The sequence below is a fragment of the Streptomyces sp. NPDC057617 genome, from assembly GCF_042800555.1.
GTDB lineage: Bacteria > Actinomycetota > Actinomycetes > Streptomycetales > Streptomycetaceae > Streptomyces.
This window is the reverse complement of record NZ_JBHVGV010000009.1, coordinates 283509-338717: the sequence shown is the minus strand read 5'-3', so window position 1 is coordinate 338717 and position 55209 is coordinate 283509. Positions and strand designations below refer to the sequence as shown.

Annotated in this window: 57 protein-coding genes and 1 riboswitch (2 of these 58 running past the window's edge); of the genes, 25 read left to right on the top strand and 32 right to left on the bottom strand. The window is 71.4% G+C overall.

Annotated features, from left to right (window positions below):
- The 5 genes from ACFU9P_RS23700 to ACFU9P_RS23680 form a co-directional block, all read right to left on the bottom strand.
- A protein-coding gene (locus tag ACFU9P_RS23700) for a DUF885 domain-containing protein (protein ID WP_384084073.1) crosses the window boundary here: on the bottom strand, positions 1–404 show its start. Its footprint begins 1279 nt before the window's first position; the window shows 404 of its 1683 coding nt (coding positions 1–404); the start codon lies at positions 402–404; the stop codon falls past the left edge of the window.
- A gap of 456 nt (positions 405–860) precedes the next feature.
- The gene (locus ACFU9P_RS23695; RefSeq protein WP_384084070.1) at positions 861–2327 is read right to left on the bottom strand and encodes a GNAT family N-acetyltransferase; all 1467 of its coding nucleotides are present in this window, start codon (positions 2325–2327) and stop codon (positions 861–863) included.
- Between the two features lie 94 nt (positions 2328–2421).
- Positions 2422–5094, bottom strand: coding sequence for a DUF6493 family protein (locus ACFU9P_RS23690; RefSeq protein ID WP_384084068.1), 2673 nt, complete (start codon positions 5092–5094; stop codon positions 2422–2424).
- Positions 5091–6461 (bottom strand): SWIM zinc finger family protein, encoded by a 1371-nt coding sequence (locus tag ACFU9P_RS23685; protein WP_376380262.1) that lies wholly within the window; start codon positions 6459–6461, stop codon positions 5091–5093. Before ACFU9P_RS23685 ends, ACFU9P_RS23690 begins: the two co-directional genes overlap by 4 nt.
- A 102-nt stretch (positions 6462–6563) precedes the next feature.
- Positions 6564–8207: an alkaline phosphatase D family protein gene (locus tag ACFU9P_RS23680; protein WP_384084065.1), complete on the bottom strand. Its 1644-nt coding sequence runs from the start codon at positions 8205–8207 to the stop codon at positions 6564–6566.
- A gap of 161 nt (positions 8208–8368) precedes the next feature.
- Between ACFU9P_RS23680 and sigJ the strand changes: the two genes are divergently transcribed.
- Together sigJ and ACFU9P_RS23670 are read left to right on the top strand one after the other, a co-directional pair.
- Positions 8369–9253, top strand: a complete 885-nt coding sequence (sigJ, locus tag ACFU9P_RS23675; RefSeq protein WP_384084062.1) for an RNA polymerase sigma factor SigJ — start codon at positions 8369–8371, stop codon at positions 9251–9253.
- 255 nt (positions 9254–9508) lie between these two features.
- Entirely contained in the window at positions 9509–10273 is a 765-nt protein-coding gene (locus tag ACFU9P_RS23670; protein ID WP_384084059.1) for a GntR family transcriptional regulator, read from the top strand.
- Between the two features lie 66 nt (positions 10274–10339).
- Here ACFU9P_RS23670 and ACFU9P_RS23665 read toward each other — a convergent pair whose 3' ends face one another.
- Positions 10340–11503, bottom strand: a complete 1164-nt coding sequence (locus ACFU9P_RS23665) for an ROK family transcriptional regulator (protein WP_384084056.1) — start codon at positions 11501–11503, stop codon at positions 10340–10342.
- Between the two features lie 128 nt (positions 11504–11631).
- Here ACFU9P_RS23665 and ACFU9P_RS23660 point away from each other — a divergent pair, with 128 nt between their 5' ends.
- Both ACFU9P_RS23660 and ACFU9P_RS23655 read left to right on the top strand, forming a co-directional pair.
- The gene (locus ACFU9P_RS23660; RefSeq protein WP_384084053.1) at positions 11632–12072 is read left to right on the top strand and encodes a nitroreductase family deazaflavin-dependent oxidoreductase; all 441 of its coding nucleotides are present in this window, start codon (positions 11632–11634) and stop codon (positions 12070–12072) included.
- An 81-nt stretch (positions 12073–12153) separates the two neighbouring features.
- A complete protein-coding gene (locus ACFU9P_RS23655) occupies positions 12154–12594 on the top strand; it encodes a hypothetical protein (RefSeq protein ID WP_384084050.1) in 441 nt (146 codons plus the stop codon).
- Positions 12595–12700: 106 nt separating this feature from the next.
- Here the strand turns inward: ACFU9P_RS23655 and purB are convergent, their stop codons facing one another.
- The 7 genes from purB to ACFU9P_RS23620 all read right to left on the bottom strand — a co-directional run bounded on the left by purB (position 12701) and on the right by ACFU9P_RS23620 (position 19946).
- Positions 12701–14143 carry an adenylosuccinate lyase gene (gene purB, locus ACFU9P_RS23650; RefSeq protein WP_384084047.1) on the bottom strand — a complete coding sequence of 481 codons (1443 nt, stop codon included), beginning with the start codon at positions 14141–14143 and terminating at the stop codon, positions 12701–12703.
- A gap of 230 nt (positions 14144–14373) precedes the next feature.
- Positions 14374–14946, bottom strand: coding sequence for a peptidase inhibitor family I36 protein (locus tag ACFU9P_RS23645; protein WP_376380284.1), 573 nt, complete (start codon positions 14944–14946; stop codon positions 14374–14376).
- Between the two features lie 247 nt (positions 14947–15193).
- Positions 15194–15988 carry an SGNH/GDSL hydrolase family protein gene (locus ACFU9P_RS23640; protein ID WP_384084043.1) on the bottom strand — a complete coding sequence of 265 codons (795 nt, stop codon included), beginning with the start codon at positions 15986–15988 and terminating at the stop codon, positions 15194–15196.
- Between the two features lie 117 nt (positions 15989–16105).
- Entirely contained in the window at positions 16106–17119 is a 1014-nt protein-coding gene (locus ACFU9P_RS23635; RefSeq protein WP_376380510.1) for a hemolysin family protein, read from the bottom strand.
- Positions 17119–18492 (bottom strand): hemolysin family protein, encoded by a 1374-nt coding sequence (locus tag ACFU9P_RS23630; RefSeq protein WP_384084040.1) that lies wholly within the window; start codon positions 18490–18492, stop codon positions 17119–17121. The genes ACFU9P_RS23635 and ACFU9P_RS23630 overlap by 1 nt, the downstream gene beginning before the upstream one ends.
- 78 nt (positions 18493–18570) lie before the next feature.
- Complete coding sequence (locus tag ACFU9P_RS23625; protein WP_384084037.1) at positions 18571–18996, bottom strand: GNAT family N-acetyltransferase; 426 nt, start codon at positions 18994–18996, stop codon at positions 18571–18573.
- 71 nt (positions 18997–19067) lie between these two features.
- Entirely contained in the window at positions 19068–19946 is an 879-nt protein-coding gene (locus ACFU9P_RS23620) for a TIGR03621 family F420-dependent LLM class oxidoreductase (RefSeq protein ID WP_384084034.1), read from the bottom strand.
- A gap of 91 nt (positions 19947–20037) precedes the next feature.
- On the opposite strand from ACFU9P_RS23620, the gene ACFU9P_RS23615 reads away from it, so the two are divergent.
- Together ACFU9P_RS23615 and ACFU9P_RS23610 are read left to right on the top strand one after the other, a co-directional pair.
- Positions 20038–20265 carry an antitoxin gene (locus ACFU9P_RS23615; RefSeq protein ID WP_376380298.1) on the top strand — a complete coding sequence of 76 codons (228 nt, stop codon included), beginning with the start codon at positions 20038–20040 and terminating at the stop codon, positions 20263–20265.
- Positions 20262–20633 (top strand): fic family toxin-antitoxin system, toxin component, encoded by a 372-nt coding sequence (locus ACFU9P_RS23610; protein WP_376380301.1) that lies wholly within the window; start codon positions 20262–20264, stop codon positions 20631–20633. Before ACFU9P_RS23615 ends, ACFU9P_RS23610 begins: the two co-directional genes overlap by 4 nt.
- Positions 20634–20682: 49 nt before the next feature.
- Here the strand turns inward: ACFU9P_RS23610 and bioD are convergent, their stop codons facing one another.
- From bioD to bioB, 3 genes are read right to left on the bottom strand one after another with little or no spacing between them, the layout of a single operon-like run.
- Positions 20683–21432, bottom strand: coding sequence for a dethiobiotin synthase (gene bioD, locus ACFU9P_RS23605; protein ID WP_384084029.1), 750 nt, complete (start codon positions 21430–21432; stop codon positions 20683–20685).
- Between the two features lie 3 nt (positions 21433–21435).
- Complete coding sequence (locus tag ACFU9P_RS23600; RefSeq protein ID WP_384084026.1) at positions 21436–22725, bottom strand: adenosylmethionine--8-amino-7-oxononanoate transaminase; 1290 nt, start codon at positions 22723–22725, stop codon at positions 21436–21438.
- A complete protein-coding gene (gene bioB, locus ACFU9P_RS23595) occupies positions 22718–23908 on the bottom strand; it encodes a biotin synthase BioB (protein WP_384084024.1) in 1191 nt (396 codons plus the stop codon). The genes ACFU9P_RS23600 and bioB overlap by 8 nt, the downstream gene beginning before the upstream one ends.
- Before the next feature lie 144 nt (positions 23909–24052).
- Between bioB and ACFU9P_RS23590 the strand changes: the two genes are divergently transcribed.
- Positions 24053–25225 (top strand): 8-amino-7-oxononanoate synthase, encoded by a 1173-nt coding sequence (locus tag ACFU9P_RS23590; protein WP_384084021.1) that lies wholly within the window; start codon positions 24053–24055, stop codon positions 25223–25225.
- On the opposite strand, the gene ACFU9P_RS23585 is transcribed toward ACFU9P_RS23590, so the two are convergent.
- Together ACFU9P_RS23585 and ACFU9P_RS23580 are read right to left on the bottom strand one after the other, a co-directional pair.
- Positions 25215–25520, bottom strand: coding sequence for a DUF397 domain-containing protein (locus ACFU9P_RS23585; protein ID WP_376380314.1), 306 nt, complete (start codon positions 25518–25520; stop codon positions 25215–25217). The two genes, ACFU9P_RS23590 and ACFU9P_RS23585, sit on opposite strands and share 11 nt — an antisense overlap.
- Positions 25521–25528: 8 nt before the next feature.
- Positions 25529–26383, bottom strand: a complete 855-nt coding sequence (locus tag ACFU9P_RS23580; protein WP_376380317.1) for a helix-turn-helix domain-containing protein — start codon at positions 26381–26383, stop codon at positions 25529–25531.
- A 262-nt stretch (positions 26384–26645) separates the two neighbouring features.
- Between ACFU9P_RS23580 and ACFU9P_RS23575 the strand changes: the two genes are divergently transcribed.
- Positions 26646–27077, top strand: a complete 432-nt coding sequence (locus ACFU9P_RS23575; RefSeq protein WP_046494630.1) for an ATP-binding protein — start codon at positions 26646–26648, stop codon at positions 27075–27077.
- Between the two features lie 182 nt (positions 27078–27259).
- On the opposite strand, the gene ACFU9P_RS23570 is transcribed toward ACFU9P_RS23575, so the two are convergent.
- The 3 genes from ACFU9P_RS23570 to ACFU9P_RS23560 all read right to left on the bottom strand — a co-directional run bounded on the left by ACFU9P_RS23570 (position 27260) and on the right by ACFU9P_RS23560 (position 29232).
- Entirely contained in the window at positions 27260–27733 is a 474-nt protein-coding gene (locus tag ACFU9P_RS23570; RefSeq protein WP_376380321.1) for a C40 family peptidase, read from the bottom strand.
- A gap of 3 nt (positions 27734–27736) precedes the next feature.
- A riboswitch (cyclic di-AMP (ydaO/yuaA leader) is annotated at positions 27737–27929 on the bottom strand.
- A gap of 333 nt (positions 27930–28262) precedes the next feature.
- Positions 28263–28571, bottom strand: a complete 309-nt coding sequence (locus ACFU9P_RS23565) for a hypothetical protein (RefSeq protein ID WP_384084016.1) — start codon at positions 28569–28571, stop codon at positions 28263–28265.
- Positions 28572–28578: 7 nt separating this feature from the next.
- Entirely contained in the window at positions 28579–29232 is a 654-nt protein-coding gene (locus tag ACFU9P_RS23560; RefSeq protein ID WP_384084014.1) for an ATP-dependent Clp protease proteolytic subunit, read from the bottom strand.
- Between the two features lie 71 nt (positions 29233–29303).
- On the opposite strand from ACFU9P_RS23560, the gene ACFU9P_RS23555 reads away from it, so the two are divergent.
- Positions 29304–29621, top strand: coding sequence for a type II toxin-antitoxin system Phd/YefM family antitoxin (locus ACFU9P_RS23555; protein ID WP_376380330.1), 318 nt, complete (start codon positions 29304–29306; stop codon positions 29619–29621).
- A gap of 115 nt (positions 29622–29736) precedes the next feature.
- Here the strand turns inward: ACFU9P_RS23555 and ACFU9P_RS23550 are convergent, their stop codons facing one another.
- Positions 29737–30744 carry an ABC transporter permease gene (locus ACFU9P_RS23550; protein ID WP_384084010.1) on the bottom strand — a complete coding sequence of 336 codons (1008 nt, stop codon included), beginning with the start codon at positions 30742–30744 and terminating at the stop codon, positions 29737–29739.
- 109 nt (positions 30745–30853) lie between these two features.
- Here ACFU9P_RS23550 and ACFU9P_RS23545 point away from each other — a divergent pair, with 109 nt between their 5' ends.
- The 8 genes from ACFU9P_RS23545 (at position 30854) to ACFU9P_RS23510 (ending at position 38165) form a co-directional block, all read left to right on the top strand.
- Positions 30854–31492, top strand: a complete 639-nt coding sequence (locus ACFU9P_RS23545) for a TetR/AcrR family transcriptional regulator (RefSeq protein WP_384084007.1) — start codon at positions 30854–30856, stop codon at positions 31490–31492.
- 136 nt (positions 31493–31628) lie between these two features.
- Complete coding sequence (locus ACFU9P_RS23540) at positions 31629–31931, top strand: urease subunit gamma (protein WP_376380338.1); 303 nt, start codon at positions 31629–31631, stop codon at positions 31929–31931.
- 13 nt (positions 31932–31944) lie between these two features.
- Positions 31945–32256 carry an urease subunit beta gene (locus tag ACFU9P_RS23535; RefSeq protein WP_376380341.1) on the top strand — a complete coding sequence of 104 codons (312 nt, stop codon included), beginning with the start codon at positions 31945–31947 and terminating at the stop codon, positions 32254–32256.
- Positions 32249–33970: an urease subunit alpha gene (locus tag ACFU9P_RS23530; protein ID WP_376380344.1), complete on the top strand. Its 1722-nt coding sequence runs from the start codon at positions 32249–32251 to the stop codon at positions 33968–33970. The genes ACFU9P_RS23535 and ACFU9P_RS23530 overlap by 8 nt, the downstream gene beginning before the upstream one ends.
- On the top strand, positions 33970–34683 hold the full coding sequence (locus tag ACFU9P_RS23525; RefSeq protein ID WP_384084003.1) for an urease accessory protein UreF: 714 nt from the start codon (positions 33970–33972) through the stop codon (positions 34681–34683). Before ACFU9P_RS23530 ends, ACFU9P_RS23525 begins: the two co-directional genes overlap by 1 nt.
- Positions 34684–35013: 330 nt before the next feature.
- Positions 35014–35691, top strand: a complete 678-nt coding sequence (gene ureG, locus ACFU9P_RS23520) for an urease accessory protein UreG (RefSeq protein ID WP_376380350.1) — start codon at positions 35014–35016, stop codon at positions 35689–35691.
- Between the two features lie 11 nt (positions 35692–35702).
- Positions 35703–36443, top strand: coding sequence for an urease accessory protein UreD (locus ACFU9P_RS23515; protein ID WP_384084247.1), 741 nt, complete (start codon positions 35703–35705; stop codon positions 36441–36443).
- Between the two features lie 210 nt (positions 36444–36653).
- On the top strand, positions 36654–38165 hold the full coding sequence (locus tag ACFU9P_RS23510; RefSeq protein WP_384084244.1) for an alpha/beta hydrolase: 1512 nt from the start codon (positions 36654–36656) through the stop codon (positions 38163–38165).
- A gap of 81 nt (positions 38166–38246) precedes the next feature.
- Here the strand turns inward: ACFU9P_RS23510 and ACFU9P_RS23505 are convergent, their stop codons facing one another.
- Positions 38247–38993 carry a lysophospholipid acyltransferase family protein gene (locus ACFU9P_RS23505; RefSeq protein WP_384084000.1) on the bottom strand — a complete coding sequence of 249 codons (747 nt, stop codon included), beginning with the start codon at positions 38991–38993 and terminating at the stop codon, positions 38247–38249.
- Positions 38994–39216: 223 nt separating this feature from the next.
- On the opposite strand from ACFU9P_RS23505, the gene alsS reads away from it, so the two are divergent.
- The 5 genes from alsS to ACFU9P_RS23480 all read left to right on the top strand — a co-directional run bounded on the left by alsS (position 39217) and on the right by ACFU9P_RS23480 (position 44495).
- The gene (gene alsS, locus ACFU9P_RS23500) at positions 39217–40911 is read left to right on the top strand and encodes an acetolactate synthase AlsS (protein WP_384083997.1); all 1695 of its coding nucleotides are present in this window, start codon (positions 39217–39219) and stop codon (positions 40909–40911) included.
- A gap of 34 nt (positions 40912–40945) precedes the next feature.
- A complete protein-coding gene (gene budA, locus ACFU9P_RS23495; RefSeq protein ID WP_384083994.1) occupies positions 40946–41761 on the top strand; it encodes an acetolactate decarboxylase in 816 nt (271 codons plus the stop codon).
- Positions 41762–42013: 252 nt separating this feature from the next.
- A complete protein-coding gene (locus ACFU9P_RS23490; RefSeq protein ID WP_376380361.1) occupies positions 42014–42829 on the top strand; it encodes an SAM-dependent methyltransferase in 816 nt (271 codons plus the stop codon).
- A gap of 206 nt (positions 42830–43035) precedes the next feature.
- Complete coding sequence (locus ACFU9P_RS23485) at positions 43036–43257, top strand: hypothetical protein (protein WP_046494665.1); 222 nt, start codon at positions 43036–43038, stop codon at positions 43255–43257.
- A 35-nt stretch (positions 43258–43292) separates the two neighbouring features.
- Positions 43293–44495 (top strand): SPFH domain-containing protein, encoded by a 1203-nt coding sequence (locus ACFU9P_RS23480; protein ID WP_376380364.1) that lies wholly within the window; start codon positions 43293–43295, stop codon positions 44493–44495.
- A 72-nt stretch (positions 44496–44567) separates the two neighbouring features.
- Here ACFU9P_RS23480 and ACFU9P_RS23475 read toward each other — a convergent pair whose 3' ends face one another.
- A complete protein-coding gene (locus ACFU9P_RS23475) occupies positions 44568–45401 on the bottom strand; it encodes a helix-turn-helix transcriptional regulator (RefSeq protein ID WP_384083990.1) in 834 nt (277 codons plus the stop codon).
- 151 nt (positions 45402–45552) lie between these two features.
- On the opposite strand from ACFU9P_RS23475, the gene ACFU9P_RS23470 reads away from it, so the two are divergent.
- Positions 45553–46446 carry an NAD-dependent epimerase/dehydratase family protein gene (locus ACFU9P_RS23470; protein WP_384083987.1) on the top strand — a complete coding sequence of 298 codons (894 nt, stop codon included), beginning with the start codon at positions 45553–45555 and terminating at the stop codon, positions 46444–46446.
- A gap of 47 nt (positions 46447–46493) precedes the next feature.
- On the opposite strand, the gene ACFU9P_RS23465 is transcribed toward ACFU9P_RS23470, so the two are convergent.
- The 5 genes from ACFU9P_RS23465 to ACFU9P_RS23445 form a co-directional block, all read right to left on the bottom strand.
- The gene (locus ACFU9P_RS23465; RefSeq protein ID WP_376380374.1) at positions 46494–46652 is read right to left on the bottom strand and encodes a hypothetical protein; all 159 of its coding nucleotides are present in this window, start codon (positions 46650–46652) and stop codon (positions 46494–46496) included.
- A 96-nt stretch (positions 46653–46748) separates the two neighbouring features.
- Complete coding sequence (locus ACFU9P_RS23460) at positions 46749–47699, bottom strand: cytochrome c oxidase assembly protein (protein ID WP_384083984.1); 951 nt, start codon at positions 47697–47699, stop codon at positions 46749–46751.
- A 156-nt stretch (positions 47700–47855) separates the two neighbouring features.
- Positions 47856–48881 carry a 6-phosphofructokinase gene (locus tag ACFU9P_RS23455; protein ID WP_376380379.1) on the bottom strand — a complete coding sequence of 342 codons (1026 nt, stop codon included), beginning with the start codon at positions 48879–48881 and terminating at the stop codon, positions 47856–47858.
- A gap of 226 nt (positions 48882–49107) precedes the next feature.
- Entirely contained in the window at positions 49108–49836 is a 729-nt protein-coding gene (locus ACFU9P_RS23450) for a type 1 glutamine amidotransferase (RefSeq protein WP_376380382.1), read from the bottom strand.
- Positions 49837–49885: 49 nt separating this feature from the next.
- Positions 49886–51124, bottom strand: coding sequence for a MurT ligase domain-containing protein (locus ACFU9P_RS23445; RefSeq protein ID WP_376380386.1), 1239 nt, complete (start codon positions 51122–51124; stop codon positions 49886–49888).
- 115 nt (positions 51125–51239) lie between these two features.
- Between ACFU9P_RS23445 and def the strand changes: the two genes are divergently transcribed.
- Entirely contained in the window at positions 51240–51785 is a 546-nt protein-coding gene (def, locus tag ACFU9P_RS23440) for a peptide deformylase (protein WP_376380389.1), read from the top strand.
- A 62-nt stretch (positions 51786–51847) separates the two neighbouring features.
- On the opposite strand, the gene ACFU9P_RS23435 is transcribed toward def, so the two are convergent.
- Positions 51848–52492, bottom strand: coding sequence for a TetR family transcriptional regulator (locus ACFU9P_RS23435; protein WP_384083979.1), 645 nt, complete (start codon positions 52490–52492; stop codon positions 51848–51850).
- Between the two features lie 187 nt (positions 52493–52679).
- Between ACFU9P_RS23435 and ACFU9P_RS23430 the strand changes: the two genes are divergently transcribed.
- Positions 52680–53909, top strand: a complete 1230-nt coding sequence (locus tag ACFU9P_RS23430) for an acyl-CoA dehydrogenase family protein (protein ID WP_384083976.1) — start codon at positions 52680–52682, stop codon at positions 53907–53909.
- A gap of 55 nt (positions 53910–53964) precedes the next feature.
- Here the strand turns inward: ACFU9P_RS23430 and ACFU9P_RS23425 are convergent, their stop codons facing one another.
- Both ACFU9P_RS23425 and ACFU9P_RS23420 read right to left on the bottom strand, forming a co-directional pair.
- Complete coding sequence (locus tag ACFU9P_RS23425) at positions 53965–54453, bottom strand: glutathione peroxidase (RefSeq protein WP_384083972.1); 489 nt, start codon at positions 54451–54453, stop codon at positions 53965–53967.
- 31 nt (positions 54454–54484) lie between these two features.
- Positions 54485–55209, bottom strand: the 3' portion of a protein-coding gene (locus ACFU9P_RS23420) for an acyl-CoA thioesterase (protein ID WP_384083969.1). The gene runs 160 nt beyond the window's last position; 725 of the gene's 885 nt are visible here — the last part of the coding sequence; its start codon lies beyond the right edge, outside the window — the gene reads right to left on this strand; its stop codon occupies positions 54485–54487.

Here is a 55209-nt window from a genome sequence, read left to right as displayed (position 1 = left end):
CGCTCGGCGATCGCCGCCCAGTCCTCGTCCGTCTCGGCCGGGGTCACGGTGAACACCTCGCGGATGTGGTGCGCCGGCGAGTGGATGTTGCTGACCTTGCGCAGCCCCTCATCGGTGTCGTGGACGGCGAGTTCCGCCGTCAGCCGCTCCCGCAGCAGCCGGCCGCAGCGCCGCTCGGCATCGGTGTCCGCGCCCGGCAGGGTCTCGGCCGCGTCGAGCCGGCGGAGGGTCTCCCGGGCGAGATCGGCGAGCGCCTGCTGGCCGGCCGGGGAGAAGTCGGGAAGGCGGCGGGAACTCTCCGCGACGCCCAGGAACGTGCCGGTGATGGGATCGAGTTCGATGAGTGCGTCGACGTAGGCGTCGGCGACCTGGCGGGGCAGCGCGCTGCCGGCTGTGTCTGACATGCGGGCCATCTTCTCCGAGAGAGAGCCCGCCGTCACATCATGGATTCCGCTCCGGGGACGGTTTGGCCGACGAGGACGCGACGGGCGGGCGCCGATCCACCGTTGCGGCGGCCAACCGGGCGCCGAAGCGGGCGACTTCGGGCCATCAGCCGGATTCGTACCGAGTGGCCGGAGGTCAGGTCTGGACCGGGAGCGGGCGCGCGGAGCCCGCGCGGCCGCACCCGAGTTTGGCCGGAATCAGTCGCCCGAGGGCCGGACGGGATGCCCGTACGGACGAATTGGTGGGATGGCTGCACAGATGGGCCCCACGGACTGGTCGGTGGTACGGGTACGGAAGGGCCGGCGGTACGGCCGGAGCGCCCGGCGGTCGTACGGTCAGGGCCGGGCGGCCGGACGGCCGGATGGGCTCCGCGGGCGGGCGCGCCGGGCGGGAGCCGCGGGCCGGGGCGGCGCGGGTCAGCGGTCGGCCTGCTCGTGGTCATGGCCGAACAGCCCCGGGGCCTCGCCTTGGTTGCCGTACTCGCCGTACGGCGGGAGCACCGGCACGGCCGTCGCCTCCAGCCGGGCCGTGATCACCAGCGTGCCCTCGTCGATCTGGTAGTCGAGGGGCAGCCCTAGCTCCCGCATGGTCGCGACCATGCCGGTGTTCGACGCCTGGGTGACCGCGTACACACTGGTGCAGTGCGCCTCGGCCGCGAGCGCGACCAGCCTGCCGAGCAGCTCGGAGCCGATTCCGCGCCGCTGCCAGGCGTCCTCGACGATCAGGGCGACTTCGGTCTCGTCGCCGTCCCAGAGGAGATGCCCGAGGGCGACCAGCTTGCCGGAGGCCGACTCGACCGCGAGGGTACGCCCGAACCGCGGGCTGAGCAGATGCTTCAGATAGCGGTCCGCGTCGCCCACCGGGCCGTGGTAGCGCAGCCCGAGCGTACGTTCCGAGCAGCGGCCGTGCATGGCGAGGGCGGCGTCGAGATCCTGGTGGTCGGCCCGCCGTACGGTGATCTCCTGGCCTTCGTGCAGGGTGAGGACCGCCTCGCCGCGGGGGATGCGCGGCCCGAGCCGGGCGTCCAGCTCCACCAGCGCGCGGGCCCGGGCGAACTCGGTTGGGGTGAACGGCAGATACGGACGCTCTACGGAGATGCTCCCGCCGTGCGGGTCGTGCAGCCGCATCTCCGTCCCGTCCAGCACGCCTTCGACCGGGGCGTCCTCATCGACGGGCCGTCCGGTGACCGAGAGGGCCGGCCGCGAGTGGATGGTGCAGCGGCCGAGCAACTGGCGCAGCGCGAGCGGCAGTTCGGCGCCGTCCAGCGCGGTGCGGGTGGCCAGGCCCAGCACCCGGGTCGGGGTGTCCACCAGATCGTGCGCGTCGGCGCGCTCGATCCAGGTGCCGCTGCCGCCCGCTTCCGAGACCTCGCGGGTGAGGTCCTTGGCCTGGAGCGCGGCCGGGGCGCGCAGCAGGAACTCGTCCACCGTGCCCTCGGTCAGCGGGTGCGTCTGGAGGGTGAGGATGTCCACCCGGAGCGCGGCGAACGCCGTGCACAGCGCGGCCAGGCTCCCCGGCTCGTCGCGCACGGTGGTGCGCATCCGCCAGAGCGTCGTCCCGCCCTGTCCGACGGCGTCGGCCTCGTCCAGCGGATCGGCTCCGGGGAGGGCCTCGGCGGTCGCGTCGCCGGTCGTGGCGCCGCCCGGTGCGGACGCCGGTGGGGCATGACCGTGCTTTCGTGCCCACCATGTGTGGAAGGCCGCCGTGGCGACGAGCGCTATGGCCGAGGCGAACAGCAGGAACGCACCGTCGGGTCCATGGGCGATCATGTTCGCCACGGAGTCGGCGACTCCCACGGCGGTGAACAGGGCGGCCAGCTCGACCATGTCCCGGCGCCAGTGGTGGGCGCGGCGGACACTCTTCGCAGACGTCACATTGGTCATGACCTCACTCTGACGGAACGGTGTTGCGTGATCACGAACGGTTTGTGACTGATGGGTTAAGGATGGATCTGTTCCCTTTTGGGCGATCTTTGGCCTAAAGTGCCACGGTTTGATCGCCCCCTTGGCGCAATGCGGCCAGAAGCCGGGCCGCCTGGGCGGCGAGGCGTGAGGTCTTCCCCCGATCGGCCCACTCGGCGAGCCCCGGTATCCCGCCCCGGGCCCCGCAGCGCTCCGCGCAGTCCGCGGCCACGGACAGCAGCTCCCCCAGCCCGGGCCGCGCCGCACCGGTCTCCGCCAGCAGACCGGCCAGTGCCGCGGCCAGTACGGACCAGACCGTGGCACAGGCACCGGTGGCCGCGGCCGTACGGGCGGCGTCGGCCAGCCGCGTGGGCTTGACCGCTCCGGACGCCACCAGCCCGGCCAGCTCCCGGCCCAGCAGCGGTCCGTCCAGGTCACCACGGGCGGCCAGTACCAGCAGCGCGTCCACCGCCGACAACCGGTCGTCCGGATGCCGGGCGCCTAGTCCGTACGCCACGCCCCGGTGCAGTCCGGCACCGGCGGGACCACCGCTCTCGGCGAGGGCCGGCAGCCACCGCGAGCCGCCCCGCTGGTCCTCCTCCGCGCAGGCCGCCACCTTGGGCAGCAGCCATCCGGCGAGCGTGTCCCGGTCCTCCGGCAGCACGGCCGGCCAGTGGACGCTCTCGCTCCCTGTCCAGTGACGGCACCCCGATCCGACGGGGCGCACCGGACTGCCCAGCCAGCGGAACGCCGGCGGGAACTCCCGGTGGATCGCCAGCCGCTCCCTGACCGCGCCCACCCGGCCCGTCACCGACTCCAGCCAGTGGCGCCCCTCCCCGGTGGACCCGTCCGCGTCCGGCCTCCGCTGCTCCTCACCGGAGTCCAGCGCGGGCAGCGCCGTACCGTCCCCGCTGAGCCACGCGGCCAGCCGGCCGGCCTCGGGGGTGCCGAGCGCCGCCGCCGCTCGGGCCGCCTCCGGGTGGGCGTCGCGCCGTACCCGCAGCAGCGCCTGGGCGAAGTCCACCGGAGCCGGGGCGGCACAGAGCCGCTCGTACTCACTGAGCCGCTCGACCAGGACATCGGGGTCCAGCGCCCCCGTCTCCCAGGTCGGGGTGGCCAGCAGGAAGGGCAGCGGCCTGGTGCGCAGCAGATAGGCGGCCTCCCACAGCCGCGCCTCGGTCACTCCGTTCAGCACGGTGTGCGCGCACGACTGCCGTACCGCCGCCCGCGCCCTGGTGTCCCACAGCGCCCTGACGGAGACCCGCTCGCAGATGGAGGCGGCCACCACCTCCAGTCCATGGGGGATCCTGGAGAACCGCCGGTCGCGGCCCTTCTCCGACTCGCCGTCGAGCCACCAGCGGTCGGCCAGCGCGTCCTTGAGCGCGTCGGCGAGCGCGGCCCGGTCCCGGTAGGCATGACGCACCAGCCCGTCCAGGGTCCGTTCGAACGACGTCACCTCCTCGCGCGAGACGACCAGCGCCACCACCTCCTCGACCAGCTCGGCGAGGCCCGCCGGGGCGGGAGCGAGATGCGCCGGGACGGGCACGGGCGGCAGGATCTCCTCGTACGGGACCGGCTCCGGCTCCGCGGGCAGCTCACCGAACACCTCGGCGGCCCGTGCCCGGTGGACCGGGCTCAACGCGCCCGCCGCCAGGGCCAGTTCGGCCCGCACGCCGGAACCGACAGCGGTCAGCCGGCTCCCCACCAGCTTCAGCGCCCGCTCCTGGACGGCCGTGTCCTCGTGCCCGAACGCCTCGGCGACGACGGGCAGCAGCTCACCGGCCGTGCCGCTGTCCGCGCGCAGGACCTTGCCCAGCAGCACCAGTTGGGCGCGGACGAGCTTCTTCTCCGGCCGGAACAGCACCGACCGCGACATGTCCGCGAGGCTCCGCACCGGCAGATCACCGGCGAGCGCCAGCCTGCCGAGCACGCCCTGCGCGTGGCCCGCCACTGTTGAGGACCCGTCCGCCGCCATGCCGATCCAGTCGGCCAGATGCACCCGCTCCTCGTCCGCCGTCAGCCCGAGCCGGCGCAGCAGATTCAGGAAGAAGCCCGCTTCCCCCGGTCGGCCGCCGCGCAGCAGCCGGGCGATGACGCGGTCCACCAGCAGACTCCGCTCCACCACCCCCTCCTCGGCGAGGACGGTGAGCGCCGTCGGCCAGTGGTGCGGTTCCTCGGCATCGCCGTACCAGGTGAGCGGAGCGGGCAGTTCGGCCGTCTCGAACAGCCGCGGCACCATCGTCCGCACCAGAGGGTCCGCCCGCAGCGCGGGCAGCAGCCTGCCGTGCGAGGGCGTGGCCTCAGCCCAGCCGTGCACAAAGGCGTCGGTGGCCGGCACCTCACACCCCGAGAGCCGCACCAGGCCCTCTATCAGCGGATAGTCCATCTGAGCGGTCGACGCCCGGCCCGCGAGCCGGTGTGCCACATTCCCGAGCCACCAGGGATCCCGCTCCGCCAGCAGGTCGAGCAGCTCGGCGTGCGGCAGCCGGAACCCCTCACGCATGTCACGCGCACCGATCCAGGCCGCCGTCGCCGCGGCCCCCGTATGGCACCCGGCGCCCGCGACCACGAGGGCCTGTCCGGCTCTCCTGCGCTCGCGCCAGCGGTTCCAGGACCAGGTGCCCAGCTCCTTGCGCAGTTCCTTGAGCGCAGCCAGCTCCGTCTTCCTGTCCGCCGCGCCGAGCGGCTTGACCAGCCCGGGAATGTCCTGGACGCGGCCCTCCCTTACGGCATCGGTCAGCTCGCTCATCGCGCGCCCCCGCTCACCGCGACGGCCTCGCGACGCGCCATCCGGACGGCCAGCGCGTGTTTGCACGGGCCGCGCTTCCCCCGGTAGTCCGCCCACCAGCGGCAGGTGCAGCTCAGCACACCGGCCGCCTCCCGCACCTGATAGCGCCGCTCGCCCGAGGCCACGGAGGCCGGCTCGCCGTCCAGCGCCACCGCCCCCGAGGAGAGCAGGGCCCGGGCCGCGACCAGCCGGGGATTGTGCCGCTCGGCGCGGTCCGCGTGGTACGGCAGCTCACGGTGGAAGTACGCCGCGTCCGCGATGTCATAGCCGACCCGGCCCGCCGTACCGAGCCGGACGAGGGCCGCCCGTACCCGCTCGGCCGGCAGCCCCGCACGCCCGGCCAGCTCCGCCGGGTCGATCCGAGGCTCCCACGCCAGCAGCACCGAGATCAGCTCGGCGTCCTCCGCGGCCTCCTCGGTGGCCAGCGCCTCCAGCACCCCGCCCTCGCCCGAGAATCCCCGCGCCGCGTCCGGGGACAGCGTGAGCGTGAGCCGCATCCCCGGCAGCACCGCCTCCCAGGCGCTCGCGGTCGCCGCGCCGTCCGTGACCGGCCCGTACACCCGCAGCGCCGTCGCGTCCCGGAGCACCCGCTGCAGGGCCGCGAGCCGCTCGGGCCCCGGCAGACAGACGGCCCCCGGCACCGGCCGGGTGGTCGGACGCAGCGTCCCTCCGGCCGGTACGACCCACCGCGCCCCGCGCGAAGCCGTCCCGCGCGGGAGCGAACGCAGGAAACGGACGGCCTCGGGGGCGGTCAGCTCGGCACGGAGATCGAAGCCGACCGAGACGACCTGCGCCTCGGCGAAGCCTCTCAACCACCGCTCCGGCAGCGGCACCTTCTTCTCGACGAGCGGACCGTCCAGGGTGGTGACCGTCAACTCGTCAGGGCCCACCCGCAGATGGAGCGGATCGTCTCCGGTCATCCGTGAGAGTGCCTCACGCAGTGGATTGTTGACGTCGACATTGGTCGTGCCGTGCCCGGTCTCCGCGCCGCCGAGCCCCTCGCGCCCCACATCGAGCCTCGCGTACACCCCGCAGCACCCGGAGAACGACTCGAAGCGCAGCCGGTCGCCATTGCCCGTCACCACCGGATCGAGTGAACTGGCCGCTATCCGCTGGTAGTAGAGGGCCCCCGCCACATCCGCGACCGCCAGCAGCCCCCGGGCCGCGGCGCGCGGCGAGGCCAGGAAGCCGGAGAAGAAGCGCGGGTGCGCCTGGGCGCCGGCCGGGGTGAGCCCGCCCGACGTCTCCAGGCCGAGCAGCCGCCCGCCCGGGGCGCTCTCCAGGGCGGACGGACGGGAATAGGCGAGTGCCTGTACGGATCGCGTCATGGAAACGACGTTAGAGCGCGGCACTGACAATCGGCCTCGGCCGAGGGTGCGGGGACTTCCCCGGCAGCCCCCGCCCTCGCGTCGGTTGACCGTTCCTCACTGCTACTGACCGACCCGGCCCGGCTGGAGCACCTTCGTGAACAGCACCGTGCCGCCCTCCGCCCGCAGCCGCACCGTCAGTTCCCCGCTGCCGCCGTCGATGTCCACCTCGCCGAAGAGCTGCGGCGCCTCCATCGGCGACACGTTCGCCCGGTCCGGAGCCTTCACGTACACCCGGTCGGGACCGAACGTGCCGTCCAGGGCATTGGCCTGGAACTGCCCCGCCGCCAGCGGCCCCGACACGAACTCCCAGAACGGAGCGAAGTCCTTGAACGCCGCGCGCTCCGGCTCGTAGTGCTGCGCCGAGGTGTGGTGGACATCCGCCGTCAGCCACAGCGTGCCGGTGATCCGCTGGTGCTTGATGTACCGCAGCAGCTCCGCGATCTGGAGTTCCCGGCCCAGCGGGGCACCGGGGTCGCCCTGCGCGATCGCCTCGATGTTCGCCGTACCGTCCGGGACGACCAGACCGATCGGCATGTCGGCGGCGATCACCTTCCACACCGCCCGCGACCGCGACAGCTCCCGCTTGAGCCACTGGAGCTGCTCCGCGCCCAGGATGCCGGTCGTGTCGTCGGCCTGCCGGCCGGGCGAGTTGGCGTTGCGGTACGTCCGCATGTCGAGGACGAACACATCCAGCAGCGGACCATGGCTGATCACCCTGTGCACACGCCGGTCCGTGCCGCGCGCGCCCCCGCCGGAGATGGGGAAGTACTCGTGGAACGCCTGCGTGGAGCGTGCGGCGAGCACATCCACGTTCTTCTCGGTGTAACGGACGTCGTCGAGGATCTGGCCCGGGTACCAGTTGTTGCGCACCTCGTGGTCGTCCCACTGCACGATGGCCGGCACCTGGGCGTTGAACCGGCGGACGTTCTCGTCGAGCAGGTTGTAGCGGAAGTTCCCGCGGTACTCGTCGAGGGTCTCCGCGACCTTCGACTTCTCCTCGGTGGTGACATTGCGGTAGACGCGCCCGTCGGGCAGCGTCACGCTCGGCTCGATCACACCGTCCGCGTAGATGGTGTCCCCGCTGCACAGGAAGAAGTCCGGGTTCAGCCGGCGCATCTCCTCGTACACCCGGAAACCGCCGATGTCCGGGTTGATGCCCCAGCCCTGGCCCGCGATGTCGCCGGACCAGACGAACCGTACGTCCTGCCTGCGCTGGGCGGGCGCGGTACGGAACGTGCCGTACACCGGCTCGCCGGTACGGCGGGGGTCGTGCGGATCGGCGAGCGTCACCCGGTAGTGCACCTGCTCACCGGCGGGCAGCCCGCGCAGCGGGACCGTACCGGTGAAGTCGCTGCCCGGGCCGAGCAGCGGTCCGTGCCAGGTGCGGGCGCGGCGGAACGATTCGGTCGCCGAGGTCTCGACGATCATCCGGGCGGGCCGGTCGGACCGTACCCACACCAGCCCGGTCGAGGCCGTGATGTCACCGGCCTGCACACCCCAGGCGGCCCGCGGCCGTCCCGATCTGGCCTGCGCGGGGGCGGCGTTCAGGAGCGCGGCGCCGGGCAGGGCCAGCGCGGCCGAGGCGGCCAGCGAACCGCGCAGCACACTGCGGCGCGCGGGAGAAGTGGCGGCGGAAGTGCCCGGATCGGGGAGGGAGTCGGAAGAAGCGGCGGCGAAGTCCGAGGACTTGGGGGTGTTCGACATCGATGGGTCTCCTGGGCAGGTGGATGCCGGTGTGTCCTGCCATGCCTAGTCCTCGGTGGCGGCCATCGCGCGAACCCCGTGTGAACAACCGGCCGTTGCCCCGCGCGCGTCACCTGGACAGCCGATCGGCCGTGGGCTGGGATGGAGCGGTGACGGCGGACATGGCGAGCAGCGAGGAATTCGAGGCGCACCGGAGCGTCCTGACCGGAGTGGCCTACCGGATGCTGGGCCGGATCTCCGACGCCGAGGACGTGGTGCAGGAGGCCTGGCTGCGCTGGAGCGCCGACGCGCGTACGGACGTCCGCGAGCCGCGCGCGTACCTCGTACGCGTGACGACCCGCCTCGCCATTGACCGGCTGCGCCAGCTCCAGGCGCGGCGCGAGGCATACGTAGGGCCCTGGCTGCCGGAGCCGGTCGTCACCGACTACGGACCCGCCGCACCCGACACCGCCGAGCGCGCGCTGCTCGTAGAATCCGTCTCCCTCGCCGTGCTGATCGTCCTCGAATCCCTCTCGCCGCTGGAGCGCGCGGTGTTCGTCCTGCGGGAGGCGTTCGGCTTTCCGTACGGCGAGATCGCGACCGTACTGGACCGGAGCGAGGCCGCCGTACGCCAGCTCGCGGGCCGGGCGCGCCGCCATGTCGACGAGCGCAGGCCCCGGTACGACGTCGACCCGGCCGAGCGCCGCGATCTCACCGAACGGTTCCTCGCGGCGGCCGGCGGAGGCGATCTGGAGGCGCTGATCGCCCTGCTCGCGCCGGACGTACGGCTCGTCGGCGACAGCGGCGGCAAGGCCAAGGCGCCCCTGCGGGTCATGGAGGGCGCCGACAAGGTGGCCCGCTTCTTCGCTGCGGTCGGGGACGAGGCAGCCGCGTACGAATTCCGGATCACGGAGGTCAACGGCGCGGTGGGGGTGCTGGTCCTCAGCGGCGGAAAGACGGATCTCGTCCTTCAACTGGAGATCGGGGACGGCGCGGTGGAGCGCGTCCACGTCATGCGGAATCCGGACAAGCTCGCGGGCGTGGTTTCCGGGCGCCCGCCGCTGTAAGCCCTGCTCCACGCCCTCCTCGCGTGACCTGGCCCCGTGTCCGATCCGGACGCGGGGCTCTGTGCTGCCTGCGTTTCACGGGTGTACGAACGTACTGTGAACACCCTGAGTCGGAGAGTGACTTCTCTCGGTGACCGACGCAGGATTGGTCTTGACCAACTGGATGGGCGGTCCTATCGTCGCTAGTTAGTGCAGGAACCTTTAATAAACAAGGGCATGGAAACCTGCCGGGACACGGCGATTGCGGAGGATCAGGTGGGGACCACGCAGCTTGAAACAGTGCCGGAGCCTAAGTACTGGCACCTCAAGACCGTGCTCGGCGAAGCGCTCGACTCCGACTTCGCGGTGGGCGAGATCCTGCCCAACGAGCGTGAACTGGCCGCTCGTTTCGGGGTCGCGCGCGCCACGCTCCGGCAGGCGCTCGAACAGCTTGAGCTGGAGGGCCGCCTTCAGCGCCGCCGCGGTGTCGGTACGACCGTGGCGCCGCCCCGGGTCGGTGTGGACGTCTCCACCGCGCAGCACGAATGGCCCGGCGCCGCGCAGGACGCCTGGCAGCCCATCGACTGCGGTCTGGCGCCCGTCCCCTCCGCGGTGGCCCGGCTGCTGGAGACCGGCCCCGGCGAAGAGGTCCACACGGTCCGCAGGATCCGGGTCACGCACGGCCAGTCCGTCGCCACCGAGCTGCTGTACGTACCGTCCTCGTCCGTGCCCGAGCTGTCGGCGATCGACGCGCCGTCCGGACCGGCCCGCGCCCGGGGCGTCCTGCGCGAGCTGCAGCGGCTCGGCCTGGACGGGCAGGACCGCGCGGTGGAGCTGGGCTCGGCGCGCGCGGACGACGCGAAGGCGCTGGACCGGCTGCCGGGGGCGCCCGTCCTCGTGGTCACGACGCGCTATGTGGTGGGAGGGCGTACGGCGGCCGTCTCGGTGGCCACGTACCGCGCCGACACCTGCCGGCTGACCTTCGGCGCCTCCGGCGACCTGGAGATCAGCGACCATCCGCAGGAGCGCAAGGCGTCCTGAAGCGGGGCCCGCGCCGGGCCCCGGGGCATCACTTCACCGGGGCCGCCCCTCGCTTCACCGGTCCCGTTACCGGTCCCGGCGGGATGTCACCGTACCCTCCACCGCGAAGAGCTGCTCCTCGACATGGTCCAGGGCCAGCCGCAGCGCCCCGGTCGCCACCGCCGCCTCGCCGAGCAGTGAGAGCGTCACCCGCGGCGGGCGCAGACAGTAGCGGGACAGCTCGCCGCGCAGCGGGTCCAGTACGCCGTCGAGCCCTGCCGCCCAGCCGCCGATCACCACCAGCTCCGGGTCCAGCGCCAGCACCAGCGCCGCCACATCGTGCACCAGCCGCTGGATGAACCGCTCGACGGCCGCCCGGGCCTGTGCGTCGCCCTCCTTGGCATGGGCGAAGACCTTCGCCACCGCCGCCTCGTCGAGCGGATGGAGCGGCTCGTCGGTCGTCGACAGCAGCTTCTCCGGAGTCACCTCCTGGCCCAGCAGATGCAGCGCGCCGATCTCGCCGGCCGCCCCGCCGAACCCCCGGTGCAGCCGCCCGCCGATCAGCGCGCCCGCACCCGGGCTCAGCCCGGCCAGTACGAAAACGATGTCGTCGGAGTCGGTGGCGGCGCCCTTCCACTGCTCGGCCACCGCCGCCGCGTTGGCGTCGTTCTCCACGAGAACCGGACATCGGAACGAGCGGCGCAGCCGCTCGCCGAGCGCGAGTCCGGTCCACCCGGGGAGCGCCGTGCCCAGCCGTACGGTCCCGTCGGCCTCCACGATCCCGGGGCTGCCCACCCCCACGGCCCGCAGGGAACTGCGTGCCACGCCGGTGCGCCGCAGGACGTCGGCGACGACGAGCCGTACCCGCTCCAGCCGTTCGTCCGCGTCGGCCTTCTCCGACACCTCGCGCGAGCCGGCGCCGATGATCCTGCCGTCCAGCCCGGACAGCAGTGCGGCGATCCGGTGCGGCCCGATCTCGATCCCCAGCAGATGGCCGGCCTCGGCCCGGAACCGGAACCGCCGCGCGGGACGGCCCTGTCGGCGAGTCTCGCCCTCCTCCGGCGCGGACTCGCAGACGAGGCCCGCGTCGATCAGCCCTTCCACCACACCCTCGACGGTCGGCCGGGAGAGATCCGTGATGCGGGTGAGATCCGTGAGGGTGAGGGGACCGGCGCCGCGCAGGGCGTGCAGCACCACCGCCGAGTTGATCCGCCGCAGGAGAGAAGGGTCTCCGCCGGTCAGCCGCCCCACGGTATGTCCTCCCAGCTCGTGCGTGTCTGGCGGATGCTACTCGGTGGTTGACGGTGCGGCGAGTCGCCTGCGTTGCGGGCTGATTAGGGTGGGGCGCGTCGGCGAACACACGGATCGAGGAGCCGGAAATGGCGCAGGACGAAGACGTGGTCATCAGCCCCACGGGCTGGGTGGCCGAGCAGGCGAAGACATACGAGGAGTCCAACGGGGCCCGCGGCACCGTGATCCAGGGCGCGCCGTGTCTGCTGCTCGACTACCGGGGCCGGCGGACCGGGCAGTGGCGGCGGACCGTGCTGATCTACGGGCCCGACGGCGACGACTATCTGCTCGTGGCGTCCAAGGGCGGTGCCGACGAGCATCCCCTCTGGTATCTGAACCTGGTGGCGGAGCCCGATGTACGGGTCCGGGTCGGCGCCGAGCGCTTCGCCGCGCGGGCGGAGACCTTGTCACCGGAGGAGAAGGCCCGGGTGTGGCCGGGGCTGGTGGAGCTGTTCCCTCCGTACGAGGAATACCAGAAGAAGACGGACCGGGACATCCCGGTCATAAGGCTGCGCCGGGTGGCGGACTGAGCGCGCGCCGAAGCCGTGGGAGAGGGGCCCGGACAAGCTGACGGGCAGCCAATTGTCAGTGGGCGGGGGTTTACTGGGGGCATGACCACCGCACAGCGTCTCGCCGTCATCGAGCTGCTGCGTGCCCGTGAATTCCCGGCGGCGCGCGGCCCGTCCGAGGTGGGCACGAGCGGGCCGGGCTATCACCTCGCGGAACTGGCCCATGGCGACGGCTTCCTGGAGGTCGACGACGGTACGCGCCGTATCGAGGACGCCGATCAATTGGGCGCGGAGCACACCGCGCTGACGGAGATCCTCACCGTGCGGTACGGCGAACCGGATCACCTCAGCCTCTGGAGCCTACGAATACGCGGCGGCGAGGGCGAGGAGATACCGGAGCCGTGGCGGGAGCTGAGCGACGGCCCCCGGTTTCTGCATCTCTGGCGGATCGAGGGCCGCTGGCTGGCGTTGGGTCTGGCGGGGGACGACGGGGAGCAGCCGATGCGGCTGATAGCGGCCGTGACGGAGATAGACCCACCGTGACCTGACCTGACCTGACCTGACCTGAGGGAGCCGATTCAGAGGTGACGGGCCGTCAAGAAAGATCGGTCAGGCCCGGCTCCGCGGCGGTGCCCCGTGTCCGTCCCGCTCACAGGATCGAGCCGGGGGTGTAGCCCGCCGCGGCCGGGTGCTGCTTGACGATCTCGTCGATCCGGGAGACCACCGTCGCGATCTGGTCCTCGGCCGCGCCGGTGAAGGACAGCTTGTCCGCCATCAGCGCGTCCAGCTCCGCCCGGCCGAGCGGGATGCGCTCGTCCGCCGCGAGCCGGTCGAGCAGTTCGTTGCGCTCCGCGCCCTGCTCGCGCATGGCCAGCGCCGACGCCACCGCGTGCTCCTTGATGACCTCGTGCGCGGCCTCACGGCCCACCCCGGCCCGTACCGCGGCCATCAGGACCTTCGTCGTCGCCAGGAAGGGCAGATAGCGGTCCAGCTCGCGCGCCACGACCGCCGGGAACGCGCCGAACTCGTCGAGGACGGTCAGGAACGTCTCCAGCAGTCCGTCGAAGGCGAAGAACGCGTCGGGCAGCGCCACCCGGCGGACCACCGAGCAGGAGACATCGCCCTCGTTCCACTGGTCGCCCGCCAGCTCGCCGGTCATCGAGGCGTAGCCGCGCAGGATCACCATCAGACCGTTGACCCGCTCGCAGGACCGCGTGTTCATCTTGTGCGGCATCGCGGAGGAGCCGACCTGGCCGGGCTTGAAGCCCTCGGTGACCAGCTCGTGCCCGGCCATCAGCCGGATCGTCCTCGCGACCGAGGAGGGCGCGGCCGCGAGCTGCACCAGCGCGGTCAGCACCTCGTAGTCGAGCGAGCGCGGATAGACCTGGCCGACGGAGGTGAACCCCTGGGCGAAGCCGAGATGGGCCGCGATCCGCCGCTCCAGCTCCGCCAGTTTCGCGGTGTCGCCGCCCAGCAGATCGAGCATGTCCTGTGCCGTGCCGACCGGGCCCTTGATCCCGCGCAGCGGGTAGCGGCCGAGCAGCTCCTCCAGCCGGCCGTACGCCACGAGCAGTTCGTCGGCGGCCGTGGCGAACCGCTTGCCGAGGGTGGTGGCCTGCGCGGCCACATTGTGCGAGCGGCCCGCCATGACCAGCTCGCCGTACTCGCCCGCCAGCTTCCCGAGCCGGGCCAGCACCGCGACCGTACGGTCCCGTGTCAGCTCCAGCGAGAGCCGGATCTGAAGCTGCTCGACATTCTCCGTCAGATCGCGCGAGGTCATGCCCTTGTGCACCTGCTCATGGCCGGCGAGGGCGTTGAACTCCTCGATGCGCGCCTTCACATCGTGCCGGGTGACCTTCTCGCGCTCGGCGATGGACGCCAGGTCGACCTGGTCGAGGACGCGCTCGTAGTCGGCGAGGGCCGCGTCGGGCACCTCGATCCCGAGGTCCTTCTGCGCCCGCAGTACGGCCAACCAGAGCCGGCGCTCCAGCCGTACCTTCTGCTCGGGGGACCACAGCACGGCCAGCTCCGTGGAGGCGTAGCGGCCGGCAAGGACATTGGGGATGCGAGGCTTCGCGGTTACGGCGGTCACGTGAGCCGATTCTACTGGCGGTTTCCGCAGGCCGGCGCCGCGGCAGGGTTCACCGGGTCCAGCCGGGCGCCAGTCCGTCCTCGATCGCCGGACCGGCTCCAGATCCGCGCCATGATTCCGACGTGTCGTTTCCGTTCGAAAAGGCGCCCATGGGATTTCAGCGTTGTGCTGATACCCCATAGGCGCCCGGTCGATTTCCGCAGCCGCCGGCGTCGGCGCTGATGTCGGTGTCAGGCGGCGACTGAGCTGGCCCAGTCGTTATAGGCGCCGAGATTCGAGCTGTAGGAGTTGGGGCTGAGCGAGATCTGACCGCCCCTGCCCCCCTCGTCGGCGGCCAGCCAGGCGTACGAATTCGACTGCCTGTTCCGCCATGACGATGTCTGGTCGTTGAAGCCGTACTCGTTGAGGTTGTGCCAGTAGTAGTCGTTGAAGATCAGCCGGCGTCCGCCGCCGTTCGTGTGCTCGTACAGGCATGTCCAGCCGTCGGCGCAGGCCGGCAGTGCCTTGGCGCCGGCGGCCCTGGCGCCACGCAGCAGCGGATCGGCGGCGCGGGAGTAGCCCAGCGCCTTGTCCGCTTCCGTGTGCGCCTTGAAGCAGCGCACCGAGGTCAGGGAGTACACGACGCAACTGCGGGCGTTGCCCCAGCCGTCGTGCTTGAGGTTGACCTTCTTCTGTCCGAAGGCGGCGACGGCGCCGTCCACCGCCGAGCCGGCCTTGCCTGCGCGGACCTGGACCTCCGTGGCCGATGCCGTCGGCACCGGACCGGCGAGCAGCGCGCCGACCCCTGCCAGTGCCGCGGCCACTAAGACGGAACTGTATTTCTTCACTGTTTCCCCCAGATCGGAATCTCACCGGACCAGTCGCCCTGTGGTCAGTCAGGGCATGGCATTCTTCTGGCCCGTCAATCCTGTCGACATGTTCCACTAAACGGTGCGGTGCAATGTCCGTCAATAGCCCGGCAAAATATTGGTCAGGAACAAGCCATTCCCGGACTCCCATTCGAGCCGGGGTTCAGGAATTCCAGTTCGGCATTCGCCTATTAGTTCGTTCTCAGTCGCCGGACGGGCTGAGTATTTGCGCCTCGTAAGGCAGCAGCTCCGGGCGTTTGGGGGATCTGCCGTCGCCGGACGAGCGGCCGGTCACCCGGCGTGCGATCCACGGCCCGAGATGCTGTCGCGCGAACCGTACGTCGCTCGCCCGCTGTGTCAGCCACCGTACGGGCTCGGCCGGCGGCAACTCAGCACGCCAGTCGCCCTCCGCGGGCAGCCCCAGTGTCTGCCAGACCGCCTCGGCGACCCGCCGGTGGCCCTCCGCCGTCAGATGCAGCCGGTCGGTGTCCCACAGCCGCTGGTCGCCGAGCGCGGGCGCGCCGTACAGATCGACGACCAAGGCGCCGTGCCGTACCGCCAGTTCGTCCACACACGCGAACAGCTCCTCCATGCGCGGCCGGAAACGCTCCATCACCGGTCCGTTCCGCCCCGGGCTGCGCATCAGGACGAGCCGGCCGCAGGACGGGGCCAGCTTCTCCACGGCTTCGGTGAGCAGTCCGCGTACCCGGCCCATGTCGCAGTTCGGCCGCAGCGTGTCATTGAGGCCGCCGACCAGCGTCACCACATCCGCGCCCATGGCCGCCGCGGCGTCCACCTGCTCGTCGAGGATCTGGCCGATGAGCTTGCCGCGTACGGCGAGATTCGCGTAGCGGAAACCGGGGGAGCGGGCGGCGAGACGTCCGGCGAGGACATCCGCCCAGCCGCGGTACGAGCCGTCGGGGAGGAGGTCGGACATGCCCTCGGTGAAGGAGTCACCGACCGCCACAAGGCTGGTGTAGTTGGCATTCATCTGCATGGCGGGCCGATCGTACCGCGCGGTACGTTCACCCGATCAGCGGCCCCGGACCAGGCCCCGGACCACGCCCCGCACCGGGCGCCGGCCCTCCGCCGCACGCCTCGCCCGCGTCGCCGCTCACGCGTGCCTGCCCACCAGTTGGCGCAGTACGTCCTCCATGGTCACCAGGCCCGCCAGCCTGCCGTCGGCGTCCAGGACCGCCGCGAGATGCGTACGGCTGCGCCGCATCGCGGTCAGGACGTCGTCCATCGGGGTCGATGCCCGTACCCGTGCGATCGCGCGCATCGCGGAGACCGGGAACGGCTCGTCGCGCGGAGCAGCGTCCAGCGCGTCCTTCACATGGAGATAGCCCAGGATCCGACGGGTGGCGTCCACCACCGGGAAGCGGGAGAAACCGGACTCCGCCGACAGCCGTTCCAGCTCCTCGGCGGTGACCCCGAGCCGGACGGACACCACCTGCTCCAGCGGCATCACCACATCGCTGACCGGCCGCCGCCCCAGCTCCAGCGCGTCGTGCAGCCGCTCGGTGGCGCGGTCGTCGAGCACTCCGGCATGGCCGGCGTCCGTGACCAGCCGGGACAGTTCGTCGTCGGAGTACGTGGCCAGCACCTCGTCCCTGGTCTGCACCCGGAGCAGCTTCAGCAGACCGTTGGCGAAGGCGTTGACAGTGAAGATCACCGGCCGCAGCGCCCGCGCCAGCGCCACCAGCGGCGGCCCGAGCAGCAGGGCGGCCCGCGCCGGTTCGGCCAGCGCCACATTCTTCGGGACCATCTCGCCCAGCAGCATGTGCAGATAGGTCGCCAGGACCAGTGCGATCACGAACGAGACCGGATGCACCAGGCCGTGCGGCATCCCGACGGCATTGAAGAAGGGCTCCAGGATGTGCGCGATGGCGGGTTCGGCGACGATGCCCAGCACCAGCGTGCACAGGGTGATGCCGAGTTGCGCCGCCGCCAGCAGCGCCGACACGTGCTCCAGTCCCCAGACGACCGCGCGCGCCCGCCGGTTGCCCGCCTCGGCCGCGGGCTCGATCTGGCTGCGCCGTACGGAGATCAGGGCGAACTCGGACGCGACGAAGAAGGCGTTGACGACCAGCGTCAGCAGACCGACGAAGAGCTGGACGGCGATGATCATCCGTGTCCACGCTCCTCGTTCTCCCCGGTGCCCTCTTCCTCGTGTTCCTGTTCGTCCTCGGGCAGCCTGACCGGCGCGTGGAGCAGCAGCCGGGCCGCGCGCCGGCCGGTGGCGTCCACGACCTCCAGCAGCCAGCCGCCGAGGGCGAGCCGGTCGCCCACGATGGGGATACGGCCCAGCTCCGTGGCGACCAGCCCGGCGAGCGTCTCGTACGGCCCTTCGGGCATCCGCAGCCCGACCGTCCGGAGCTGGTCGGCGCGCGCCGCGCCGTCCGCCGACCAGAGCGCCCTGCCCTCCGCGTCCTGGCCCACCGGCGCCAGATCGGCGGCCTCCTGCGGATCGTGCTCGTCGCGTACCTCGCCGACGATCTCCTCCACGATGTCCTCCAGCGTCACGACCCCCGCGGTTCCTCCGTACTCGTCGATGACGACGGCCATGGTGAGGCCGCCCGAGAGCCGGTCCAGCAGCCGGTCGACGGTCAGCGTCTCCGGCACCAGCAGCGGTTCGCGTATCAGGTCGGCGACCGGGAGGCGGTGGCGCCGCTCGGCGGGGACGGCCAGGACGTCCTTGATGTGCGCGATGCCGACGACCGTGTCGAGACCGTCCCGGTAGACGGGGAAGCGCGAGAGGCCGCTGGCGCGGGTGGCGTTGGCGACGTCCTCGGCGGTGGCCCGTACATCGAGGGCCATGACCCGCACCCGGGGCGTCATCACGTTCTCCGCCGTGAGCGCGGCCAGGCTCAGGGTCTTCACGAACAGCTCGGCGGTGTCCTGCTCCAGCGCGCCCTCCTTCGCGGAGTGCCGCGCCAGGGCGACCAGTTCCTGCGGGCTGCGGGTGGAGGCCAGCTCCTCGGTGGGCTCCAGGCCGAGGCCGCGCACGATCCGGTTGGCGGTGTTGTTGAGATGGCGGATGAACGGGCTGAAGGCGGTGGAGAAGTACCGCTGCGCGGGGCCCACCGTTCTGGCGACGGCCAGCGGCGACGAGATCGCCCAGTTCTTGGGGACGAGTTCACCGACGACCATCACGAAGGCCGTCGACAGGCCCGTACCGATGACCAGCGCCACCGAGGACGCGACCGACGGCGACAGGCCCACGGCCTCCACGGGACCACGGATGAGCTTTGCGATCGACGACTGGGCGAGCATGCCGATGACCAGATTGGTCACGGTGATACCGAGCTGGGCGCCGGAGAGCTGGAAGGTCAGACTCCGCACGGCCTTCAGCGCGCCCACCGCACCGCGCTCACCGCGCTCGGCGGCCCGTTCGAGATCGCCGCGCTCGACGGTGGTGAGGGAGAACTCCGCCGCGACAAAGGCCCCGCAGAGGAGCGACAGCAGGATCGCCACCAGGAGCAGCAGCACTTCGGTCATCGGTTCACCTCGGTCCCATGGTCGATCAGTGAACGAAGGACCGCGCGGCGTCGCCGCCGGGAGGTGCGTTCAGATGCGTCAGCCGTCGAGCCGCTTCACCCACCGGGTCCACTGCCCCTGAGGGGCGTAGCCCGCCGCCCGCCAGGCGCGGTGCGCCCGCTCGTTGCGGTCCAGCACCATCGCGTCGCCGCGCCGCCCGCCCAGCCGTACGAAACGCGCCTCCGCCGCCGCGATCAGCGCCCGGCCGATCCCGAGGCGCCGCTGGTCCGGGTGCACGGCGAGCCGGTAGAGATGACAGCGCCAGCCGTCGAACCCCGCGATCACCGTTCCGACGACCGCCCCGCCGCGCTCGCCCAGCATCAGCGCTCCGGGATCGCGTGCCACGAGTCCCTCGATCCCTTCGCGGTCGTCCGTGATGCTGGTGCCCTCGGCTGCGGTCTTCCAAAAGGCGAGGACCGCGTCGAGATCCGCCGGTGCGGCGGCCCGTATCCGTAGATCGTCCATGCGGGCATCCCACCACCGGCCGGGGCGTGCTGGCGAACGGATTCCTGGGCGGGTACGCGCGTGGGTACGGGTCAGTCGCCCCGTAGCTCCTCGATCACCGGGGCGAACGCCTCCATGTACGGGTCCAGGACCGTCAGATAGCTGAAGCCGAAGCGGGCGCGGCGCTCGCGCAGGAGGGCCGCGATCTCCTTCGCGGTGCCGACAGCGATCAGCGGGAGGTCGAGGATCTCCGCTTCCGACAGGTCCGGCACCAGCGGGCGCAGGCCCTGGACCGCTGCTTCCGGGTCGGTGGTGACGGTGACCAACTGGAGCAGCAGATTCAGCTCCGCGGGTTCCGCGCGCCCCGCCGCGAAACCCTGATACGCGGCGACGCGCTCGTCGAGTTCCTCGGCGGTGAGCACCCGGATGCCGTCCTCGGTGCTCCGGCCCCCGGTGAACGCCGCGATCTCCGCGCGCTCGGCGGCCAGCCGCAGCACCCGGTCCCCGTTACCGGCGATCAGCAGCGGCGGCCGGGGCCGCTGGGCCGGGCGCGGCAGATGGGTGTCGTCGGCCAGGAACCGGTCCAGCTCGTCGACCGTACGGCGGAGCAGATCGACGCGTTCGCGGGGCGGCAGGAACTCCAGACCCGCCCGGTCGTGCTCCTCCCGCACATAACCCGTGCCGATCCCGACCTCCAGCCGGCCGCCGGTCAGCGCGTCCGTGGTCGCGATCTCGCGCGCCAGCAGCGCCGGGTTCCAGAAGGCCGTGTTGAGTACGAAGGTCCCCAGCCGGGGCCGCTCGGTCGCCTCCGCGGCGGCCACCAGCGCGGGGAAGGGCGCGACCATGCCGAGATGGTCCGGCACCAGGATCACGTCGTAGCCGAGTTCCTCCGCCCGCGCGCAGCGCCGGCGCCAGACCTCGCCGGCATCGGGCGTCACCATGTTCACGCCGAAACGAAAGGGCCGCGTCATGGCGCCGAGCGTAGGGGCCGGGTGCCGGGGCCGGCAGGCCGCCGTGCCGGCCCCGCTTGCCCTGCTAGCACTCCTGCGCTAGCTTGGTCGGATGGCAAAGACCCAGCTCAATGTGCGGGTGGAGGACACCACCGCCGAGACCGCGCGGCGACTGGCCTCGCAGCGCGGCATGAGTGTGAACCGGTATATCGAAGAGCTGGTCAGACAGGACGAGGGCGAGGCCGGTCGTACGTTCGTCGAGTCCGCGGCCGACTTCATGAAGCAGTACGCAGCGGTCTTCACCGAGGAGTTCGGCGCGGAGCGCGAAGGCGCGCGTTGACCCTTCGGATCGAACTTTCGTGGCTCCTCATGGTCGCGGAGCACAACACACCCGGTGACCCGGAGGTCACCGACTGGGGAGCCCTTGTCGCCGCCGTCAGCCGCCATGAGGCGGAGATATTCGGCACCCCCGTCTACGCCGACGCGCCCGCCCGCGCCGCCGCCCTGCTGCAACTGCTGCTCCATGTGCCGGCGCTGGAGCGCTCGAACGCGCTGTTCGCCTCCGCCGTGGCGTACGCGTATCTCGTCGCCAGCGGGCTGAAGGTCAGCACCTCGCCCGAGCAGGTGCGCGATCTCGCCAAGCTGGTCAAGGACGGCACGGCCGATGTGCGCGCCATCGCCGACGAACTGCGTGCCTGGAGCGTCTGAGCAACGGGAGCCGCTGAGCCGCGGGCCGGCTGGTCAACGGCCCGCGCTGTCAGTACGGCTTCCCGGCTGCCGCTCCGAAGCCCACCGCTCCGAAGCCCGCGGCGAACCGCCCCGCGTCCCAGTCCCCGTCCAGCCGGGGCGCCAGCCACCCCGCCGCCCGCGCCTGGAACGCACCGGGCTCCAGCGCCCCCGCGCCCTCCGGTACGGCGCCGAGCAGCGGAGCCCCCGCCGCCTCCGGCAGATCCGTCAGATTGCAGCGCTCCGCGAGCCCCGGCGCGGCGGGCCAGCTCCCCACCACCACGCCCGCGAGCGTCAGTGCCCTCGCGCGCAGCGCCTCTGCGGTGAGCGCCGTCATATTGAGCGTGCCGAGCCCGGCGGGGACGACCATCAGGACCGGAGCCCCCAGCAGTCCGGCCACGTCCGCCAGCGTCCCGCCCGTCTCGTCGAACCGTACGAGCAGCCCGCCCGCGCCCTCGACCAGCACCAGATCGTGTTCCGCGGCCAGCTTCTCGGCCGCCTCGGCCACCTCCTCGGGGCTCACCGGCGCCGCCCCGGCGCGGCGCGCCGCCGTCGCCGGGGCCAGCGGCTCGGGGAACCGGGCCAGCTCGGCCGCCGTCACCGGACCCGCCAGCCGTACGACCTCCGCGGCGTCGCCGTGTCCGTCCGGGCCGACCCCGGTCTGCGCGGGTTTGAGGACCGCGACCGTACGCCCCCGGGCCAGCGCCGCCGCCGCGACCGCCGCCGTGACGACGGTTTTGCCGATCTCGGTGCCGGTCCCCGTCACGATCAGTACGGGCATGGCTCAGCCCTCCCGCGCCGCCGCGGCCACCGCGCGGCAGATCCGTGCGACATCGTCGTCCCCCGTCACATACGGGGGCATCGTGTAGACGAGATCGCGGAATGGCCGCAGCCAGACGCCCTCGCGCACCGCTGCCCGGGTCGCTGCCGCCATGTCCACCTCATGGTCGAGCTGGACGACGCCGATCGCGCCGAGCACCCGTACATCCCGTACACCCGGCAGGGACGCGGCCTCCGCCAGCCCGTCGCGCAGACCGGTCCCGATCCGTTTGACCTCCTGCTCCCAGTCCTGGCCGAGCAGCAGCTCGACCGAGGCGAGGGCGACGGCCGCGGCCAGCGGATTGCCCATGAAGGTCGGCCCGTGCGCCAGTACGGGCACCTCGCCCCGCGAGATGCCCTCGGCCACCCGCGCGGTGCAGAGCGTCGCCGCCATGGTGAGATAACCGCCGGTCAGCGCCTTGCCCAGACACATCACATCGGGGGAGACGGCTGCTTGATCCGCCGCGAAGAGCGTGCCCGTACGCCCGAAACCGGTCGCGATCTCGTCAAAGATCAGCAGCACCCCGTGTGCGTCGCACGCCTCCCGGAGCACTCGCAGATAGCGCGGGGAGTGGAAGCGCATCCCGCCCGCGCCCTGGACCACCGGCTCGACGACGACCGCCGCCAACTCGTCCGCGTGGCGCGCGATCAGCGCGCGCAGCCCGTCCGCGTAACTCTCCTCGTACTCCGCCGGCGGCGCGTCCGCGAAGATCTGCCGCGGCAGCACCCCCGACCACAGCCCGTGCATACCGCCCTCGGGGTCGCACACCGACATGGGCTGCCAGGTGTCACCGTGGTAGCCGCCCCGCCAGGTCAGCAGCCGCTGCTTCTCGGGTCGTCGCAGCGAGCGCCAGTACTGGAGGCACATCTTCACCGCGACCTCGACCGCCACCGAGCCCGAGTCGGCCAGGAACACATGGCGCAGCGGCTCGGGAGTGATGTCGACCAGCAGGGCGGCGAGCCGTACGGCGGGCTCATGGGTGAGCCCGCCGAACATCACATGGCTCATCCGGTCGAGCTGTCCGCGCGCCGCCGCGTTGAGTTCGGGGTGGTTGTAGCCGTGGACCGCGGACCACCAGGAGGCCATGCCGTCGACCAACTCGCGCTGTCCGTGGGCGGGTTGGGCGAGCCGTAGCCGTACCCCCGACGCGGACTCCACGACCAGCGGCTCCGTGCGCCCCGGCATGGGACCGTACGGATGCCAGACATGGGCCCGGTCGAGGGCCAGCAGTTCGGCGGTGGACAGGTCAGGCATTGGGCGCCAGATCCGTCCCGGCACCCCGGCGGCGTACGGCGACCAGATCCGTACGGGCACCGGACGCCGGGCCGGCACCGGACGCCGGGCCCGTGCCGGACGCGGCGGCCGTACGGTCCTCGGAGGCAAGCGGCCCTTCAGCGGCCGGGGACTCGCCGCACGGCCCGCACCCGCCGTCCGCCCGGTGCTCCGGCAACGTCGTGGTGTCCGCGCCCTCCACCTCGAAGCCCGCGTCCGCGATCATCTCCAGGTCCGCCCTGCCCTCCTGGCCCTCGCTGGTGAGATAGTCGCCGAGGAAGATCGAGTTGACGAGATGCAGCGCGAGCGGCTGCATCGAGCGCAGATGCACCTCGCGCCCGCCCGCCAGCCTGACCTCCACATCCGGGCAGACGAACCGGGTCATCGCCAGAATCCGCAGACACCGCTGCGGGGTGAGGTTCCACTCCTCGGCGAGCGGCGTCCCCTCGAACGGGATCAGGAAGTTGACCGGCACCGAGTCCGGGTCGAGCGCGCGCAGCGAGAAGACCACATCGACCAGGTCCGCGTCGCTCTCGCCCATCCCGGCGATCAGCCCGGAACAGGCCGACAGACCCGCCGACTGCGCCTGCCGCACGGTGTCCACCCGGTCGGCGTAGGTGTGGGTGGTGGTGATGTCGCCGTACGTCCCCTCGGAGGTGTTGAGGTTGTGGTTGTACGCGTCGGCCCCCGCCGCGCGCAGCCGCTCCGCCTGACCCTCCGACAGCAGCCCCAGACAGGCGCACACTTCGACGCCCTCGTTCTGCTCCTTGATCGCCTCGATGGTCTGCGAGACCCGGTCCACATCACGGTCCGTCGGCCCGCGCCCGCTCGCCACCAGACAGACCCGCTTCGCCCCGCCCGCCACTCCGGCCGCCGCCGCCTTCGACGCCTCGTCGGGCTTCAGCCAGGTGTACTTGAGGATGTCCGCCTTCGAACCGAGCCGCTGCGAGCAGTACGAGCAGTCCTCGGGGCAGAGACCGGACTTCAGGTTCACCAGATAGTTGAGCTTCACCCGCCGCCCGAACCACTGCCGCCGCACCTTCCCGGCCGCGGCCACCACTTCGAGCAGATCGTCGTCGGAGGTCGCCAGTACGGCGAGCGCTTCTTCGCGGGTCGGCAGCTCGCGCCGCAAGCCCTTCTCCACCAGCGTGTTCAGCAGGTCCATGGTGCCGATCCTGGCCTACACGAGCACCCCGAAGCCAGGGAGGAACCCGACAACACCGCCGGAACGAAGTGTGTGCATGGCCACATCCTGACCCGGTCCCCACGCGGTTAAAGTCTGTGCGCACCCTACAAAAGGACCGCATCCATGGCGCAGGATCCGTTCGACTGGACCGACGACGAGGCGCGCCGCCGCGAGCGGGCGGGCCTGGTCCGTACGCTCAGGCCGCGCCCGGCCGAGTCGGACCTGCTGGATCTGGCGAGCAACGACTATCTGGGGCTGGCCCGCCATCCGGCGGTGACCGGCGCGGCGGCTGAGGCGGCGCGCCGCTGGGGCGCGGGGTCCACCGGCTCCCGGCTGGTCACCGGCAGCACGGAGCTGCACGCCGAACTGGAGCGTGAACTCGCCGAATTCTGCGGCTTCGAGGCTGCCCTCGTCCTCTCCTCCGGCTACGCAGCCAATCTCGCCGCCCTCACAGCCCTCACCTCGCGCGGCTCCCTGCTCGTCTCCGACGCGGGCAACCACGCCTCGATCGTGGACGGCTGCCGGCTCTCGCGCGCCGAGACCGTGGTCGTGCCGCACGCGGAGCCCGAGGCCGTACGCAAGACCCTCGAAGCGCACCCGGGGCGGCGCTCGCTGGTGGTCAGCGACGCGGTGTTCTCGGTGGACGGCGACGCCGCGCCGCTCGCGGAACTGGCCGCGCTCTGCCACGGAGGGGGAGCCGCGCTGCTCATCGACGACGCGCACGGACTGGGGGTGCTCGGCGAGGGCGGCCGGGGCTCGGCGCACGCCGCGGGCATCGCGGGCGCGACGGGACTGGCCGTCACCCTGACGCTCTCCAAGTCCCTGGGCAGCCAGGGCGGCGCGGTCCTCGGTCCGGCCCGGGTCATCGAGCATCTCGTCAACGCCGCCAGGACGTTCATCTTCGACACCGGGCTCGCGCCGGCGGCCGTGGGCGGCGCGCTGGAGAGTCTGCGGCTGCTGCGCGCGGAGCCCGGCAGGGCGGACCGGGCTCGCGACGTGGCCCGGACGCTGCACCGGCGGCTGACCGGGGCGGGTCTCAGCACCGCGCCGCCGGACGCGGCGGTCGTGTCCGTACGGGCACCGTCCCCGGAGGCCGCCCTGCGGTGGGCCGCCGACTGCCGCGCCGGGGGACTCGCCGTGGGCTGTTTCCGCCCGCCGTCGGTGCCGGACGGGATCTCCAGGATCAGGCTCACCGCGCGCGCCGATCTGACGGAGGAGCAGATCGGCGCGGCGGTACGGACGGTCACGGCGACCGCACCCGAGGGCGCGGCCGGCGCCCCGCCGGTCAGTGCGTGAAGCTCTCCTCGCGCAGCGCGGAGACGAAGGACGTCCACGCGGCTGCCGAGAACGACAGATGCGGCCGGGTCACGTTCTTGGAGTCCCGTACGGCGAGGACGTCCGCGGCGGTACGGGCGGACTCGACGCAGTTGTTCGCCCCGGTGCTGCGGCTGCTGCGCCGCCAGACGGCGTCCGCGGCCAGGGGCGGCAGGGGGGACGCCGGACAGGCCGGGGAGGCCGTTGATGGGGTGGGGGATGTGCGGGGGGTGGAGGATGGAGTCTGGACAGGGGGCTGTGCGAGGTAAGCGGACATGATGCTCCCTACACGCCGTCACCGATCCCGGCGATGAGATCCAATGATTCTTCGGGCGGGAGGGCATGCGCCTGCATCGTACGGAACGCGGCGCAGTACGCCTCAAGGTCTTCTTTCCGTTCCAGATAGAGGCTATTCGTCAAATGGTCGAGAACGACCAAATCCAGATCAGCAATATGCGGGAATGAGAAGACAACGAAAGGCCCGCTGAGTCCGACATAGCCGCCCCCGGTGAACGGAAGCACCTGGAGACAGACCTGCGGCAGCGCCGCCAGCTCGGACAGCCGGCGGAGCTGACCCCGCATCACCCCGGGACCGCCCACCTCGCGCCGGAGCACCGCCTCGTCGAGTACGGCGTGCAGTTCGAGCGGCGCCGCGGAGTGCAGCACCTCCTGGCGGGCGAGCCGTACCTCCACCAGGGAGTCGACGGTCGAGGCCGGCAGGCCGTCCAGCGCGGCGCGGGTGACGGCACGCGCGTAGTCCGGCGTCTGGAGCAGTCCCGGCACCACCGAGGTCTCCAGCGTACGGGCCGAGGAGGCCTGGGACTCCAGGCTGATGAAGTCCCGGTACCGGGGCGGGATCACCCCGCCGTACGCCTTCCACCACCCCGGGCCGTTGTCCGAGATCCCCGCCAACGCGCCCAGCAGCGCCCGCAGTTGCGGATCGGCGATGCCCAGCGCGTCCAGCAGCGCCGCCAAATCCTCGTCCTTCACCCCGCTGACACCGGTCTCGATCCGGCTCACCTTCGACTGGTGCCAGCCCAGCAGCCGCGCCGTCTCGCCACTGGTGAGCCCCGCCCGCTGGCGCAGCCTGCGCAATTCCTCCCCGAGCCTGCGCCGGCGTACCGCCGGAATATGCCGCATGAGTAATTCCCTTCCCCGAACCGCTCCGGTAAGCGTCTCGTACACGCCAAGGGCGCCGCGGCGGAGAAGTTATCTTTTCGCCGCCCAAATACGGTCTCGCGTAGCAGAGTTCACCACTTTGAGCGACAGATATATGCAGATCTCGGTGGATCGGCGGTGTGAACGGCAGGATGAGTGGCACGCTGAGCACAGTCCGAGGCCGTCCGCGCAGTCATCCGCACTGCGCCGGAGTCAGGTCCGGCGGGAAAGGGACGGCGTCGCCATGGCAGACCATCAGGAAGCATCCATCACGCTGCCGAGCGATCCCGCGTCGGTACCGGCGGCCCGAAGATATGTCGCCGACCTGCTGACCGAGTGGGGTCTGCCGGGGGAGGCCGAGACGGCCGACGCGGTACGGCTGATCGTCTCGGAGCTGGCGACCAATGCCGTGCAGCATACCTTCGGTCAGTCGCCCACCTTCACGGTGGAGATCGTGCTCGACCGGGACGAACAGCTCAGGGTGGGGGTGACGGACAGTCATCCGCGCTGGCCGCAGCGGCTGCCCGCGGCCGTGCAGCAGGACAATGGGCGCGGCATGGTGATCGTCCGCTCGCTGACGGCGGAGGGCGGCGGACAGGTGACGGTGACACCGACCGCGGAGGGCGGCAAAACGGTCTGGATCGCACTGCCCTGGACGGTGCCGGTCCAGAGCTGATCCGTTCCGGGTTTCCGTACGGTCTTCCTCGTACGGTTCTGAACTCGGCGGTTCTGATCTGAACTCGACGGTTCTGAAGTCGACCGTCCTGGGTTCGAACGGTCCTGGGTTCGTACGGCATTGCGGGGGACTCCCCGGACCGGCCGGGCGCGCACCGGCCGGTCCGGGCATGTCGTGCCCGGTCAGTTCACCCGGCCGTACAGGACGCTCCGGGACCAGATGCGTTCGAGCCGTACGAGCGCACCGGTCTTCGGCGAGTGCCAGATTTTCCCGCGTCCGGCGTAGATGCCGACGTGGTAGACGTAGCCTCCCGAGTGGAAGAACACCAGGTCGCCCTTGCGCCGGTGGGAGGCCGAGATATGGCGCGTCTTGTTGTACTGCTGGTGAGCGGTGCGCGGGAGCTTCTTGCCGGCCTTCTTGAACGAGTAGAGCGTCAGGCCCGAGCAGTCGAAGCGGTGGGGCCCGGTGGCACCCCACTGATAGGGGGAACCCTCCTTGGAAGCGGCCACCCGGAGCGCTTTGGCCGCGCGTGTGGCGGCCTGGGCCTCGGGTGTGGCGCCGGGCGCCAGTATCGTGCCGCCGACCGCCGCGATCGTGAGGACCGACACGGCACCGGCCCGGGACAACAGTGACGGGACATTTGTCTGCGCATTCATCGCGCAACCCTTCGTCAGCCGCCTGTGAAGGATGACCTGTCGGGTTCGGACAGGCGAAGATGCCCGGCCGCGTCAGCGGCTTCACCCCAAGAGACGGCCTCGTAACGAACTGCGTGGCCGTCCCGTACTGCTCGGGTCCTCCACTCCTGCCGATCCACTCCTGTCGACCAGTCATCCGGAACGGCGGCAGGACTCGGCGTCCGCCCGGACCGCCCCGCCGTGGATGGCGGGGGCTTGTCGTCCCAGGGATCTTGGCGCGTAATCAGATGAATTCCGAGGAGAAACGACGCTATGTGAAGTTCGTCACGCCTGTTCCATATGGGTGGCGGAGCGGTGTGTCGTTCCGGGGCCCGGGACCGCGATGAGTGCCGTACCTGCAGGCAGTCGGGGTGTGCTTCGCGCGTCCGGCCGCCGTGCGCAACTTGACTCCCCTCGCGCGTCCCGCCGCGCCGTACGTCGTACGGGCCAAGCGTTCCCGTACGGACGCCCTCCATACGGGAACGGACGGGGGGTCATGGCGTGTCGGGGCTCATCCGGTGGCTTCGGGGGGCAGCGCCACGCGCCCGGCGCGCCGCTCGCCGTCCAGGACCCGCAGTGCGCGGGCCAGGGTCGCGCTGTGCAGCTCGGTCTCGCCCCGCATGTGCATCGCCGTCAGGGCGTCCCGCAGGGCCATGGCCTGGGCGGGCAGCGCCTGCGCCGCCCGCAGCGCGCTGTAGGTGTCTGCGCCGCGCGCCGGGTTGATCCGCCCCAGCAGATCGACGACCTGGAGGAAGCTGTCGACGAAGTCCCCCTCGGCGCGGGTCAGGGCGGGCAGCGGCGGAAGTTCCGGGGGCAGCATCGGCGCGTCACCGCCTGCCGGGAGAACCGAAGGGGTGGGCCGTGGCCAGGGACTTCTTGCGGTTCTGGACCACATGATCGACCAGACCGTACGCCTTGGCGTCGGCCGCGGTGAAGATCCGGTCCCGCTCGATGTCCTCGGCGACCTGCCGCTCGCTCCGGCCGGTGTGGCGCCCGAGCAGCGACGCGAGCAGGGCCCGCAGCCGCAGCAGCTCCTCCGCCTGGATCACCAGATCCGACGGCTGCCCCATGACCGGCTCCTCGATCGCGGGCTGCTGTACGACAACACGCGCGCCCGGCAGCGCCATCCGCTTACCGGGCGTGCCGGCCGCCAGCAGAAGGGCGGCGGTGGAGGCGGCCTGGCCGAGGCAGGTCGTCTCCACGTCGCAGGTGACGAGCTGCATCGTGTCGTAGATCGCGGACATGGCGCTGAGCGAGCCGCCCGGGGAGTTGATGTAGAGGCAGATGTCCCGGTCGGGCGCGGCGTATTCGAGATGCAGGAACTGCGCGATCACATCGTTGGCGGCGGTGTCGTCGACTGCGGTGCCGAGGAAGATGATCCGCTCGTCCAGGAGCTTGGAGTACGGATCGAGCGTGCGGAACCCGCCGGCGGTGCGCTCGGTGAACTCGGGCAGGACATAGCGGGCCGAAGGACGGTTCATCGCATACCTCTCCTCGTAGCTGTGGCCATGTAAAAAATGTACAGGACGTACAGGCCGTTATGATGGGGAGCATGGCCTACGAGATTCCGGTGACGCAAGCCCGGGCAGAGCTCGCCGATCTGATCAACCGCGTGGTGTACGGCGGTGAGCGAGTGGTCGTGACCCGGCACGGGAAGCCGCTTGTCGCGCTGGTCTCCGCCGCTGACCTGGAACGACTCGAAAGCGAGCGGGAGGTGGCGGAGGAGCGGGTGATCAGCGCGGTCTCGGCGATCCGGCCCGCGCCGTCCGCTCCGGGCGAACGGCGGCGTTTCGGTATCGCGGCCGAACACCGGCCTCCGGAGCACCGTTCCGAGCACCGGCCCTCCGAGCATCGCCCCGAGCGGGACTAGCCGGAGCGGGGCCGGTCGGAGCGGGACCGGCCGGAAAGGCCTTCGACGGAAAAGCCCTCGATCGCCGGACCGGCTGCTTGAGCCTGTCCGGCGATCGAGAGCTGATGCTGTGGGGTCAGCCCGCCAAGGCCGGTTTCGGGGTACGGGTCCCAGGCCCGGCGGGCGCGGGTGCGGGACGGCGGGCGCCGACCAGGACCGCCGCCAGACCGAGCACCGCCCACAGCGCGAGCGTCAGCAGCGCCGGCCCCGCCGCGGCGCCGTCGAAGAACGCCACCGAGCGGATCAGTGAGCCGCCCGCGCCCGGCGGCAGCCACTGGCCGATCATTCCGGTCGGCTCCGGCAGCAGCTCGGGCGCGCTCGTCATCCCCGAGAACGGATTGCCCAGCAGCACCACCAGCAGGCCCGAGACCCCGAGCCCCGCCTGTCCGATCAGCGCCGCGAGCCCGGCGGCCGCCGCGCCGATGGCCAGAACGGTCAGCCCGAACGCCCCGGCCTGCGCCCACCAGTCGCCGGTGATCACCCCCAGCCAGTTGTCCGCCAGGACGGTGGCGGTGATCCCGACCAGCGCCGCCGCGCCGGCCAGGGTGAACGCGGCCCGTGCGCCGCGCAGCCCCAGCAGGGTCACCACCGCGCCCGACGCCACCCCCGCCAGCGACATCGGCAGGGCGCTCGCCCCCAGCGCGCTGCCCCTGGGATCCCCGGCGGGCGTCGGCACCACATCGGTCACCGGTATCTCCGTACCGGCCGGAGCCTGGGCGGTCACCGCCTGGGTGAGCAACTGGGCCACCACCGGGCTCGCCGCCGTCGCCGTCAGCAGCCGCGGCCCCTCCGGAGTGACCACCACCGCGCCGTATACGACCCGGTCCTCGATGGCCGTACGGGCGGCGGCCTCGTCCTCGTACCGGTGAAGCTCGAAGGCCCCCGCCTGCTCCGAGAACCCGCGTTCCAGCGGGGCCACGGCCTCGGCCGGGCCGGCCAGTCCGACCGGCAGGTCGCGCGGGGCGATACGGGCGGCGGGCCAGGCGAAGGCCCACAGGGCCAGTGCCACGGCGACGGGGATCAGGACCATCACCGCGATCATGCGCCGTGTTGTCGCGATACCGGACGGGGCCGGAGCGGACATGCTGCGCCTCGATTCAGCAAAGAGAAGGATCGTTCGTTTTGTTTGCGTCGCCACTGTCTCCGCCTGCCCGGCGCTTGTCAAGAAGGAATGTTCGTTTTACGTTGGCGCCATGGCCCGTGTATCCCAGGAACACCTCGACTCCCGCCGCCGCCAGATCATCGAGGGCGCCGCGCACTGCTTCGCCCGTAACGGCTTCCACGCCACGTCGATGCAGGACGTCCTCCGCGAGGTCGACCTCTCCGCCGGTGCCGTCTACCGCTACTTCAGCGGCAAGGAGGAGCTGATCGGGGCCATCGTCGCCGAGGTGCTGGATCTCATCAGGGACGCCTTCGAGGAGGCCGCGCTGCGCCGGCCGCCCGAGCCGCCGGACGCCCTGCTCGGCGAGGTGATGAGCCGGGTCCTGGGCGGTGCCGTCGTGCCGAAGTGGGAGACTCCGGCCGAGTTCGCGCGGCTGATGATCCAGGTGTGGGCCGAGACGCTGCGCAACAAGGAGCTGGCGGCGTTGCTGCGCGAAGGGTACGAGAGTGTGCGCGCGGCCTGGATCAAGGTCGTCGAGGCGTATCAGGAGGCCGGACTGATGCGCGCGGACATCCCCGCGGCCGATGTCGCCAGGACCATGATCGCCACCTGCCAGGGATTCGCCGCCCAGGAGGCGCTGTTCGGCGACGGCTCCCGCGAGGTGCCCGTCGAGGTGCTGCAGAACGGCATGCGGGGTCTAATGTCGATGGGCGGGCGGAAGATCAGTTAACGCGCCGGAAAAACGTGCGCCCTACCGTGCAAGGTTGGACCACGAGCATCCCGGTCGTGGTCCGGCAGAGCACCGACGTCGGCCGGGGTTCCGCTGCGCCCGGCCGCCACCGGGCCGGAGACGATGAGGTGGAAGCGTGCAACTGAGCCCGCACGAGCAGGAACGGCTGCTGATCCATGTGGCCGCGGATGTCGCGGCCAGGCGCAGGGCCCGGGGGCTGCGGCTCAACCACCCCGAGGCGGTCGCCCTGATCACCGCGCACATCCTCGAAGGCGCCAGGGACGGGCGTACGGTCGCCGAACTCATGGCGTCGGGACGGAAGGTGCTCTCCCGGGCCGATGTCATGGACGGCATCCCCGAGATGATCCATGACGTGCAGGTGGAGGCCACGTTCCCGGACGGCACGAAGCTCGTCACTGTCCACGACCCGATCGTCTGAGGAGGGCGCGCCGATGATCCCCGGAGAGATCCTGTACGCGGACGACCCCGTGGTCCTGAACGAGGGCCGCGAGGTCACCCGGCTCACCGTCCTCAACGCCGCCGACCGGCCCGTCCAGGTCGGCTCCCACTACCACTTCGCCGAGGTCAACCCGGGGCTGGAGTTCGACCGCGCCGCCGCGCGCGGCAAGCGGCTGCACATCGCCGCGGGCACCGCCGTACGCTTCGAGCCCGGCATCCCGGTCGACATCGCGCTCGTACCGCTCGCCGGACTCCGGGTCGTACCGGGCCTGCGGGGCGAGACCGGAGGGTCCCTCGATGACTGAGCTGTCCCGCGCCGTGTACGCGGATCTCTTCGGCCCCACCACCGGCGACCGGATCCGGCTCGCCGACACCGATCTGCTGGTCGAGATCGAGGAGGACCGCTCCGGCGGACCGGGCCGGGCCGGGGACGAGGCGGTGTTCGGCGGCGGCAAGGTGATCCGCGAGTCGATGGGCCAGTCCCGTACGACCCGGGCCGAGGGCGCGCCCGACACCGTGATCACCGGCGCCCTGATCATCGATCACTGGGGCGTCGTCAAGGCCGACATCGGGGTACGGGACGGCCGCATCACCGGCATCGGCAAGGCCGGGAACCCCGACACCATGGACGGCGTCCACCCCGATCTGGTCATCGGGCCCGAGACCGAGGTCATCGCGGGCAACGGGAAGATCGTCACCGCGGGCGCGATCGACGCGCATGTCCACTTCATCTCGCCGACCGTCGTCGAGCAGGCGCTGGCGACCGGAGTCACCACCCTCGTCGGCGGCGGCACCGGACCGGCCGAGGGCACCAAGGCCACCACCGTCACACCCGGACCCTGGCATCTCGCCCGCATGTTCGAGGCGTTGGAGACCTTCCCGGTCAATGTCGGGCTGCTCGGCAAGGGCAACACGATGTCGCGCGAGGCGATGCGGTCCCAACTGCGCGGCGGCGCCCTCGGGTTCAAGATCCATGAGGACTGGGGCGCCACACCCGCCGTCATCGACGCCTGTCTGAGCGTCTGTGACGAGTCCGGCGCCCAACTCGCCATCCACACCGACACGTTGAACGAGGCGGGCTTTGTGGGGGACACCCTCGCGGCCATCGCCGGACGCACCATCCACGCGTACCACACCGAGGGCGCGGGCGGCGGGCACGCCCCGGACATCATCACCGTCGTCGGCGAGCCGTACGTACTGCCCAGCTCCACCAATCCGACCCGGCCGCACACCGTCAACACCATCGAGGAACACCTCGACATGCTGATGGTCTGTCACCACCTCAACCCGGCGGTACCCGAGGACCTCGCGTTCGCCGAGTCCCGGATCCGGCCCTCCACCATCGCGGCCGAGGACATCCTGCACGACCTCGGCGCCATCTCGATCATCTCCTCCGACTCCCAGGCCATGGGCCGGGTCGGCGAAGTGATCACACGCACCTGGCAGACCGCGCATGTGATGAAGAAGCGCCGGGGCGCCCTGCCCGGCGACGGGCGCGCCGACAACCACCGGGCGCGCCGCTATGTCGCCAAATACACCATCAACCCGGCGGTCGCCCAAGGGCTCGACCACGAGATCGGCTCGGTCGAGACCGGCAAGCTCGCCGATCTGGTCCTCTGGGATCCCGCCTTCTTCGGGGTGAAGCCGCAGCTCGTCATCAAGGGCGGACAGATCGCGTACGCGCAGATGGGCGATGCCAACGCCTCCATCCCGACCCCTCAACCGGTGCTGCCGCGCCCGATGTTCGGGGCGCTGGGGCGGGCGGCGGCCTCAAGCTCGGTCAACTTCGTGGCGCAGGCGGCCCTTGAGGACGGGCTGCCCCAACGGCTCGGTCTGGCCAAGGAGTTCGTACCGATCGGCAACACCCGGCGGATCACCAAGGCCGATATGCGGGAGAACGACGCGCTGCCGCGGGTCGAGGTCGACGCCGACACCTTCACGGTGACCATCGACGGCGAGCCGGTCGAGCCCGCGCCCGCCGCCGAACTCCCGCTCGCCCAGCGCTACTTCCTGTTCTGATGAGCACGCCCCGGCCGCCCGTCGCGCCGCCGGTGCCCGCGGGCCGGGCCGCACTGCTGGTGCTCGCCGACGGGCGGTTCCCCGCGGGCGGCCACGCCCACTCGGGCGGCGCGGAGGCGGCCGTCAGGGCGGGGCGGATCCGCGACGCCGGGGACCTGGCCGCGTTCTGCCGGGGGCGGCTGCACACCACCGGGCTGACCGCCGCGGCACTCGCCGCGGCGGCGGCCAGGGGCCTCGACCCGCTGGCACTGGACGAGGCCGCCGACGCCCGGACGCCCTCACCGGCGCTGCGGGCCACCGCGCGCAGGCTCGGCCGGCAGCTCATGCGCGCCGCCCGCGCCACCTGGCCGGGCCCGGAGCTGGACGCGCTCGCCGCCGCCCGGCCGCGCGGCGCGCACCAGCCGGTGGTGCTCGGCCTCACCGCGCGCTCGGCCGGGCTCAGCCCCGAGGACGCCGCGCACTGCGCGGTGTACGAGACGGTCGGCGGGCCCGCCACCGCGGCCGTACGGCTCCTCAGTCTGGACCCCTTCGAGGCCACCGCCGTCCTCGCCCGCCTCGCACCCGACCTCGACCGGGTCGCGGGCCAAGCGGCGGAGTACGCGCGGCGCGCGGAGCAGGAGGGCACCGACGCACTGCCCGCCGCCTCGGCGCCGCTGCTCGACATCGGCGCCGAGGCCCACGCGGCCTGGCCGGTCAGGCTGTTCGCCTCATGACCGGCGCCCTAGGGCGTGTCCGCAAAGTCTCGCCTGGTCCGCGACGCCCGGCACGCACACTCTCCCCCGTAGCCTTAAGGGCACGGGAGGGACCCCCTCCGTTGTCGGAGTCGCTCAAGTACGTCCAGTACGAGAGCGATCCTCCGCCTTGCGATTGCACGCACCGCTGTGACATCAGCCGCTCCGCGGCGGGCGCGGACCCCGCCCTGCGGGCGGACGCCGATACTTTGCGGACACGCCCTAGCGGCAGACCGCCCCGTACCCCCCGCCCCGTACACCCGCCCGCGTACCCCCGGCCCTTCTCCGTACCGTCCCGACAGGAGTCGCCCCATGCATCTCGACCACAGTCACCAGGGTCCGGCCGCCGTCAGCGCCGATGCCGTACGGCCCGACGGCCGGCGGCGTGCGCTGCGGATCGGGCTCGGCGGGCCCGTCGGGTCGGGGAAGACCGCGGCCGTCGCCGCGCTCTGCCGGGCCCTGCGCGACCGGCTCTCGCTCGCCGTCGTCACCAATGACATCTACACCCGCGAGGACGCCGAGTTCCTGCTCAGGGAGGCCGTGCTGCCGCCCGAGCGCATCCAGGCCGTGGAGACCGGCGCCTGTCCGCACACCGCGATCCGCGACGACATCTCCGCCAATCTCGAAGCCGTCGAGGACCTGGAGGACGCGGCCGGACCGCTCGATCTGATCCTCGTCGAGTCCGGCGGCGACAATCTCACCGCGACCTTCTCCAAGGGCCTTGTCGACGCGCAGATTTTTGTCATCGATGTGGCGGGCGGCGACGACATCCCGCGCAAGGGCGGCCCCGGGGTCACCACCGCCGATCTGCTCGTCGTCAACAAGACGGACCTGGCGCCGTATGTCGGCTCCGACCTCGGCCGGATGGCCCGCGACGCCAAGGAGCAGCGCGGCGAACTGCCCGTCGCCTTCACCTCGTTGAAGGCACCGGACGGTGTGGGGCCGGTCACGGACTGGGTGCTCGGGCGCCTCGCCGACTGGACCGCGTGAGCGCCCACCGTATGAGCGTCCGCGCCACCGCCCGTATCGTCGCGACCCCCGCGGGACTTCCGGTGCTCGCGGGCGAGGGACCGCTCGCGCTGCGCCGTACCCGCGCCACCGGACCCGGCGCCCGGGTCACCGTCGTCGGCGCGATGAGCGCGCCCCTCGGCGGCGATCGGCTCGCGATCGAGACGGAGGTACGGGACGGCGCCCTGCTCACCGTGGACTCCGCCGCGGCCACCGTCGCCCTGCCGGGACGCGACGGCGAACCCGCCCACTACGACGTACGGCTGACCGTCGGCGAGCGCGCCGGGCTGAACTGGGTGCCGGAGCAGCTGATCTCCGCGTACGGCAGCGACCTCCGGATGCGTACCCGCGTCGAACTCGCCGCCACCGCCCGTCTGGTGCTCCGCGAGGAACAGATCCTCGGCCGCCACGGCGAGGAGCCCGGCACCCTGTCCACCCGGCTTACGGTGCTGCGGGCGGGCCGCCCGCTGCTCGACCAGGAGCTTTCGTACGGCCCCGGAGCCCCCGCGGGCTGGGACGGCGGAGCGGTCCTCGGCGGCCATCGCGCGGTCGGGCAACTCCTGCTCGTGGGAACGGAGTTCGAGGAGAAACCGGCTCTGCCGCGGCTGCTGGGGGAGACCGCCGTACTCACTCCGCTCGCCGGACCCGCCGTCCTGATCACGGCCGTCGCGCCGGACGCCCTGCGGCTCCGCCGTGTGCTGGACGAGGCGCTGCACAGCTCCGCGTACCGCTGAGCGGGACAGCACGCACCGGTTATTGGTTCGGTAAAGAAATGGCCGTACGGCCTGTTCCCGGCGATGCCGCAGACGGAAGGATCCCCAGGAGTCCCATCGAACGCGTTGCCGCAGGCAGCGAAACACAACAGGGGGAGGTTCCACTTGAGACGCACCGCAGTGCTCGGCTCGGCCGGCACTCTGCTCGCGGGCACGCTGATAGCCGGCGCCATGGCCGCTCCGGCGGCCAGCGCCGACGGACGCCACCACGGCGACCCGGCGGCGTACGGCGCCACGGTCGCCGCGGAACGGGCCGCGAAGGCGGGCATCGACTGGCAGGACTGTCCGGCCGACTGGTCACTGGAGAAGCCCATCCAGTGCGGCTATGTGAGCGTCCCGCTCGACTACACCAAGCCGAACGGCCGGCAGATCAAGCTTGCCGTCGACCGTATCGCCAGCACGGGCACCAAGGACCAGCGCCAGGGCGCGCTGATCTACAACCCCGGCGGTCCCGGTGGCTCCGGCATGGCGTTCCCGCGCCGCGTCGTCACCAAGAACGCCATCTGGGCGGACGCGGCGAAGGCGTACGACTTCGTGGGCTTCGACCCGCGCGGGGTCGGCCGCTCGACCCCCATCTCCTGTGTCGACCCGCAGGAGTTCGTCAAGGCGCCCAAGCTCGACCCGGTCCCCGACAGCGAGGCCGACAAGCGCGCCCAGCGCAAGCTCGCCGCGGAGTACGCGGACGGCTGCAAGGAGCGCAGCGGCTGGATGCTGCCGCACATGACGACGCCCAACACCGCCCGGGACCTGGATGTCATCCGGGCCGCGCTCGGTGAGAAGAAGCTCAACTACCTGGGCGTCTCGTACGGTACGTACCTGGGCGCCGTCTACGGCACGCTGTTCCCGACCCATGTGCGCCGGATGGTCGTCGACAGTGTGGTCAACCCGTCGAAGGAGAAGATCTGGTACCAGGCCAACCTGGACCAGGACGTCGCCTTCGAGACCCGGTTCCAGGACTGGATGAAGTGGGTCGCCCAGAACGACGCGGCCTTCCACATCGGCTCCACCCCCGCCGCGGTCGAGCGGCAGTGGGAGAAGCTGCGGGCCGCCGCGAAGAAGAACCCGATCGGCGGGGTCGTCGGTCCCGCCGAGCTGATCGGGCTCTTCCAGAGCGCCCCGTACTACGACTCCAGTTGGGTGCCCGTCGCCTCCGTCTGGAGCGACTACCTGGCCGGTGACACCCAGGCGCTCGTCGACGCCGCGGCCCCGGACCTGTCCGACACCAAGGGCAACGCCTCGGCCGAGAACGGCAACGCCGTCTACACGGCCGTCGAGTGCGCCGACGCGCAGTGGCCCACGAACTGGCGGACCTGGGACCGGGACAACACCCGGCTGCACCGGGACCACCCGTTCCTGACCTGGGCCAACGCCTGGATGAACCTGCCGTGCGCCACCTGGGGCGTCGAGCAGCAGACCCCGGTTCAGGTCAAGACCGGCAAGGGGCTGCCGCCGGTGCTGATCACGCAGTCCACGCGGGACGCCGCCACGCCGTACGAGGGTGCCGTCGAACTGCACAAGCGGTTCAAGGGCTCGCGTCTGATCACGGAGCGGGACGCCGGTTCGCACGGCATCACCAACCTGGTGAACCCGTGCATCAACGACCGGGTCAAGGCCTATCTGCTGACCGGCGCGCTGGACAGCGCCGATGTGACGTGCGGTCCGCACGCCACGCCGAAGCCGTAAGGCCGACAAGTACAAGTAGCGAGTGGGTAGTTGGGGGCGACCGGTCCTGCCAGGGCCGGTCGCCCTCTTTCCTCGGCCTTGTCAGCGCCGGCGCCGCAGGAACTTCCTCGGCTGCCCGGCCTCGTCCTGCTTGCCCTTGGCCTGTTTGTCCTTCGCCTGCTCGGCCTTCACCTCGGCCGCGTAGCGGTCCACGTACTCCTGCCCGGACAGTCCCAGGATCGCGTACATGATCTCGTCGGTGACCGCACGGACCGCCGCCCGCTCATGCTCCAGACCGGCGTAGCGCGAGAACTCCAGCGGCTCGCCGAACCGGATCGTCACCCGCCGGATGCTCGGTACGACCTGGCCGGGCGGCTGGATCTCGAACGTGCCGACCATGGCGCACGGCACCACCGGCACCTGCGCCCTGATCGCCATCACCGCGACCCCGACCTTGCCCTTGTAGAGCCGTCCGTCGTGCGAGCGGGTGCCCTCGGGATAGATCCCCAGCAGCTCGTCCCTGCCCAGCACCGCGAGCCCTTCCCTGATCGCCGCGCCTCCGGCCTCCTTGCCCGACCGGTCCACCGGGATCTGCCCGGCGCTGCGGAAGAAGAAGGCGGTCAGCCGCCCCTTGAGACCGGGGCCCGTGAAGTACTCGGCCTTGGCGAGGAAGGTGATGCGCCGCTTCAGGATCGCGGGCATCAGGAAGTGGTCGGAGAAGGAGAGATGGTTGCCCGCGACGATGGCCGGGCCGTGGGCCGGAATGTGTTCCAGGCCCTCGATCCGGGGCCGGAAGAGCAGCCGCAGCAGGGGCCCCAGCAGCACATATTTGAGGACGTAATAGAACACGGGATGCGCTCCTCACTGGCCCGACCGGCTCCCGGGCTGCCATTTTCCCAGGTCAGTGGGGGCTCCGGCGGGCAAGTGTATGTGCGGGGGCGCCGTGTGTCTGCGTGGCGGGGACGATGCCGGCCGGTCGGTCACTCGACGGGTGCGGTTCGTCGCCACCAGTGCTCAAGGTGTGCCCTTTTCGTCCCCAAAATAGAGTGGTCGGGGTGAGGAGGGCATCGCCATGGCCAGCAGCGTGAAGAACGTGAAGCAGGAAGAATCCGTACGCAGCGCACAGCGGGCGATCGAGACCGTCCAGTCGCAAGGTGTCCCGTTCATCTTCGGGGTGCCGGGAGCGAAGATCGACGCGGCCTATGACGTACTGGCCGATATGGGCCCGCAGTTGGTGGTCTGCCGGCATGAGCAGAACGCCGCGTTCATGGCGGCGGCGTTCGGCAGGCTCACCGGCACGCCGGGTGTCCTCCTGGTGACCTCGGGCCCCGGCACGGCCAATCTGGCGACCGGTCTGCTGACCGCCAACACCGAGCAGGATCCCGTGGTGGCACTGTGCGGCGCGGTCGGCCGGGAGAACAGGCTCAAGCGGACACACCAGTCGATGGACGCCGCCGCGCTCCTCAGGACCGTCACCAAGTTCACCGGCGAGGTCAGCGATCCGGACAATGTCCCGGAGACCGTCGCCAACGCCTTCCGCGCCGCCGCCACCGAGCCGCGCGGATCGGCCGCGGTGGTCCTGCCGTCCGACGTCCAGGCGGCCCCCACCACCGCCGGGATCACCCGGGCCCTGCCCGTACCGCCCATGGGCCCCGCTCCCGCGGAGGCCATCGAGCATGCGGCGAAGCTCATCCGCCGGGCACAGCGGCCGGTCCTGCTGGTCGGTATCCGGGCCGCCGACCCCGAGAGCTGCGCCGCGCTGCGGGCGCTGGTCGCGAAGACCGGGTTTCCGGTGGCCGAGACGTTCCAGGCCGCGGGCGTCATGTCCCGGACCCTGGAACGGCATTACGTCGGGCGCGTCGGCCTGTTCCGCAACCAGCCGGGCGATGTCCTCGTGGCCGAGGCGGATGTCCTGGTCACCATCGGGTTCGACCCCGTCGAGTACGACCCGGTCATGTGGAACGCCGACACGGCCCGTACGGTCGTCCACATCGACGCCCTCCCCGCGGCGATCGACAACCACTACGAGCCGGCCCTGGAGCTGCGCGGCACCGTGGCCGCGACCCTCACGGAACTCACCGGGCGGCTGGCCGGAGTGGCCCCGAGCGAGTCCTTCAAGGACGAAATCGCGCTCAGGCAAAGGGAACTGGCCGAGGTCGACGAGCGTGCCCGGGCCGCCGTACCGACGGGCGCCGGGCTCAATCCGGCGGCCGTGGTGCTGGATCTGCGGGACGCCCTGACCGACGACGCCACCGTCACCTGTGACATCGGATCCGTGTACATCTACATGGCCCGCCACTTCCGCGCCTACGAACCGCGCCATCTGCTGTTCTCCAACGGGCAGCAGACCCTGGGCGTCGCCCTGCCATGGGCCATGGCGGCGAGCATGGCCCGCCCCGGCACCCAGGTGGTGTCCGTATCGGGAGACGGCGGATTCCTCTTCTCCGCACAGGAGCTGGAGACCGCCACCCGGCTCGGGCTGACCTTCACCCATGTCCTGATGCGCGACAACACCTACGACATGGTGGGCTTCCAGGAAGTGCTCAAGTACGGCAGGAAGTCGGGCGTGCAGCTCGGCGACTACGACGTGGTGAAGTACGCCGAGGCCTTCGGGGCGCACGGCTACCGGGTCACGACCCAGGACGAGTTCGTCTCCGTACTGCGACAGGCGCTCGGCGAGGACGGCCCCTCCATCGTCGACGTACCGGTGGACTACAGCCACAACACCGATCTGGCCGCCCAGCTTCACGACGAGGTCTTCGAATGATGCCGGGCGCCGTCGCGCAGAAGGGTTGGCAGACATGAACGCGTCCGGCCACCACACCGCGGCGGACCGGTTCCGGCGATGGGCGCGCACGATGGTCGCGCACCGCTTCGGGGACGCCGGGGCCCGCGACCGGGGCGGCACGGCCCCCGAGATCTACCAGTCCTCCACCATGGGCGCCCTGCTCGACGGCGTCTACGAGGGCGAGGTCACCATCGCCGAACTGCTCACCCATGGCGACTTCGGGCTGGGTACGTTCAACCGGCTCGACGGTGAGATGGTCATCCTCGACGGCACCTGCTACCACCTGTGGTCGGACGGTACGGCCGCGGTCGCCGCGCCCACGGACCGTACGCCCTTCGCCGCCATGACCCGGTTCCGGCCGCAGACGACGATCCGGATCACCGAGCCCACCGGCAGGGACGATGTCGTCGCCCTGATCGACAAGGCGATCCCCAGCGAGAATCTCGTCCACGCCATCCGCATCACCGGCACGTTCGGTGCCATGCGCACACGTACCGTGATGAAGCAGAGCCCGCCCTATCCGCCCCTGGTCAAGGCCACCGAGGGCCAGGCGGAGACCGGCTTCACGGATGTGGCCGGGACACTGGCCGGATTCCGCTCGCCCGACTACGAGCAGGGCATCACGGTGGCCGGCTACCACCTGCACTTCCTGAACGCCGCTCGTGACAGCGGGGGCCATGCCCTGGACTTCCGGATCGACGACGGCGACATCGCCATCAGCACCGCGTCGGAGTTCCATCTGAGCCTGCCGCGGTCGGAGGAGTTCCTGACGGCCGATCTCCGTACGAGCCGTCTCGGCGACCAGATCCGCCAGGCGGAAGGCGGCTGACACCACCGCTCTCACCTGCGCCTTTCTCCCTCCCTCCGCCCCGGTTTCTCCCTCCCTCCGCCCCGGTTTCCCCCTCCGCCCCGGCCGGCCACCGAGTCTCCCGCTCAGGCCATACCGCAAGAGATCACCAAGCGCTTAGACTCGGGCCAAGGCTTTGATCGGGGCCGGACCCTGCCGGGGCACCGGACGGGCCCGGGAGTGGTACGCAGGTGTCCGCGTCACGCGGAACTCCGGTACCTGGGAGGAGTGAAGGTGGCACCGCAGGGCTCTCCGGACGACCGATTCAACACCGGCGAGGCGCATTCGGCACGCGTCTACGACTACATCCTGGGCGGCAAGGACAACTATCCGGTCGACCAGGAGGCCGGGGACGCGATGTGCCAGGGGTGGCCCGCGCTGCCCGTCCACATGCGCGCCAACCGGGAGTTCATGCACCGTGCGTCCCGCTATCTCGCGCGCGAGGAGGGCATCCGCCAGTTCCTGGACATCGGCACCGGCCTGCCCACCTCGCCCAATGTGCACGAGGTGGTGCAGGAGGAGCGCCCGGACGCCCGGATCGTCTATGTCGACAACGACCCGATCGTGCTGGCGCACGCCCGCGCGCTGCTCACCAGCACCCCCGAGGGCCGTACCGCGTATGTCGACGCCGATATGCGGGACCCCGACGCGATCATCAACTCCCCGGAGTTCGTGGAGCTGCTCGATCTGAAGGAGCCCGTCGGCCTGATGGTCATCGGCATCCTGCACTTCATACTGGAGACCGACGACGATCACGGTCTGGTGCAGCGGCTTCTCGACCCGCTGCCCGAGGGCAGCTTCCTGGCGATGACCATCGGGACCGCCGATTTCGCCCCGGTCGAGGTGGGCCGGGTCGCCGCGGAGTACGCGAGCCGCGGCATGCCCATGCAGCTCCGTACCCATGCCGAGGCGCAGACCTTCTTCGCCGGGCTCGACATGGTCGAACCGGGACTGACGCAGGTCCACCACTGGCGGCCCGACCCCGACCAGGAGCCCATCGACGACCGCGACATCGCCATGTACGGAGCCGTCGCCCGCAAGGGCGCCTGACGGCGGCGGCGCACCGGCAGGTCGGGTCCACCGGCAGGTACGGTCCACGGGCAGGTACGGGTCGCCGTACCTGCCCGTACGCGTTCCTGACGCCCTCCGGAGTCGCTCCCGACGCCCTCCGGAGTACTGTGAATCCAACGAGGGTTTTGTCGCCTTCGGCCGCATTCGCCGGGGGTGTCCTCGACGAGGTACGAGGTCGGAGGCCCATGTATGCGGCGGATGACTCCGCGCAGAGCCCGGTCGGCGCGATCGGCAGGGTGACCGTACCCATTCCGGCGGACGGGCCCGGGGAGGTCCTGGTCTCCGTACGGGGCGGGTCCGAGGCCTACGCGGCCTGGGCGGACCGTCCGCTCGGCAGGAATCTCCGGGTCATCGTCACCGAGTGCGTCTCGGCGCGCTCGGTGATCGTGGAGCCCTTCCCCGCCTGACCGCTCGGCCTCCTGACACACGACAGGAGTTCCCCATGCTGTTCTGGCATGTTCCCGCGCCGAATGAGGCGATGCTCATCTCGGGTTCGAAACGGCAGGCGCAGGACACTCAGTTCCGTATCGTCACCGGGCACGGCAGCTTTGTCATGCCCATCAAGCAGAAGGCCCGCATGCTGTCCCTGGCGCTGCGGGAGGCGGAGATCGTCGAGGACTGCGTCACCCAGCAGGGCATCCGGCTGCGGGTACGCGCGGTGGCGGTGTTCAAGGTCGGCGACGACGCCGTGTCCATCGCCAACGCGGCCCGCCGCTTCCTGGCGGAACAGGACCGGATGGAAGAGCTGGTGGGCCGGATCTTCGCAGGTCACCTGAGGTCCATCGTCGGCGGACTGACCGTCGAGCAGATCATCCGCGAGCGTGACAGGGTCGCCCAGGAAGTGAAGCAGGGCAGCCACAGCGAGATGGAGAAGCTGGGGATCGTCGTGGACGCGCTCCAGATCCAGGAGATCGACGACGCCACCGGCTATATCGACAATCTGGCCGCCCCGCATGCCGCAGCCGTCGCGAGCCAGGCCCGGATCGCGCAGGCCAAGTCGGACCAGGAGGCGGCCGAACGCGAACAGCAGGCCGCCGCGCTCAAGGCCGAGTACGAACGGGACACCGCGATCAAACGCGCCGGCTTCCACGCCGAGACGGAACAGGTCAACGCCCGCGCCGCACAGGCCGGACCGCTGGCCGAGGCGCGCTCCTCGCAGGAAACCATCGAGGAACAGACCGCGTTGGCCGAGCGGCAGGCCCAACTGGCCGCGCAGCGGCTGGAGGCCGAGGTCAGGCGCCCCGCCGACGCCGAGGCGTACCGCCAGCGCACCCTCGCCGAAGCCGCCCGCGACCGCGCGAAGTTCGAGGCGGACGGCGGCGCGTACACCGAGCGCACCCTCGCCCAGGCGCAGGCCGACGCCAACACCGCCCGTGCCGCGTCGCTGAAGGACGGCAACCAGGAACTCATCGCGGCCAACCGCATCGTGGAGAACCTTCCCGCGCTCGCCGACGCGGCGTCCCGGGGCATCTCGGGTGCGAACCTGACCGTCCTGAACGGCACCGACGGCGTCAACGACATGGCGGCGGGCCTGGTGGGCCAGGGCATGGCCATCCTCAACGCGCTCAGGAGCGGAGCGCCCGGAGCCGGCAAGGCGGCGAGCGTCAACGGAAAGCCCTCGCTCCGCGTCACCGAGTCCAACTGAGCCGGTCCGGCCGACCGAGCCGATCGCCAACTGAGCTGATCCGACCGGGCCTCTGGGCCTGACGCCGTGCCGCTACCGGTCCGGCGTCAGGTCCTGGAGGCCCACTACGCGCAGGAGTTGGAGCCGTTCGTGGGTCTCGGTGCCCGGCCGGGCCGAGTGGACGATCAGGAACTGCCCCCGGTCCGCGCTCAGCAGCACCTCGCAGTCCAGATCCAGCGGCCCGACCACCGGATGCAGGAACCGCTTCGCCGACGAGCGCCGCACCGCCACCTCGTGCTCCTCCCACAGTGCCGCGAACTCCTCGCTGACCGCCCGCAGATGGGCCACGAGATGCGCCGGCCCCGGATCCCGCGGCCGGGCCGCCAGCACCGAACGCAGCTGGGCCACATGCGCCCTGGCGTGCTCCTCATGGGTCTCCGGCGGGAACAGCGCGCGGGCCGCGGGCTCGGTGAAGTAGCGCAGGATGATGTTGCGGCCCACTACGGACTCGCCGGTCAGCGCCGCCGCCATGGCGTTCTGTGCGAGCACCTCGCCCCAGTCGTTCATCACCTGCGCGGGCGCGTCGTACAGCCGGTCCAGGATCATCATCAGCCCCGGCCGCACATGCGTGGACGCGTCGGTGTCGCGCGGCGGCTCCTCGCCCGTGAGATGGAAGAGATGGTCCCGCTCGTCCTCGCTCAGCCGCAGCGCCCGCGCGAGCGCGGTGAGCATCTGCCGCGAGGGTCGCGAGCCCCGGCCCTGTTCGAGCCGTGCGTAGTAGTCCACGGACATGCCGGTGAGCTGGGCGACCTCCTCGCGGCGCAGTCCGGGGGTACGGCGCCGGGACCCGGCCTCCATCCCCACATCCGCGGGATCCAGCCGCGCCCGGCAGCGGCGCAGGAAATGTGCCAGCTCTTCTCGGTCCACACCCCCAGCATGACGCCGGACGGCGGGCCCATCCAGGGAGAGCCGGTCCCAGGACAGGAACGTCTCTCCCCGCCGGGCCGGGCCCCGGCCAGGCTGGAACCGCCCGGCAGAGACATGCGGGGCGCAGACACCGGAGCAGGGAGAGAAGACGATGCTGACGCTGGTGACAGGTGTGACGGGGCAGGTCGGCCGCCGGTTCGTACCGAGGCTGCTCCGGCGCACCGCCCCGGGCGACACGGTCCGGGTACTGGTACGGGACGAGGAGCGCGGCGCGCCGTTCGCCGCGCTGGGCGCGCGGATCGCGGTCGGCGACCTGCGGGACGCGAAGAGCCTCCCCGCGGCGCTGGAGGGCGCGGACGCGGTGGTGAACATCGCTGCGGCCTTCCGCGGAGTCCCGGACGAGGAGGCCTGGGCCGTCAACCGTGACGGCGCGCTCACCCTCGGCCGGGCCGCGCGGGACAGCGGCGTGAGCCGCTTCGTACAGGTGAGCACGAACCTCGCGTACGGCGCGGGCCGGGGCAGGCCGCTCACCGAGGACGACGAGCCCGTGCCCGGCGGCCTGCTGTGGGGCGCGTACGCCCGGTCCAAGGGCGAGGCGGAGGCAGGCCTGCTCGCACTCCACAACAGCGGCCACGACGCCGAACCCGGCGCAGACGTGCGCGGTATGACCGTACGGATCGGCTCGCTCGCCTTCGTCTACGGGGACGGCGACCCGCATCTCGCCCAGGCCCTCCAGTGGGCGTCCTCCTGGGCCGGCCACCAGCGGCTCCAGATGGTCCACCACGCCGATGTGGCCCAGGGGCTGATCCGGCTGCTGTACGCGCCCGGGACGGCGGCGGGCAAGTACAACATCGCGGACGACGCCCCGCTGACGGCCGTGGAGGCCCACCGGATCAATGGCGTACCGCTGCCGGAAGGGATGGACCAGCGGACGGACCCCGACCCCTGGTACGGCATCGTCTCGAACCTCAGGATCCGGGACGAGCTGGGTTTCCGGCCGCTGTACCCCTCGGTCTGGACGGCCAGGGACGCGGGCGCGCTCTGACCACCGAGCTCGCAGAGCTTGGGCCCCGGGCCTGCGCCCCGACCCGCTCAGCGTCCGTGCGCGGCGGTCATGGCGATGGTGATCAGCGCGAGCACCACCCACCCGAACCAGAGCCACCCGTTCCCGCCGAGCACCGCCGTGTACCCCGTCACCAGGACCAGCGCGCCGACGGTCACCACACCCATCGTCTTCGTCGAGCGGGGCATCTGGGTCCTCCTCCGGGCCGGGGCCGTAGCGCCCATCGTCGCCCGCGACAGGGCCTTCGCGCTACCGGCTCCCGACTACTGGCCCCCGGCCACTGCCTACTGGCTCCGGGCCTGGAGCGAGGCGAGATACGCGTTGTACTCCGCCAGCTCCTTGTCGCCGTCGCGCTCGGCGGCCCGGTCGGAGCGCTTCGCCTGCCGCTGTTCCGAGCGGTACCACTGGTAGACGAGCGCCAGCAGCACCAGCACCGAGGGGATCTCGCTGAACGCCCAGGCGATACCGCCCGCCGCGTTCTGATCGGTGAGGGCGTCGATCCCGAGCGAGACCGGGGGAGTGCGGTACGCCGCGACCATCGGCTCGCTCGCCATCATCAGCGCGATCCCGAAGAAGGCGTGGAAGGGCATCCCGGCGAACAGCTCCAGCATCCGCATCAGATGGTTGGGCCGGTGCGGTCCCGGGTCGACGCCCATGATCGGCCAGAAGAAGATCAGACCGACCGCGAGGAAGTGCACCATCATCGCGATGTGCCCGGCCTTGGACCCCATGAGGAAGTCGAAGAGAGGCGTGAAGTACAGCCCGTACAGGCTCGCGATGAACAGCGGGATGGTGAAGGCGGGGTGTGTGACGATCCGCACATAACGGCTGTGCAGCACCGCCAGCAGCAGCTCGCGCGGCCCCTTGCGGCCCTGGCCCGCCACCGGCAGCGCCCGCAGCGCCAGCGTCACCGGAGCGCCGAGCAGCAGCAGGATCGGCGACACCATGCTGATCACCATGTGCTGGATCATGTGCGCGCTGAACATGACCATGCCGTAGTCGTTCAGCCCGGTGCACATCACCAGCGCCACGGTCAGCACACCGGTCACAAACGCGACGGTCCGGCCGACGGACCACTCGTCCCCGCGCCGCCGCAGCCGCAGCACACCCACGCCGTACAGCGCGAGCGCCAGCAGACACCCGATCAGGAAGAAGAGGTCCGGAGAGTACTCCAGGGCCCGTCCCAGCGTGAACGGCGGCAGATCCATGGTCATGCCGTGCCCGCCGTGATCCATCCGTGTGCTCCCGCCGTGGGACGTGACTGCTCCACCCGGCCGGATTCGCGCCGGTTGTCCGTACAGACTAGAACCGCCCCCGGGCGCCTCGGCGGGCGGGGGCGGTTCTTCCGTCGGTGCGAGCGGGCCGGGCCCGGTCGGCCGGAAGCCGTCCGGTCAGAGCACGCACTCCGCCTCGGCGTACCGCTCCGCGGGCACCGTCTTGAGCGTCTCCACGGCCTGGCCCAGCGGCACCATGAGGATGTCCGTGCCGCGCAGCGCGGTCATCATGCCGAACTCGCCGCGGTGCGCCGCCTCGACGGCGTGCCAGCCGAACCGGGTCGCCAGGACCCTGTCGTACGCCGTGGGGGTGCCGCCGCGCTGAACATGGCCGAGTATCACCGGCCTGGCCTCCTTGCCGAGCCGTTCCTCCAGCTCGATGGCGAGCTGCCGGGCAACGCCCGCGAACCGCTCGTGGCCGTAGATGTCCTTGCCGCCTTCGTCGAACTCCATGGAGCCCTCGCGCGGCTTCGCGCCCTCCGCGACCACCACGATCGCGAACCTCTTGCCCGCCGAGAACCGCTTGCCGACCAGTTCGGTCAGCTCGCCTATGTCGAACGGGCGCTCCGGTACGACGATGGCGTGGGCGCCGGCCGCCATGCCGGAGTGCAGCGCGATCCACCCGGTGTGCCGGCCCATGACCTCCACGATCAGGACCCGCTGATGGGACTCGGCGGTGGTCTTCAGCCGGTCCAGTGCCTCGGTGGCAACCCCGACGGCCGTGTCGAAGCCGAAGGTCACATCGGTCGAGGCGATGTCGTTGTCGATGGTCTTCGGTACGCCGACGATGGGCAGCCCGGCCTCGGAGAGCAGATGGGCCGCCTTGAGGGTGCCTTCACCGCCGATGGGGATGATCGCGTCGAGCCCCAGATCCGCCACATGGCCCCTGGCGCGCTCCACCCCGTCGCGCAGATGCGCGGGCTGGACCCGGGACGAGCCCAGGATCGTACCGCCGCGGGCCAGGATCCCGGCGACGGCGTCCAGGTCGAGCTTGCGGTAGTCGGCCTCCAGCAGGCCCTTCCAGCCGTCGTGGAACCCGATCACCTCGTCGCCGTGGTCGACGACGGCGCGGTGCACGACGGACCTGATCACGGCGTTGAGGCCGGGGCAGTCGCCGCCTGAGGTGAGCACACCAATTCGCATTGCCCGGGATACCTTTGCAACGTGGGCCGACGGCCGGACCCCATCGTCCGGACAGATCCCGGCCACCCTACCGGCGGGCGGCGGGGGGACCGAAACCCGGAGTCCGCCTTCTGGACACGCCTGCCGCGCCCGGGCCGTACGCCTGCGTACGTCCGCACAGGCCCGCGCACCGAGCCCCGGCCCGCGGTCCGGAGGACCGGAGCGGGCCGGGGAAGAGCCGGCCGGGTCAGGCGGGCTGGACCGCCGCCGCCACCCGCTCGGCGCGCAGCGCGTCGTACCACCGGTCGTCCGTCGGCGGCAGCGCGTTCACATCGAGGGCCAGCTTCAGCAGCAGGTCCGCGATCTGCGGGTTGCGCGCCATGACCGGGCCGTGCATGTACGTACCGAACACGGTGTCGTTGTACGCGCCCTCCGTACCGTCGCCCGTACCGTTGCCGCGGCCGAGCCTGGTCCGCGCGAACGGCCGTGCCGTCGGGCCGAGATGGGTGATGCCCTGGTGGTTCTCGAAACCGGTGAGCTGCGGCAGGTTCAGCCGGGGATCGATGTCCGCCAGCACATCGCCGACACACCGCTCGCCCTCGCCGCGCGTGGACACCACATCGAGCAGCCCGAGTCCGGCCTCGCGCTCGCCGAGGTCGTTGATGAACTCATGGCCCAGGATCTGATAGCCGGCACAGACCGAGAAGACGATCGCGCCGTTCGAGACGGCCCGGCTGAGACCCCCGTCACGGCGCAGCCGCTCCGCCGCCAGCCGCTGCGGCCTGTCCTCGCCGCCGCCGATCAGATAGATGTCGCCGGAGGTCGGCACCGGCTGGTCGCTGCGTACATCCACGCGGGTCACGTTCAGTCCGCGCTGCCGTGCCCGGCGCTCCACCACCAGGGCGTTGCCCTGGTCTCCGTAGGTGCTCAGCAGATCGGGGTAGATCCACACCAGGCGCAGGCTGCTGTCGCTCATTCTCCCTCGTCCTCCAGGCGTCCGTGGACTCGTGTATCCCGACATCAGGTCAGTTCCCCACCCGTCTGCGAAGGTCCTGGAACGAGGTGTAATTGGCGATGGCCTCGATCCGTCCGGGCGGCGCCATCCGCACGGCTTCGTCCGGCGTCTCACAGACCCGGAAGTCCAGCCCCGCGACCTCCAGGCGTACGGCGAGGTCCAGCTTGCGGTCACCGATGACGAAGATCGGATGGCCGGCGAGCCGGGTGTAGTCGACGTCCCAGAGCCACGAGGTGTCGGTGCCGTCCGCCCCCCGGGCGTTCACGGCGAGAATGACCGGCGACGGCGGCGGATCGATCAGCGAGAACGTCTCCAGCCAGCCCGCGGGGTTCTTGGCGAGCAGCAGCCGCAGATCGCGGCCGAGGAACGACACCACGTCGTACCGCCCGGCCACGGCCTGCACCTGGTACATCCGCTCCAGCGCCACCTGCGGCGGCACCCCGAACGTCGCCGCGACGGCCGCCGAGGTGGCGGCGTTCGCCTTGTTGGCGCGGCCCGGGAGCTGGAGATGGATCGGCCAGGCCGAGCCGTGCGGGTCGAGGACATGGTCGCCGTGGAGCGCCCAGCTCGGCGCGGGCCGGCGGAAGCCGCACTCCCCGCAGAACCAGTCGTCGCCCGGACGCTGCATCACACCGCCGCAGGCGGGGCACGACCAGGCGTCGTCCTTCCACTCCTGGCCCGCGGCCACCCAGACGACATTGGGCGAGGAGGAGGCGGCCCAGACGATCAGCGGGTCGTCGGCGTTGGCGATCACGACGGCCTTCGTACCGGCCAGCCCCTCGCGCCACTTCTCGGCGAGCATCCGGGTCTCGGCGGCGCGGTCGAGCTGGTCGCGGGAGAGGTTGAGCAGCGCGATCGCCTTCGGCGTGGTGTCCCGCGCCACCCCGGCGAGGTACTTCTCGTCGACCTCGATCACGCCGTACTTGGCGTCGGAACCGCCCGCGAGGGCCGAGGTGATACCGGCCGGCATATTGGCGCCGAGCGCATTGGACACCACGGGGCCCGCGGCCCGCAGGGCCTCGGCGATCAGCCGGGTCGTGGTGGTCTTGCCGTTCGTCGCCGACACGAGGATGACGTCGAGGTGCTGCGCGAGCCGACCCAGCAGGTCGGGGTCGAGTCTGAGCGCCACCTTCCCGCCGATCACCGATCCGCTGCCGCGGCCGGCGGCGCGCGACACCGCGGCAGCGGCCTTGCCCGCCGTCACGGCCAGCTTGGCCCGTGGCGTCAGCGGGTCCGTGTTGCCTGCCATCGTCCTTGATCCTCCTTGCGTCGGTCCGGGGTCAGCCTATCGAGATCCGGCCAAGGGCCCGAACCGCGGCACCGGGCGGGAAGGCGGAGGTCACAGTGACCGTACCCTGACCGGCATGTCGAACCGTTCGATCCCCGGCAGCGCCGGGCGGGTACGCGCCTTGAGAACACTGGGCGATCCGGTCCTGCACGCCCCCTGCGAGCCCGTCACGGACTTCGGTCCCGCCCTGTCCGGACTGATCGAGGACTTGTTCGCGACGATGTACGCCGCCCGGGGGGTCGGGCTCGCCGCGAACCAGATCGGCGTACCGCTGCGGGTGTTCGTGTACGACTGCCCGGACGACGAGGACATCCGCCACCTCGGACACCTCGTCAATCCGCGATTGACCCGGGCGGACGACATCGTGCTGCGCGGCCCCGAGGGCTGTCTCTCGCTGCCGGGACTTGAGGCGGGCACCGAGCGGTACGACCATGCCGTCGCGGAGGGCGTCGACCGCCATGGGGAGCCGGTACGGATCGAGGGCTCGGGCTTCTTCGCGCGCTGTCTCCAGCACGAGTGCGACCATCTCGACGGTACGGTCTACCCCGACCGGCTCAGCGGGCGGCGCCGCTCCCGGGTGCTGCGCGCGGCGCGCCGGGCCGCGTGGTCGCGGCCTGTCTGAAGGCCTGCCTGAGAGCGGCATTCCGCGGGTTCCGAAGCCGCTTCAGATTCCGGAAAGCCGTTTCAGAACCCGGGCCCGCCCTCGCGGTCGTCCACCGTCGCCAGTCTGCCCCACAGCAGGTCCGCGAGGCTCCGTACCAACTGCTCGCGCGAGCAGGGCCGTTCACCGAGCCACCAGTCACCGGCCGCGTGCATCATCCCGACGATGCCATGGCCCCAGACCCGCGCGAGCTGCCCGCTGTCCGGGCCGAGGTCCACCCGCTCCTCGATGACCTTCGCGAGTTCCTCGCCGAGGCGGCGCAGCAGCGGCGCCGAGTGGCGGCCCACATCGAAGCCCTGCTCCGGCAGTTGGCTGTCCTCGGCCGGGTGCATCAGGAAGCGGTAGACCTGCGGCCGGGCCTCGATCGCGGCGAGGTACGTGTCGAGGGTGGCCTCCACCCGCCGGCGCCGCTCGGCGGGCGCGTCCAGCGCGGCCCGCAGGGCGTCCAGCAGTGCGTCGGTGTGGCGCTTGGCGAGCGCGCGGTACAGCCCGCCCTTGTCCCCGAAGTGCCGGTAGAGAATGGGCTTGGTGATGCCCGCCTCGGCGGCGATGGCGTTCATGGAGGCCTGGGGGCCGTCCCGGAGCACCACCCGGTCGGCGGCCTCCAGCAACTGGCGCCTCCGCTGGCGCGCGGACCGCTGCTGCTCGGCCTGCTGTGTGGTCTCCATAGCTGTGTCTCCCCGCCCATGCGATTGCCCGACGCACCGGCAAAGTAACACCCTGCCCGCCGTCAATGCTGATCAGACCATGGCCGGTTGACATTCTCTACCTACGGGTAACAGACTGGGGTTACCATGAGTAACGTCGGTCGGTGACGCCATGGTTGCGGGTACCGGCGCAGCGCTGGAGGGGAACATGGCCGAGTTCGCGTTCGAACTCAACGACGACCAGAAGCAGGTCCGCGACTGGCTGCACGGCTTCGCCGCGGACGTCATTCGTCCGGCCGCCGCCGAGTGGGACGAGCGCGAGGAGACCCCCTGGCCGGTCATCCAGGAGGCCGCCAAGATCGGCGTCTACTCCCTCGACTTCTACGCCCAGCAGTTCTTCGACCCCACCGGCCTCGGTATCCCGATGACCATGGAGGAGCTGTTCTGGGGCGACGCGGGCATCGCCCTGTCGATCGTCGGTACGGGCCTGGCGGCCGTCGGCGTCCTCGCCAACGGCACCGACGAGCAGATAGGCACCTGGATCCCGCAGATGTACGGCGACGCCGACGAGGTGAAGGTCGCCGCCTTCTGCTCCTCCGAGCCCGACGCCGGCTCCGACGTCGGCGCGATGCGCACCCGCGCGGTGTACGACGAGGCCACGGACGAGTGGGTGCTGAACGGCACCAAGACCTGGGCCACCAACGGCGGTATCGCCAATGTCCATGTGGTGGTCGCCGTCGTCGACCCCGGTCTCGGTACGAGGGGCCACGCCTCCTTCATCGTCCCGCCCGCGACCCCCGGCCTCTCCCAGGGCCAGAAGTTCAGGAAGCACGGCATCCGCGCCTCGCACACCGCCGAGGTCGTCCTGGAGGACGTCAGGATTCCAGGGCACTGTCTGCTCGGCGGCAAGGAGAAGCTGGACGAGCGGCTCGCCCGGGCCCGCGAGCGGGCGAAGGAGGCGGGCGGCGAGCGGGTGAAGAACGCGGCGATGGCCACCTTCGAGGCCTCCCGCCCGGCCGTCGGCGCGATGGCGGTGGGCACGGCCCGCGCGGCGTACGAGGTGGCGCTCGACTACGCCATGACCAGGAGCCAGTTCGGCCGCCCGATCATCGACAACCAGGGCATCGCCTTCCAACTGGCCGACATGCGCACCCGGATCGACGCCTCCCGGCTGCTGGTGTGGCGCGCCTCCTGGATGGCGGCCACGGGCAAGCCCTTCACCTCCGCCGAGGGCTCGATGTCCAAGCTGTACGCCAGTGAGACGGCCAAGCAGGTCACGGCGCAGGCCGTACAGATCCTGGGCGGCAACGGCTTCACCCGCGAGTACCCGGTGGAGCGCATGCACCGCGACGCCGCGATCTACACGATCTTCGAGGGGACGAGCGAGATCCAGCGGCTGGTGATCGCCCGCACGCTGTCGGGCATGCCGATCCGCTGACCCCGGAGGCAGGGCCGGGGCCGCCGTGGGCAGCCCCGGCCCCACCCCCTGTCACTCAGCCGGGAAGCTGGGCCTCGATCGCCGCGATCACCTCGGGCGCCTCCGGCTCCGTACGCGGCCGGATCCGGGCGACGACCTCACCCGTACGGGAGATCAGGAACTTCTCGAAGTTCCACTGCACATCGCCCGCCGCGCCCTCGGCGTCGGCCGTGGCCGTCAGCTCCGCGTAGAGCAGGTGCCGGGTCTCCCCGTTCACATCCGTCTTCTCCAGCAGCGGGAAGCTCACCCCATAGGTCGCCGAGCAGAAGGTCTGGATCTCCTCCGCGGTGCCGGGCTCCTGTCCCGCGAACTGGTTGCAGGGCACGCCGAGGACGGTGAAACCCCGGTCCCCGTACTGCTGCTGGAGCCGCTCCAGACCGGCGTACTGCGGGGTCAGACCGCACTTGGACGCGACGTTCACCAGCAGGACGGCCGTGCCCTTGTAGGCGGCCAGGGAAGTGGGTTCACCCGCGAGGGTGCGCAGCGGGATGTCGTACAGAGTCATCAGGATCTCCTCGGTCTCCGGCGTTCTGTCCTCATTGTGAACCCGCCGTCCCGTGCCGCCGGAACAGCCCCTCCTGCACCACCGACACCAGCAGCCGGCCCGCACGGTCGTAGATCCGGCCCCGGGCCAGCCCCCGGCCACCCGTCGCGATCGGCGACTCCTGGTCGTACAGAAACCACTCGTCCGCCCGGAACGGCCGGTGGAACCACATCGCATGATCCAGCGACGCCATGTCGAAGCCCCGCGGGCCCCACAGCGGCTCGACGGGGATCCGGACCGCGTCCAGCAGGGTCATGTCGCTCGCGTAGGTCAGCGCGCAGGTGTGCACCAGCGGATCGTCGCCCAGCGGTCCCACCGCCCGCATCCACACCGCGCTCCGCGGGTCCGCGTCCTTGATCTCCTCCTGCGTCCACCGCAGCCGCTCCACATACCGGATGTCGAACGGCGTGCGCCGGGCCATCCGCTCCAGCGACTGCGGCAGTTGCCCCAGATGCCCCCGTACCTCCTCGGTGACCGTGGGCAGCGTCTCCGGGTCCGGGAAGTCCAGCCGGGGCGGCAACTGGTGCTCGAAACCGCCCTCTTCGGGCCGGTGGAAGGAGGCCGTCAGATTGAAGATCGTGCGGCCCTGCTGGACGGCGGTGACCCTGCGGGTGGTGAACGACCGTCCGTCCCTGATCCGTTCGACCTGGTAGACGATCGGCACCCCCGGCCGCCCCGGCCGCAGGAAGTACGCGTGCAGCGAGTGGACGGGCCGGT

Coding starts and splice junctions, on each gene's coding strand:
- ACFU9P_RS23615 (WP_376380298.1), top strand. CDS start 20,038: ATGGCAAAGACCCAGCTCAATGTGCGGGTGGAGGACACCACCGCCGAG.
- ACFU9P_RS23485 (WP_046494665.1), top strand. CDS start 43,036: ATGTATGCGGCGGATGACTCCGCGCAGAGCCCGGTCGGCGCGATCGGC.
- bioD (WP_384084029.1), bottom strand. CDS start 21,432: ATGCCCGTACTGATCGTGACGGGGACCGGCACCGAGATCGGCAAAACC.
- ACFU9P_RS23590 (WP_384084021.1), top strand. CDS start 24,053: ATGGCGCAGGATCCGTTCGACTGGACCGACGACGAGGCGCGCCGCCGC.
- ureG (WP_376380350.1), top strand. CDS start 35,014: ATGCATCTCGACCACAGTCACCAGGGTCCGGCCGCCGTCAGCGCCGAT.
- ACFU9P_RS23530 (WP_376380344.1), top strand. CDS start 32,249: ATGACTGAGCTGTCCCGCGCCGTGTACGCGGATCTCTTCGGCCCCACC.
- ACFU9P_RS23535 (WP_376380341.1), top strand. CDS start 31,945: ATGATCCCCGGAGAGATCCTGTACGCGGACGACCCCGTGGTCCTGAAC.
- ACFU9P_RS23445 (WP_376380386.1), bottom strand. CDS start 51,124: ATGGCAGGCAACACGGACCCGCTGACGCCACGGGCCAAGCTGGCCGTG.
- budA (WP_384083994.1), top strand. CDS start 40,946: ATGAACGCGTCCGGCCACCACACCGCGGCGGACCGGTTCCGGCGATGG.
- ACFU9P_RS23550 (WP_384084010.1), bottom strand. CDS start 30,744: ATGTCCGCTCCGGCCCCGTCCGGTATCGCGACAACACGGCGCATGATC.
- bioB (WP_384084024.1), bottom strand. CDS start 23,908: ATGGACCTGCTGAACACGCTGGTGGAGAAGGGCTTGCGGCGCGAGCTG.
- ACFU9P_RS23565 (WP_384084016.1), bottom strand. CDS start 28,571: ATGCTGCCCCCGGAACTTCCGCCGCTGCCCGCCCTGACCCGCGCCGAG.
- ACFU9P_RS23660 (WP_384084053.1), top strand. CDS start 11,632: ATGGCGCAGGACGAAGACGTGGTCATCAGCCCCACGGGCTGGGTGGCC.
- ACFU9P_RS23455 (WP_376380379.1), bottom strand. CDS start 48,881: ATGCGAATTGGTGTGCTCACCTCAGGCGGCGACTGCCCCGGCCTCAAC.
- ACFU9P_RS23585 (WP_376380314.1), bottom strand. CDS start 25,520: ATGTCCGCTTACCTCGCACAGCCCCCTGTCCAGACTCCATCCTCCACC.
- ACFU9P_RS23465 (WP_376380374.1), bottom strand. CDS start 46,652: ATGCCCCGCTCGACGAAGACGATGGGTGTGGTGACCGTCGGCGCGCTG.
- ACFU9P_RS23625 (WP_384084037.1), bottom strand. CDS start 18,996: ATGGACGATCTACGGATACGGGCCGCCGCACCGGCGGATCTCGACGCG.
- ACFU9P_RS23580 (WP_376380317.1), bottom strand. CDS start 26,383: ATGCGGCATATTCCGGCGGTACGCCGGCGCAGGCTCGGGGAGGAATTG.
- ACFU9P_RS23630 (WP_384084040.1), bottom strand. CDS start 18,492: ATGACCGAAGTGCTGCTGCTCCTGGTGGCGATCCTGCTGTCGCTCCTC.
- ACFU9P_RS23620 (WP_384084034.1), bottom strand. CDS start 19,946: ATGACGCGGCCCTTTCGTTTCGGCGTGAACATGGTGACGCCCGATGCC.
- ACFU9P_RS23450 (WP_376380382.1), bottom strand. CDS start 49,836: ATGAGCGACAGCAGCCTGCGCCTGGTGTGGATCTACCCCGATCTGCTG.
- ACFU9P_RS23685 (WP_376380262.1), bottom strand. CDS start 6,461: ATGACGCGATCCGTACAGGCACTCGCCTATTCCCGTCCGTCCGCCCTG.
- ACFU9P_RS23425 (WP_384083972.1), bottom strand. CDS start 54,453: ATGACTCTGTACGACATCCCGCTGCGCACCCTCGCGGGTGAACCCACT.
- ACFU9P_RS23435 (WP_384083979.1), bottom strand. CDS start 52,492: ATGGAGACCACACAGCAGGCCGAGCAGCAGCGGTCCGCGCGCCAGCGG.
- ACFU9P_RS23695 (WP_384084070.1), bottom strand. CDS start 2,327: ATGACCAATGTGACGTCTGCGAAGAGTGTCCGCCGCGCCCACCACTGG.
- ACFU9P_RS23570 (WP_376380321.1), bottom strand. CDS start 27,733: ATGAATGCGCAGACAAATGTCCCGTCACTGTTGTCCCGGGCCGGTGCC.
- ACFU9P_RS23515 (WP_384084247.1), top strand. CDS start 35,703: ATGAGCGTCCGCGCCACCGCCCGTATCGTCGCGACCCCCGCGGGACTT.
- ACFU9P_RS23655 (WP_384084050.1), top strand. CDS start 12,154: ATGACCACCGCACAGCGTCTCGCCGTCATCGAGCTGCTGCGTGCCCGT.
- alsS (WP_384083997.1), top strand. CDS start 39,217: ATGGCCAGCAGCGTGAAGAACGTGAAGCAGGAAGAATCCGTACGCAGC.
- sigJ (WP_384084062.1), top strand. CDS start 8,369: ATGGCGAGCAGCGAGGAATTCGAGGCGCACCGGAGCGTCCTGACCGGA.
- ACFU9P_RS23510 (WP_384084244.1), top strand. CDS start 36,654: ATGGCCGCTCCGGCGGCCAGCGCCGACGGACGCCACCACGGCGACCCG.
- ACFU9P_RS23690 (WP_384084068.1), bottom strand. CDS start 5,094: ATGAGCGAGCTGACCGATGCCGTAAGGGAGGGCCGCGTCCAGGACATT.
- ACFU9P_RS23575 (WP_046494630.1), top strand. CDS start 26,646: ATGGCAGACCATCAGGAAGCATCCATCACGCTGCCGAGCGATCCCGCG.
- ACFU9P_RS23545 (WP_384084007.1), top strand. CDS start 30,854: ATGGCCCGTGTATCCCAGGAACACCTCGACTCCCGCCGCCGCCAGATC.
- ACFU9P_RS23460 (WP_384083984.1), bottom strand. CDS start 47,699: ATGGATCACGGCGGGCACGGCATGACCATGGATCTGCCGCCGTTCACG.
- ACFU9P_RS23430 (WP_384083976.1), top strand. CDS start 52,680: ATGGCCGAGTTCGCGTTCGAACTCAACGACGACCAGAAGCAGGTCCGC.
- ACFU9P_RS23600 (WP_384084026.1), bottom strand. CDS start 22,725: ATGCCTGACCTGTCCACCGCCGAACTGCTGGCCCTCGACCGGGCCCAT.
- ACFU9P_RS23555 (WP_376380330.1), top strand. CDS start 29,304: ATGGCCTACGAGATTCCGGTGACGCAAGCCCGGGCAGAGCTCGCCGAT.
- ACFU9P_RS23560 (WP_384084014.1), bottom strand. CDS start 29,232: ATGAACCGTCCTTCGGCCCGCTATGTCCTGCCCGAGTTCACCGAGCGC.
- ACFU9P_RS23480 (WP_376380364.1), top strand. CDS start 43,293: ATGCTGTTCTGGCATGTTCCCGCGCCGAATGAGGCGATGCTCATCTCG.
- def (WP_376380389.1), top strand. CDS start 51,240: ATGTCGAACCGTTCGATCCCCGGCAGCGCCGGGCGGGTACGCGCCTTG.
- ACFU9P_RS23680 (WP_384084065.1), bottom strand. CDS start 8,207: ATGTCGAACACCCCCAAGTCCTCGGACTTCGCCGCCGCTTCTTCCGAC.
- ACFU9P_RS23525 (WP_384084003.1), top strand. CDS start 33,970: ATGAGCACGCCCCGGCCGCCCGTCGCGCCGCCGGTGCCCGCGGGCCGG.
- ACFU9P_RS23470 (WP_384083987.1), top strand. CDS start 45,553: ATGCTGACGCTGGTGACAGGTGTGACGGGGCAGGTCGGCCGCCGGTTC.
- ACFU9P_RS23640 (WP_384084043.1), bottom strand. CDS start 15,988: ATGCAGATGAATGCCAACTACACCAGCCTTGTGGCGGTCGGTGACTCC.